Source organism: Microvirga sesbaniae, from assembly GCF_025460805.1.
GTDB classification, from domain to species: domain Bacteria; phylum Pseudomonadota; class Alphaproteobacteria; order Rhizobiales; family Beijerinckiaceae; genus Microvirga; species Microvirga sesbaniae.
On record NZ_JAMXFJ010000018.1, the window covers coordinates 57672 to 114979 of the forward strand.

53 protein-coding genes and 1 pseudogene (2 of these 54 cut by a window edge) are annotated in these 57308 nt (G+C 64.9%); 14 read left to right on the top strand and 40 right to left on the bottom strand.

What is annotated here, in order from left to right:
* The 3 genes from OCW50_RS21745 to OCW50_RS21755 form a co-directional block, all read left to right on the top strand.
* Positions 1-127 carry the end of a hypothetical protein gene (locus tag OCW50_RS21745; protein ID WP_262298921.1) on the top strand. Its footprint begins 524 nt before the window's first position, so only the last 127 of its 651 coding nucleotides appear in the window; its start codon lies beyond the left edge, outside the window; the stop codon is at positions 125-127.
* A gap of 57 nt (positions 128-184) precedes the next feature.
* Positions 185-1780 (top strand): arylsulfatase, encoded by a 1596-nt coding sequence (locus tag OCW50_RS21750; RefSeq protein ID WP_315974461.1) that lies wholly within the window; start codon positions 185-187, stop codon positions 1778-1780.
* Between the two features lie 204 nt (positions 1781-1984).
* Complete coding sequence (locus OCW50_RS21755; protein ID WP_262298922.1) at positions 1985-2830, top strand: hypothetical protein; 846 nt, start codon at positions 1985-1987, stop codon at positions 2828-2830.
* Between the two features lie 283 nt (positions 2831-3113).
* Here the strand turns inward: OCW50_RS21755 and OCW50_RS21760 are convergent, their stop codons facing one another.
* The 4 genes and pseudogenes from OCW50_RS21760 to OCW50_RS21775 form a co-directional block, all read right to left on the bottom strand.
* Positions 3114-3950, bottom strand: a complete 837-nt coding sequence (locus OCW50_RS21760; RefSeq protein ID WP_262298923.1) for an LssY C-terminal domain-containing protein — start codon at positions 3948-3950, stop codon at positions 3114-3116.
* Positions 3951-3984: 34 nt separating this feature from the next.
* The gene (locus OCW50_RS21765; protein WP_262272171.1) at positions 3985-4251 is read right to left on the bottom strand and encodes a hypothetical protein; all 267 of its coding nucleotides are present in this window, start codon (positions 4249-4251) and stop codon (positions 3985-3987) included.
* Between the two features lie 288 nt (positions 4252-4539).
* The gene (locus OCW50_RS21770; RefSeq protein WP_262298924.1) at positions 4540-4944 is read right to left on the bottom strand and encodes a cupredoxin domain-containing protein; all 405 of its coding nucleotides are present in this window, start codon (positions 4942-4944) and stop codon (positions 4540-4542) included.
* A 214-nt stretch (positions 4945-5158) separates the two neighbouring features.
* Positions 5159-5292, bottom strand: a pseudogene (locus tag OCW50_RS21775) (GFA family protein); the annotation flags it as partial.
* A 395-nt stretch (positions 5293-5687) separates the two neighbouring features.
* Between OCW50_RS21775 and OCW50_RS21780 the strand changes: the two are divergent.
* The 6 genes from OCW50_RS21780 to OCW50_RS21805 all read left to right on the top strand — a co-directional run bounded on the left by OCW50_RS21780 (position 5688) and on the right by OCW50_RS21805 (position 15149).
* Entirely contained in the window at positions 5688-8444 is a 2757-nt protein-coding gene (locus OCW50_RS21780; protein ID WP_262298925.1) for an ATP-binding protein, read from the top strand.
* Positions 8445-8545: 101 nt separating this feature from the next.
* Positions 8546-9190 (top strand): aldehyde dehydrogenase iron-sulfur subunit PaoA, encoded by a 645-nt coding sequence (paoA, locus tag OCW50_RS21785; protein WP_262298926.1) that lies wholly within the window; start codon positions 8546-8548, stop codon positions 9188-9190.
* A complete protein-coding gene (locus OCW50_RS21790; RefSeq protein ID WP_262298927.1) occupies positions 9187-10137 on the top strand; it encodes an FAD binding domain-containing protein in 951 nt (316 codons plus the stop codon). The genes paoA and OCW50_RS21790 overlap by 4 nt, the downstream gene beginning before the upstream one ends.
* Positions 10138-10140: 3 nt before the next feature.
* Positions 10141-12357: an aldehyde oxidoreductase molybdenum-binding subunit PaoC gene (paoC, locus tag OCW50_RS21795; RefSeq protein ID WP_262298928.1), complete on the top strand. Its 2217-nt coding sequence runs from the start codon at positions 10141-10143 to the stop codon at positions 12355-12357.
* Position 12358: 1 nt separating this feature from the next.
* Positions 12359-14026: an FAD-dependent oxidoreductase gene (locus OCW50_RS21800; protein WP_262298929.1), complete on the top strand. Its 1668-nt coding sequence runs from the start codon at positions 12359-12361 to the stop codon at positions 14024-14026.
* Positions 14027-14369: 343 nt separating this feature from the next.
* Entirely contained in the window at positions 14370-15149 is a 780-nt protein-coding gene (locus tag OCW50_RS21805) for a beta/alpha barrel domain-containing protein (protein ID WP_262298930.1), read from the top strand.
* On the opposite strand, the gene OCW50_RS21810 is transcribed toward OCW50_RS21805, so the two are convergent.
* The 3 genes from OCW50_RS21810 to OCW50_RS21820 form a co-directional block, all read right to left on the bottom strand.
* On the bottom strand, positions 15112-16482 hold the full coding sequence (locus OCW50_RS21810) for an ATP-binding protein (RefSeq protein ID WP_262298931.1): 1371 nt from the start codon (positions 16480-16482) through the stop codon (positions 15112-15114). The genes OCW50_RS21805 and OCW50_RS21810 overlap by 38 nt on opposite strands.
* Positions 16483-16911: 429 nt before the next feature.
* On the bottom strand, positions 16912-17628 hold the full coding sequence (locus tag OCW50_RS21815; RefSeq protein ID WP_262272179.1) for a TMEM175 family protein: 717 nt from the start codon (positions 17626-17628) through the stop codon (positions 16912-16914).
* A 1-nt stretch (position 17629) separates the two neighbouring features.
* Entirely contained in the window at positions 17630-18184 is a 555-nt protein-coding gene (locus OCW50_RS21820; RefSeq protein WP_262298932.1) for a putative antibiotic biosynthesis monooxygenase, read from the bottom strand.
* Positions 18185-18756: 572 nt separating this feature from the next.
* Here OCW50_RS21820 and OCW50_RS21825 point away from each other — a divergent pair.
* Together OCW50_RS21825 and OCW50_RS21830 are read left to right on the top strand one after the other, a co-directional pair.
* A complete protein-coding gene (locus OCW50_RS21825) occupies positions 18757-19479 on the top strand; it encodes a VOC family protein (protein ID WP_262298933.1) in 723 nt (240 codons plus the stop codon).
* Between the two features lie 85 nt (positions 19480-19564).
* Positions 19565-19903 (top strand): putative quinol monooxygenase, encoded by a 339-nt coding sequence (locus tag OCW50_RS21830; RefSeq protein ID WP_262272182.1) that lies wholly within the window; start codon positions 19565-19567, stop codon positions 19901-19903.
* Between the two features lie 193 nt (positions 19904-20096).
* On the opposite strand, the gene OCW50_RS21835 is transcribed toward OCW50_RS21830, so the two are convergent.
* The 5 genes from OCW50_RS21835 to OCW50_RS21855 all read right to left on the bottom strand — a co-directional run bounded on the left by OCW50_RS21835 (position 20097) and on the right by OCW50_RS21855 (position 23842).
* Positions 20097-20462: a nitrile hydratase accessory protein gene (locus OCW50_RS21835; RefSeq protein WP_262272194.1), complete on the bottom strand. Its 366-nt coding sequence runs from the start codon at positions 20460-20462 to the stop codon at positions 20097-20099.
* A gap of 4 nt (positions 20463-20466) precedes the next feature.
* Positions 20467-21126 (bottom strand): nitrile hydratase subunit beta, encoded by a 660-nt coding sequence (gene nthB / locus OCW50_RS21840; protein ID WP_262272183.1) that lies wholly within the window; start codon positions 21124-21126, stop codon positions 20467-20469.
* Positions 21123-21788 (bottom strand): nitrile hydratase subunit alpha, encoded by a 666-nt coding sequence (gene nthA, locus OCW50_RS21845; protein ID WP_373371488.1) that lies wholly within the window; start codon positions 21786-21788, stop codon positions 21123-21125. The genes nthB and nthA overlap by 4 nt, the downstream gene beginning before the upstream one ends.
* Positions 21789-21932: 144 nt before the next feature.
* Positions 21933-22829 (bottom strand): hypothetical protein, encoded by an 897-nt coding sequence (locus OCW50_RS21850; protein WP_262298934.1) that lies wholly within the window; start codon positions 22827-22829, stop codon positions 21933-21935.
* Between the two features lie 155 nt (positions 22830-22984).
* Positions 22985-23842 carry a glycoside hydrolase family 25 protein gene (locus OCW50_RS21855; protein ID WP_373371489.1) on the bottom strand — a complete coding sequence of 286 codons (858 nt, stop codon included), beginning with the start codon at positions 23840-23842 and terminating at the stop codon, positions 22985-22987.
* Between the two features lie 498 nt (positions 23843-24340).
* Here OCW50_RS21855 and OCW50_RS21860 point away from each other — a divergent pair, with 498 nt between their 5' ends.
* Positions 24341-25135 (top strand): outer membrane protein, encoded by a 795-nt coding sequence (locus tag OCW50_RS21860; protein ID WP_262272185.1) that lies wholly within the window; start codon positions 24341-24343, stop codon positions 25133-25135.
* 302 nt (positions 25136-25437) lie between these two features.
* Here the strand turns inward: OCW50_RS21860 and OCW50_RS21865 are convergent, their stop codons facing one another.
* The 10 genes from OCW50_RS21865 to OCW50_RS21910 form a co-directional block, all read right to left on the bottom strand.
* Entirely contained in the window at positions 25438-25668 is a 231-nt protein-coding gene (locus OCW50_RS21865; RefSeq protein ID WP_262272186.1) for a hypothetical protein, read from the bottom strand.
* 26 nt (positions 25669-25694) lie between these two features.
* Positions 25695-26846 (bottom strand): potassium channel family protein, encoded by a 1152-nt coding sequence (locus OCW50_RS21870; protein WP_262298935.1) that lies wholly within the window; start codon positions 26844-26846, stop codon positions 25695-25697.
* A 30-nt stretch (positions 26847-26876) separates the two neighbouring features.
* The gene (locus OCW50_RS21875) at positions 26877-28037 is read right to left on the bottom strand and encodes an SMP-30/gluconolactonase/LRE family protein (protein WP_262298936.1); all 1161 of its coding nucleotides are present in this window, start codon (positions 28035-28037) and stop codon (positions 26877-26879) included.
* Between the two features lie 91 nt (positions 28038-28128).
* The gene (locus OCW50_RS21880) at positions 28129-28728 is read right to left on the bottom strand and encodes a hypothetical protein (RefSeq protein WP_262272189.1); all 600 of its coding nucleotides are present in this window, start codon (positions 28726-28728) and stop codon (positions 28129-28131) included.
* Between the two features lie 18 nt (positions 28729-28746).
* The gene (locus OCW50_RS21885; RefSeq protein ID WP_262272190.1) at positions 28747-29922 is read right to left on the bottom strand and encodes a zinc-dependent alcohol dehydrogenase; all 1176 of its coding nucleotides are present in this window, start codon (positions 29920-29922) and stop codon (positions 28747-28749) included.
* Positions 29923-30168: 246 nt separating this feature from the next.
* Entirely contained in the window at positions 30169-30372 is a 204-nt protein-coding gene (locus tag OCW50_RS21890; protein ID WP_262298937.1) for a LuxR C-terminal-related transcriptional regulator, read from the bottom strand.
* 20 nt (positions 30373-30392) lie between these two features.
* The gene (locus OCW50_RS21895) at positions 30393-30836 is read right to left on the bottom strand and encodes an FmdB family zinc ribbon protein (protein ID WP_315974462.1); all 444 of its coding nucleotides are present in this window, start codon (positions 30834-30836) and stop codon (positions 30393-30395) included.
* Entirely contained in the window at positions 30799-31953 is a 1155-nt protein-coding gene (locus OCW50_RS21900; protein ID WP_262298939.1) for a glutathione-independent formaldehyde dehydrogenase, read from the bottom strand. The genes OCW50_RS21895 and OCW50_RS21900 overlap by 38 nt, the downstream gene beginning before the upstream one ends.
* Positions 31954-32333: 380 nt before the next feature.
* Entirely contained in the window at positions 32334-32852 is a 519-nt protein-coding gene (locus tag OCW50_RS21905; protein ID WP_262298940.1) for a response regulator, read from the bottom strand.
* A 199-nt stretch (positions 32853-33051) separates the two neighbouring features.
* Positions 33052-35322, bottom strand: coding sequence for a PAS domain S-box protein (locus OCW50_RS21910; RefSeq protein WP_262298941.1), 2271 nt, complete (start codon positions 35320-35322; stop codon positions 33052-33054).
* Positions 35323-35809: 487 nt separating this feature from the next.
* Between OCW50_RS21910 and OCW50_RS21915 the strand changes: the two genes are divergently transcribed.
* Entirely contained in the window at positions 35810-36412 is a 603-nt protein-coding gene (locus OCW50_RS21915) for an SRPBCC family protein (protein WP_262298942.1), read from the top strand.
* A 13-nt stretch (positions 36413-36425) separates the two neighbouring features.
* Positions 36426-37595, top strand: coding sequence for a zinc-dependent alcohol dehydrogenase (locus OCW50_RS21920; RefSeq protein WP_262272353.1), 1170 nt, complete (start codon positions 36426-36428; stop codon positions 37593-37595).
* A 244-nt stretch (positions 37596-37839) separates the two neighbouring features.
* On the opposite strand, the gene uvrA is transcribed toward OCW50_RS21920, so the two are convergent.
* The 18 genes from uvrA to OCW50_RS22010 form a co-directional block, all read right to left on the bottom strand.
* Positions 37840-40386: an excinuclease ABC subunit UvrA gene (uvrA, locus tag OCW50_RS21925; protein WP_373371490.1), complete on the bottom strand. Its 2547-nt coding sequence runs from the start codon at positions 40384-40386 to the stop codon at positions 37840-37842.
* 515 nt (positions 40387-40901) lie between these two features.
* Positions 40902-41435 carry a VUT family protein gene (locus tag OCW50_RS21930; RefSeq protein ID WP_262298944.1) on the bottom strand — a complete coding sequence of 178 codons (534 nt, stop codon included), beginning with the start codon at positions 41433-41435 and terminating at the stop codon, positions 40902-40904.
* Between the two features lie 75 nt (positions 41436-41510).
* The gene (gene queC, locus OCW50_RS21935; protein WP_262298945.1) at positions 41511-42221 is read right to left on the bottom strand and encodes a 7-cyano-7-deazaguanine synthase QueC; all 711 of its coding nucleotides are present in this window, start codon (positions 42219-42221) and stop codon (positions 41511-41513) included.
* A 271-nt stretch (positions 42222-42492) separates the two neighbouring features.
* A complete protein-coding gene (locus OCW50_RS21940; protein WP_262298946.1) occupies positions 42493-43188 on the bottom strand; it encodes an NADPH-dependent F420 reductase in 696 nt (231 codons plus the stop codon).
* A 228-nt stretch (positions 43189-43416) separates the two neighbouring features.
* On the bottom strand, positions 43417-44424 hold the full coding sequence (locus OCW50_RS21945; RefSeq protein ID WP_262298947.1) for a zinc-dependent alcohol dehydrogenase family protein: 1008 nt from the start codon (positions 44422-44424) through the stop codon (positions 43417-43419).
* A 104-nt stretch (positions 44425-44528) separates the two neighbouring features.
* On the bottom strand, positions 44529-45635 hold the full coding sequence (locus OCW50_RS21950; RefSeq protein ID WP_373371491.1) for an NADH:flavin oxidoreductase: 1107 nt from the start codon (positions 45633-45635) through the stop codon (positions 44529-44531).
* Positions 45636-45815: 180 nt separating this feature from the next.
* Positions 45816-46646, bottom strand: a complete 831-nt coding sequence (locus OCW50_RS21955) for an SDR family NAD(P)-dependent oxidoreductase (protein WP_262298949.1) — start codon at positions 46644-46646, stop codon at positions 45816-45818.
* 276 nt (positions 46647-46922) lie between these two features.
* Positions 46923-48080 (bottom strand): 4-hydroxybutyrate dehydrogenase, encoded by a 1158-nt coding sequence (gene gbd / locus OCW50_RS21960; RefSeq protein ID WP_262272345.1) that lies wholly within the window; start codon positions 48078-48080, stop codon positions 46923-46925.
* A 383-nt stretch (positions 48081-48463) separates the two neighbouring features.
* Entirely contained in the window at positions 48464-48997 is a 534-nt protein-coding gene (locus OCW50_RS21965) for a 2,4'-dihydroxyacetophenone dioxygenase family protein (RefSeq protein ID WP_262298950.1), read from the bottom strand.
* A gap of 29 nt (positions 48998-49026) precedes the next feature.
* The gene (locus tag OCW50_RS21970; protein ID WP_262272343.1) at positions 49027-49773 is read right to left on the bottom strand and encodes an SDR family NAD(P)-dependent oxidoreductase; all 747 of its coding nucleotides are present in this window, start codon (positions 49771-49773) and stop codon (positions 49027-49029) included.
* A 336-nt stretch (positions 49774-50109) separates the two neighbouring features.
* Positions 50110-50859, bottom strand: coding sequence for an RraA family protein (locus OCW50_RS21975; protein WP_262272357.1), 750 nt, complete (start codon positions 50857-50859; stop codon positions 50110-50112).
* Positions 50860-50952: 93 nt separating this feature from the next.
* On the bottom strand, positions 50953-51090 hold the full coding sequence (locus tag OCW50_RS21980) for a hypothetical protein (RefSeq protein ID WP_262298951.1): 138 nt from the start codon (positions 51088-51090) through the stop codon (positions 50953-50955).
* Between the two features lie 27 nt (positions 51091-51117).
* On the bottom strand, positions 51118-51936 hold the full coding sequence (locus OCW50_RS21985; RefSeq protein WP_262298952.1) for an aldo/keto reductase: 819 nt from the start codon (positions 51934-51936) through the stop codon (positions 51118-51120).
* A 10-nt stretch (positions 51937-51946) separates the two neighbouring features.
* Positions 51947-52861 (bottom strand): carbohydrate ABC transporter permease, encoded by a 915-nt coding sequence (locus OCW50_RS21990; RefSeq protein ID WP_262298953.1) that lies wholly within the window; start codon positions 52859-52861, stop codon positions 51947-51949.
* Positions 52858-53718, bottom strand: a complete 861-nt coding sequence (locus OCW50_RS21995; RefSeq protein WP_262298954.1) for a carbohydrate ABC transporter permease — start codon at positions 53716-53718, stop codon at positions 52858-52860. The genes OCW50_RS21990 and OCW50_RS21995 overlap by 4 nt, the downstream gene beginning before the upstream one ends.
* 72 nt (positions 53719-53790) lie before the next feature.
* Positions 53791-55008, bottom strand: coding sequence for an ABC transporter substrate-binding protein (locus OCW50_RS22000; RefSeq protein ID WP_262298955.1), 1218 nt, complete (start codon positions 55006-55008; stop codon positions 53791-53793).
* 193 nt (positions 55009-55201) lie between these two features.
* Positions 55202-56407, bottom strand: a complete 1206-nt coding sequence (locus OCW50_RS22005) for an amidohydrolase/deacetylase family metallohydrolase (protein ID WP_262298956.1) — start codon at positions 56405-56407, stop codon at positions 55202-55204.
* Positions 56408-56479: 72 nt separating this feature from the next.
* A protein-coding gene (locus OCW50_RS22010) for a mandelate racemase/muconate lactonizing enzyme family protein (protein WP_262298957.1) crosses the window boundary here: on the bottom strand, positions 56480-57308 show its 3' portion. It continues 332 nt past the right edge of the window; the window shows 829 of its 1161 coding nt (coding positions 333-1161); its start codon lies off the right edge, out of view; the stop codon is at positions 56480-56482.

Below are 57308 nucleotides of genomic sequence, written 5' to 3' on the forward strand. Positions count from 1 at the left end.
CTATCATGGCGCCTGGTACGGGCGGTCGGGGGTCTCCAATTATAGTGCGGCCTATGCGGCCGAGAACTCGGCCGTGATCCCGAATGTGTGCGGCTACTACCCTTACTCGCCCTGCGGCAACGAGTGAGGGATCTTGCGCCGGTGCAGGACGCGGAGAGCCACCGAACGTGAGAGGACCTGAAACATGAAAGCCAATGGAACAGCCGGGATCGGCCTTGGCGCCTTGTTCGCCTCCGTGATGGCATTCAGTGTGCCGGCGGCGGCGCAGCAGCAGAAGCCCAACATCCTCGTCATCATGGCCGACGACATCGGCTACTGGAACATCAGCGCCTACAACCGCGGCATGATGGGCTACCGCACGCCCAACATCGACCGCATCGCCAACGAAGGCGCGATCTTCACCGATTATTATGGACAGCAATCCTGCACGGCCGGGCGTGCGGCGTTCATCACCGGTCAGAGCCCTTTGCGGACCGGGCTCCTGAAGGTGGGACTGCCGGCCGCCAAGGAGGGCCTGTCGGACAAGGACCCGACGATTGCCGAACTGCTCAAGCCGCAGGGCTACGCAACAGGTCAGTTCGGCAAGAACCATCTCGGCGACCGCAACGAGTTCCTGCCGACGGTGCACGGCTTCGACGAGTTCTTCGGCAACCTCTACCACCTCAATGCCGAGGATGAGCCCGAGCATGCGGATTATCCCAAGGACCCCGCCTTCAGGGCGATGTTCGGGCCGCGCGGCGTGTTGCGCTGCCGTGCCACCGCCACGGACACGCCCGGCAGCGATCCCCGCTTCGGCCCGTGGGGCAAGCAGACCTGCGAGGACACCGGCCCTCTGACCAAGAAGCGCATGGAGACGATCGACGAGGAATTCCTCAATGCGTCACTCGACTTCATCGACCGGGCGAACCGGGACCGGAAGCCTTTCTTCGTGTGGCTCAACCCGAGCCGCATGCACATCTGGACCCGGCTCAAGCCCGAGTCGGAAGGCAAGACCGGGCTCGGGATCTATCCGGACGGCATGGCGGAGCACGACGGGCAGGTCGGGCAGGTTCTGAAGAAGCTCGATGACCTCGGCATCGCCGACAACACCATCGTGATCTACACCACGGACAACGGGGCCGAGGTTTTCACATGGCCTGACGGCGGCACCACCCCGTTCCGCGGCGAGAAGAACACCAACTGGGAGGGCGGCTATCGCGTCCCGGCCATCGTGCGATGGCCCGGCCAGGTGCCGGCTCGGACCGAGATCAACGACATCGTGTCCGCCGAGGATTGGACGACGACCCTGGTCGCCGCGGCGGGCGAGCCGGACATCAACAGCAAGCTGCTGCAAGGCTACGATGCGGCGGGCAAGACCTTCAAGGTTCACCTGGACGGCTACGACCAGCGCGACCTGCTCGGCCGCAAGGGGCCGAGCAAGCGCCGCGAGTTCTTCTACTGGACCGACGACGGCAACCTGGCCGGCCTTCGCTACGACCAATGGAAGGCCGTGTTCCTGGAGCAGAAGGCACATGGGCTCGATGTGTGGGCGCAGCCGATGATCGAACTGCGCCTGCCGATGCTGTTCAACCTGCGCTCCGATCCTTTCGAGCGGGCCCAGAACGAATCCGGCGACTACGTCAGATGGTTCATCGAACATGCCTTCGTGGTGGTCCCGGCCCAGGCGATCGTCGGCCAGCATCTGGCGAGCTTCCAGCAGTTTCCACCCCGCCAGCGACCCGGGTCCTTCTCGGTCGAGCAGGCCATGGAGAAGCTCAGGCTCCCACCATCCAGCAACTAGGGCATCGGACGGACCCGGAGGGCCGCGTCCGAGGCTCTAGCGCATCGTGCGGACCCAGAGGGCCGCGTGAGCGAAAAGTGGATCCGGTTTTCACTTGCGTGGTCCTTCGGGTCAGCCCCGAACGATGCGCCAGACAAGGACGCCGCAAAAGTCCCGTCGGACCGGCTTATCGGTCGACGGAGATTCCAGTCAAGGAGATGAACCATGTCCGTGAAGCATCGTGCCTCCGATCTCATCCTCTTCGTCGGCCTCGTGCTCGCGCCGAGCGTTGCGCTGTCCCAGGACGCGCCGGCCAACCCGCAAGGGCCGATCAGGAAGGCCATCGGCCGGGTCACGCCCACCGGCCCGGTGCCCTCGCTCGCCGTGCTCAACGCGGCGGGCGCAAAGCTCGAGGGAACCAAGCTGACCCTGACGGGCGTGTCGCCGAGTTCGATCGTGTTCGCCGATCGCCCGGTGCGGGCGGCCGGTCACGTCATGACCCAGCAGTTCATCATGCAATGGGACGAAGGCAAGAACAACTTTGCCAAGGATCCGCCCAACGCCACCGTGTCCGTCCTGGGCGGCGACGGCTCGAAGGTGAGCGACGCCGTGGTGACCCTGAAATCGCCCAAGCTCGAGGGCGGCAACCTCACCTTCGACGTGGCGGTGCTGGAAGGCAACTTGGACGGCGCGAGCGGGCCGGCTGCCCTGTTCATCGATCACTTCGGTGGCGGCTTCGGCGGCGGCTTCCGTGGCGGATTCGCTGGCGGCGGGTTCGCCGGCGGCGGGTTCCGCGGCGGCGGCTTCGATCGCTTCGGCGGCTTCCGCGGTGGCGATTTCGATCGCTTCGGCGGTGACCGCTTCGGCTCCGTGCGGGTCGGCGACGTCAACGTCGTGCGCGGCACCTACTGGCATGCTCCAGTCTATCGGGGCGCCTGGTACGGAGCGGGCGCCACGGCGGCGGGCGTTGCCGCCGGGACCGCCCTGGGAGCCGCCGAGGCGGCCTACCCTGACCTTGGCTACAGCGACGATGGCCTGTGCGGCTACTATCCCTATGGGCCTTGCTACTGAACGGACCGTGTTCGAGCCTTGGGTTGACCGCTCCCCCCGGCTCTGGCTGGCACACAGAGCCTCGGACGTGACCCTCCGGGTCCGTCCGATGCTCTAGCGCACGCACGGCATCGCCTTCGCGCTCCGGCTCTTGCGCCGACCGTCGCCCTCGCGGTGGCAAGGGCCGTCGACATCCTGAACCGGAGCTTCATCGTCCCTTCGACAGCAAGGGCCGGTGGCAGCCATCGGCGTCCGGTCCGGGCGTCGTTTCAAGGACCATGGCTTCGGAGCAACGGATTCCGGATCAATGGGCCGGAACCACCAGGCTCGCCAATGTCACTCTCCCGTCGGACGTGTAGTGGTTGACGTGCCCAGTGGCCATGCATTGGCCCGCCTGATACACCTTCACGTCTGCGATCGACCCGATGGTCTCCAACGCGGCGATGATGAAGTCGCGTTCGACATTCGTGTCCGAGTCCGTGGCGTGGGTGATCTGAAACGTGAGCCGGGTCAGGGACAGACCCGTGTCTTTCGTGCCCGCCCCGACCCAGAGGACCCGTTCGTCGTCCGGTGGGCGATCGGTATTGAGCCAGAAGCCCGCGGATCCCCCGGCCCAGGTGGTCTCGGCTTGCGCGAGGCCCAAGGACCAGAACCGAATGTGGTGACGCTTCCGGGGAGAGTTGTCGATCGCCTTCTGAAATCCGACGTCCTGGCCCCGCCCGAACAGATAGAGGGTGCTGAATGGGGCCGTGGGATAGGGCGCGTTGAACACGAAGGCCCGGATCATGCCCCAGGAACTGGCCAAGCCCAGTCGGTCGGCCTCCGACCAGCCCAGAGCCGCAAAAGCCGCGCGAAGCTGGGCGAGAGTCCCCACGAGCGCCACGTTGACGGGATCGCCCGGCAGTCCGTCGCCCGTCGTGGTGAAGCTGGGCACCCGCTTCCGGTGGAGGAGCTTGAGGCCCATGCGAATGATCCACGGAAGAACCCCATAGGCGGCGATCGCGTAGGTGACGCCCACGGCCAGGATCCATGGCAGCCGTTGGTCCGCGGTATCGAAGACGACGAAGACGATCAGCCAGACGGAGAAGACGCCCAGCGCAAGGATGACGAGGCGTTGCAGAAGGCGGCTCAGAAATCGCATGATCCCGTTTCCGTCGCGACCGATTGCGCAGGGATCAACAATCCGTGCAGATGCCCTGCTTGACCTCCTGATCGATGCGCTTGGCCCTTTGGTCCATCTGCTGGATGGCCTTGGCATCGTCGGCCGAGAATTCCTTGTCCGGCGGTGGCACGGTCTTGCTGTCGAGCATCCGATCGATCTCCGACCCGGACGGGATCCGAACCTCGCCCGAGGGCGTGAACGGCCGATTGCTGTCCTGCGCCAGAACCGGCGTTACGGCGATCAACGCACACAGGGTGGGGAGTCCTAGATAACAGCGCATTGCGATGAACCCCGAAGCGGAATGCCAGCCCCTCGTGGAATGCCGCCGGTCCGATGCGTCCAAGCCCTTGGGCAGGATAGCCCCTTCGGCCGCCGGAACCAACTGGGATAAACCCTGAAAGTGCCAGAGGAAGACCCTGAAACGTCGGGAGCGTAAGCATTCGCGATGAGGCGACAGGACATCGGCCCAAGGGCTTCGAACCTGCCCGGCCAGTGGACCTGTGGCAGCCACCCGGGAGCCCGGCGCGATGTCCATGCCGCCGATCATAGACGGCACACCTGGACGAACTCAGTCGACGGTAATGGTCCCGGTCATTCCGAAGCCGGCATGCAGGAAATGCGTGCAACTCATCCTGTAGCGTCCCACCGTCACCGGGATGAGGCTCACCGTGCGGCTCTCTCCCTTGCCAACCTCAATCCTGCCGCCCACGAGAGTTGCCGCGTCGCCCGGGCTTACCTGAGTGGCAGCGAAGAATTCCGGTGCCGCGAGGTTGTGGCCCCCGGAGCCTCGGTTCACGAGACGAATTTGGTAGGCCTGGCCGTGGTGCAAGTGCAGGTTCTGTGGCGTGAACGCGAAGTCCGAGAGGACAATATTGACCGGCTTAGCCTGCGATCCCGCGGAGGAGCGGGTCGCGGCCGGCGCGCTCCCGCAGAGGCAAATCACCGCCGTGGTGATGATCAGCGAGGTCTTCATGAGTGCCTCCCATCAGAGCCCCGCCTCACCGTACCATATGAGCAGGATTGTCCCGGTGCTGGCCCGCACAAGGCCGTCAATCCCTTGAGACGACTTGGCCATGGGGCTCCACCTTCTCGCCGCTCGAAGGCGAAGCGGCCTATCCGCGCTGACGCGTCCACCCATTCACTGCCCGAGACGAAGCACGCAGAGCCGACGAGCTCGGGTCAGCCGCTTCCGGAACACCGAAGAGGGTGGCCGCCTCCCCACCTGAGGCCTTCCTGCAATCCAGGCAGTGGCAGACCGCCACGAATTGGGGTCTGTGTCGAATTCGAACCGGATCGACCCGCAGACGCAGCGCCCGTGTATTTCTTGGGCGTGGCCACCGCTCGATCTGGAGCCGACCCTGGCGGCCGGTAGCGCCTCAAGCCCATGCCGGAAGGCGCGGACGAGCCTGTTGAGCGGCGTAAAACGTCGCAAAGAAGAGCCATGCCCGCGGGTCTCCGCCCCTCTCCCCGGGGGTGGAACGACCCTGGTTTTGAATGTAGGCTCCCGTTAGAGCATCGGACCCAAAGGTGGGTCTACTTTTGGGTCCGATGCTCAATTCCTGAAGCGGCGCATCGTTCGGCGCGGACCCAGCGGGCCGCGCAAGCGAAAACCGAGTTCACTTTTCCGCACGATGCCTCCAGGCAGAGAGGGACACGATCATCGGCGCAGTCTCGGCGGACGAAAAGGTCACTTGGTTCGGGCCGTTCCGGCTCGACGTGCCGCGGCGCAAGCTCACCTGCGGCAACGACCCCGTGCACCTGGGCGGCCGGTCGATGGACATCCTGATCGAGCTTGCGAGAAGCAAGGGGAGTCTCGTCCCCAAGGACGTGCTCGTCGCGAAGGTCTGGCCGAACCTGACCGTGCACGACGGCAACCTGAAGGTCACCGTCGCGGCTCTGCGCCGCGCCCTCCGGGAACACGCGCCGTCCGTTGACTACATCGGCAATGTCGTGGGCCGCGGCTATTGGTTGCGCGACGACGACGAAGCCGGGCGGGCGACCGCGCAGATCGCGTCCTCGGGCGCGTCTCTGCCCGATCTGGCGATGTTGATCGGGCGCGAAGACGAGATCGCGGCGATCCGCGCCTCGCTCGCCGCCAATCGCCTGACCACGATCGCCGGCCCCGGTGGGATCGGCAAGACGACGGTCGCGGTGGCGGCCGCGCAGCTCTTCGAGGATGACGGGCGCGGCGCCGTGACCTTCGTCGACCTTGCCCGGGTAGCGAGCGACGAGTTCGTCACGGCCTCCCTGGCCGTCGCGCTCGGGATCCGGGCCGACGGCAGCGACAGCCTGCAATCGCTCGTGTCCATCTTGGCCGGACAGAAGATCCTTCTCGTGCTGGACACCTGCGAGCACGTTCTCGGGGCCGTCGCCCACATCTCCAACGTTATCCTGGCGGGCGCTCCGGAGGTTCGGATCCTCGCGACGTCGCGTCAGGTGCTGCGCGCCCGCGGCGAGAAGGTGATATGGCTGGAGCCCCTGCCCGTCCCGCCCGACGAGCCGGGGCTTGGCATCGCGGAGGTCCTGCGCTACGCGGCGCCGAGGCTCCTGGCGGCGAGGGCCAGGGACAAGGCGGAACTCCTGCTGAACGATCACCATGCCGGCGTCCTCGGCGAGATTTGCCGGAGACTCGACGGGTCGCCGCTGGCGATCGAGCTTGTGGCTCCCCGGTTGGCCGGACGGAGCCCGGAGGAGGTCCTCGCGGAACTCGACGACCGGTTCAAGACCTTGCGCCGGTCGGCGGGCGGAGGTCCTCTGCGTCACCAGACGATGCTGATGACGCTTGAGTGGAGCTATGCGCTCCTCACGGAGGACGAGGCCGCGATGCTGCGAGCCGCCTCCGTGTTTGCCGGCACATTCGGCGCGGACGAGGTCAGGATCGTGTCTGGCGGCGCCCTTGGCCCGGCGGCAGCGGCCGATGCCGTCTCGGGCCTGCGTCTCAAGTCGGTGTTCAGCGTGGACGAGGCATCGGGAGAGCTCCGCTACCGGCTGCTGGACAGCACCCGGGCCTTCGCGGCAAACCTGCTCGAGAGTCATGGCGAGCTCGCCGAGGTCTCCGCCCGATATGCGAACCTTCTCTTGGACGTGCTCCGACGGGCGGAGACGGATCTGCTCGCGCTCAACAACCGCCGGTGGCGGGCCGTCTACGGCGCGCGATCCGACGATCTCCGCAGAGCGATCGAGTGGACCCTCAACCGGGGGAACGATCCGCTTCTGGGGGTTCAGCTCGTCGCGGCCGGGCTGCCCCTCTGGCAGGAACTCTCGCAGGCCGAGGAAAGCCGGCGAAACTGCGAGCGGGCGTTGGTCGAGTTCGACCGCCAGGGCGGCACCGACCGCAGACTGCAACTCGCCATCATGGTCGCCCTGGCGTCGGCGAACACCTACCTGTCCGCCGACCCGGACAAGGCTGCGCACTTGTTCGACGACGCCCTCCGGCTCGCTCGCGATCTCGGCGATGTCAAATCGGAGTGCCGTATCCTGGGAGCCCTTGCGCTCTACCAGCTTTTGCCGGGCTACGACAGCGATGCTCCCGACACGCTCGAGGCGATGCGGCAGGCGGCGATCCGGGCCAACGATCGAGCGGCCCAATGGGAGGTGGAAAAGCATCTCTCCGAATGGGAAACTCTGCAATGTGACTTCCCGTCGGCGTGCTCCCGGCTGGAACGTCTGTTGGAGGTTATGCCAGGCTTCGAAAACCCGGAGATTCCTCAAGGCCTCATCCATCAGCGCATCAAGGCGCAGGTCCATCTTGGCGCGATGCACTGGCTGATGGGCCGCCCGGGCCAGGCCCTGGCACTGACCCGCGACGTCGTGAGCGTGGCGAGCGGGGCGCATCACGACCTGACTCTCATCCATTGCCTCGCTCACGGGGCAATCTTCACCTACATGAGATGTGGCGCTTACGAGGAGGCGGCCGCCTGTTGCGGGATGCTGACCCGCGCAGTCTACCGGTCGGGCGCGGCGGGGTGGCTGCCCCTCGCGCGCCTGTACACCGCCTCCGTCGCAGCCGCCGCGGGTCCGTCTCCGCCTGTGGCCGAGTTGCAGTCTTGCTTCGACGAGCTTCGGACCGGGATGAACCAGATCGGAAACCACAGCTATTACGCCACCCTCACCGAGGCGATGCTGGCGGCTTGCGAATACGGGAAGGCACGCGAGGTCATCGACTTCGTGTTGGACATGGGCGCCCAGAAGTGGATCAGGCCGGAATTCCTTCGCATGAAGGCCGCGGTTCTGCGGTCGGACGGCCTCGACGACGAGGCTCTTACCCTGCTTCGGGAGGCTCTCCTGAACACCGTCGAGATCGGTTGCCGTTCCTGGGGGATCCGGATCGTCGTCGACATCGGAAGGCTCCTGCGGGACAACGGCGCGATCGATGAAGCCCGCGACCTGGTCGAGCCCGTCCTCGCCGAGTACGACGACGGCTCCGACACGGAGGATCTCGCGAGAGCCCGCGCGCTCCTGGCCGAGCTGTAGACATCACTGCCGGATTTGCTCGGTTTTTCACCGTTTTACATGCGTTGAGACCTTGGCTCCCTAAACTGACCCGATCGGGATCGTGCAGCGCGGAGCAGCCCATGAACACCCCAGACCTCGACCTCTCGCGCCGCGAATTCGCGGCCGGCGCCCTGACCACGGTCGTGACGGCCTCGGCTCCCCGGGCGAGGGCCGCCCAGGCGGCGACGCCCGGGTCCGCGGCCGGAGCCGCACCCCAAATGACCGTCGCCCTGCAGGTGAACGGGCGCAGCCATGAGCTGACATTGGACCTTCGGACAACTCTGCTGGATGCGCTGCGGGAACATTTGCGGCTGACCGGGACGAAGAAGGGTTGCGATCACGGTCATTGCGGGGCCTGCACCGTGCATGTCAACGGCACGCGCATCAATTCCTGCCTCAGCCTTGCCGTCATGCACCAGAGCGACAACGTCACCACGATCGAAGGCCTCGGGACGCCCGACAAGCTCCACCCGATGCAGGCGGCCTTCATCAAGCATGACGCCTACCAGTGCGGCTACTGCACATCCGGCCAGATCTGCTCGGCTGTCGCCCTCGCGGCCGAAGTGAATAAGGGCGTACCGAGCCACGTGACCGCCGACTTGACGGCGCCGATGAAGCTCGACAACGCCGAACTGCGCGAGAGGATGAGCGGCAACATCTGCCGCTGCGGGGCCTATTCGAACATCGCCGAAGCCGTCAGCGAAGCCAGTGGAGCGATCGAATGAAGCCCTTCACCTACGAACGGGCCAAGAGCCCGGCAGAGGCCGTGCAGGCGGTGACCTCGACACCCGGCGCACGCTTCATCGCTGGCGGCACGAACCTCCTGGACCTCATGAAGCTCCAGATTGACGCGCCGACCCACCTCGTCGACGTCCGCGGCCTACCCTTCACGACGATCGAAGACACGCAGGACGGCGGACTCCGGATCGGCGCGCTCGTCACCAACACCGACCTCGCCTCGCACCCGCGGGTCAAGCGCGACTATGGCGTCCTGTCGCGCGCCATCGTGGCCGGGGCCACGGGGCAGTTGCGCAACAAGGCGACCACCGGCGGCAACCTGCTCCAGCGCAACCGCTGCCCCTATTTCTACAACACCGACATGCCCTGCAACAAGCGCCGCCCTGGTTCGGGCTGCGCCGCCCTGGAGGGTGTCTCGCGTTCCCTCGCGGTGATCGGCACGAGCGACAACTGCATCGCCCAGAACCCCGGCGACATGGCCGTGGCGCTCCGCCTGCTCGACGCCGACATAGAGGTGCTCGGTCCTTCCGGCCGCACGCATACCCTCCCGATTTCCGAGTTTCACCGCCTGCCCGGCGACACGCCGGAGCGCGATTTCGCCCTCGGCAACGGGGAGTTGATCACCGGGGTGAAGCTGCCGCCGCCGCTCGGCGGGACGCACCATTATCACAAGGTCCGCGACCGGGCCTCCTACGCCTTCGCGATCGTCTCGGTCGCAGCCGTGCTGCAAAAGGACGGCAGCGGCCGCGTCGCGTTCGGGAGCGTCGCGCCGAAGCCCTGGCGCGTGCAGGAGGCGGAAGCGCTCCTGCCGCAGGGGCCATCGGCCGTGACGGACCGGGCCTTCCAGGATGCGAGGCCGACAAACGACAACCGGTTCAAGATCGCACTGGCCGAGCGGACGCTGGCGCTGGTGATCGACGAAGGGAGGCGGTGAGCCATGGATTTCACATCTCCAGCCGGCCCGAACCCCATCGACCGCCAGATTGCGGTGGGCCGCGCCACATCCCGCGTCGACGGCCCGCTGAAGGTCACGGGAACCGCCCCCTACGCGTATGAACGCCACGACGTGGCTCCGAGGCAGGCTTACGGATACGTGGTCGGCTCTTCCATCGCCAAGGGGCGCGTCACCGGCATCGACACGGCCGCCGCGAAAGCCGCGCCGGGCGTGGTCGGGATCATCACCACGCTCGACTACAAGCCTGCCGAGCCTCCGGCGCGGCAAGCCGCGAACCTCTTCGGCGGCGACGAGATCTCCCACTACCACCAGGCGGTGGCGCTCGTGGTCGCCGAGACGTTCGAGCAGGCCCGGGCCGCCGCGCAACTGGTCGACGTGCGCTACGACAAGTCGGCAGGGAGGTTCGACCTTGCCGCCGAAGCCGCGGCCGCGAAACCGGCGGTCGACATCAACGAAGGTGAGGACGCCAAGATCTATGACCGCCTCGGCGACTTCGATGCCGCCTTCGCGGCGGCGCCGGTTCAGGTCGACGCGAGCTACACGACACCTCACCAGACCCATGCGATGATCGAGCCGCATGCCTCGATCGCCGCCTGGCAGGATGGCAAGCTGACCGTGTGGACGTCCACGCAGATGGTGGGATGGACCCGAACGGGACTGGCCAAGATCCTCGGCCTCCCGGAGCCTGACGTCCGGATCGTGTCCCCGTTCATCGGCGGAGGCTTCGGCGGCAAGCTCTATCTGCGGGCCGACGCCCTGCTGGCCGCCTATGCGGCGAAGGCACTCGATCGTCCCGTGAAGGTGACTCTCCAGCGGCCGCTGATCATCAACAACGGCACGCACCGCTCCGCGACGATCCAGCGGATCCGTCTGGGTGCAGGCCGCGACGGCAGGCTCACGGCCATCGGCCATGTGGGCGTCAGCGGCAACCTCCCGGGCGGCGCCCCCGAGGCGGCGGTCGCGCCGACGAAGCTTCTCTATGCGGCTCCCAACCGGGACATGTATTTGACGCTGGCCGAGCTGGACCTCGGCGAAGCCAACGACATGCGCGCGCCCGGCGAGGCGCCCGGGCTGATGGCGCTCGAGATGGCGATGGACGAACTCGCCGAGAAACTCGGCATGGATCCCGTCGAGCTGCGCATCCTGAACGACACGCAGACCGATCCGCGCGACCCGAACAGGACATTTTCCGAACGCCACCTGGTCGAGTGCCTTAGGACGGGCGCGGAACGTTTCGGGTGGTCCCGCCGCAACCCCAAGCCGGGTTCGGTCCGCGACGGCAAGTGGCTGGTCGGCATGGGGGTCGCGGCCGGCATCCGGCTGAACCTCCTGATGCCCTCGGCAGCGCGGATCCGGCTGGAGACCGACGGGACGCTCACGGTCGAAACGGACATGACCGACATCGGGACCGGCAGCTACACGATCCTTGCCCAGACGGCTGCGGAAATGATGGGGGTCCCCGTCGAGGCCGTGACCGTGAGGCTCGGCGACTCCGCCTTCCCCAAGGCCGCGGGATCGGGTGGCCAATGGGGTGCCAACAACGCGACCTCGGGCCTCTACGCCGCCTGCGTCAAGCTGCGAGAAGCGGTGGCGACGACCTTCGGGATGCGCGGCAACGACGTCGACTTCTCCGGCGGCATGGTGACGGCCGGGGGGCGCTCCGTTCCGCTCGCCGAAGCCGCCAGGGCCGGTCCACTCGTCGGCCAGGACGGTATCGCCTATGGCGATCTGGACAAGACCTATGTTCAGGCGACCTTCGCGGGCCAGTTCGCGGAGGTGGGCGTCGACGGTTTCACCGGCGAGGTCCGCATGCGTCGCATGCTCCAGGTCGTCGATGCCGGACGCGTTCTGAACCCTCTAACGGCCCGGAGCCAGGTCATCGGGGCCATGACGATGGGTGTGGGTGGCGCGCTCATGGAAGCGCTCGCGGTCGACCCGCGCTACGGCCTCTTCATCAATCACGACCTCGGTGGCTACGAAGTCCCTGTCCATGCCGACATCCCGCACCAGGAGGTGATCATCCTCGATTACCCCGACCCGGTCTCTTCTCCCATGAAAGCGAAGGGAATCGGCGAGATCGGCCTGTGCGGCGCGGCGGCCGCGGTCGCCAACGCGGTCTATAACGCTACGGGTGTCCGGGTGCGCGACTATCCGATCACGCTGGACAGGCATCTCGACCACCTGCCCACGGTCTCGTGAAATGGGACGCGTCCTGCAGACCGGAGGTTGGGTCGGCGAAGAAGCCGGACCGGACGTTTACGTCGACCGGAAGGAGCAGGTCTTCCCGACCCTCGGCGGCGAGATGATCGACCGCATGCGGCCTTATGGCCGGGTGCGGTCATTCGAGGCCGGGGCGTTTCTCTACCGGTCGGGCGAGCGGGGAGTCGATCTCCACGTCGTCCTCGAGGGGGCTATCGAGATCCTGGACGACGGCCTTGATCAGGAAGCGTCCATCGTCGTGACCTACGGCCATCGTCAGTTCACCGGGGAGTTCGATCAACTGAGCGGGCGCGCGACGCTCGTCTCGGCGCGCGCTGCGCAACCCGTGAGGGCCCTGGCCTTCGACCGGTCCGGCTTCCGGAGCATGGTCGAAGCGCAGCCCGACATCGCCGATATCCTGTGGCGGGCCCTGATCCTGCGCCGCCAGGGGATGATCCAGAACGCGGTCGGCGGCACCATCCTGATCGGCAGCCGGGCTGATCCCGCGTTTCTCCGTATCGGCCGGTTCCTCTCGCGCAACGGCTGCCCGCACCGGCAGATCGACGCCGACGGGGATTCCGACGCGCGCCGGCTCATGGTGAGCGCCGGCGTCAATGCCGACGATCTCCCGGTCGTGATCGTTGGGACTCGGGCGATCCTACGCCATCCTGACGACAGGAGCCTGTCCGACATCCTGGGCGTGTCCGAACCCGTGGACGGGGATCACATCTACGATCTCGCGATCATCGGCGCCGGTCCGGCCGGACTCGCCGCCGCGGTCGGCGCGACCTCGGAAGGGATCGACACCATCATGGTCGACACGGTGGGTCCGGGCGGCCAAGCCGGCACAAGCTCCCGCATCGAGAACTATCCCGGCTTCCCGCTGGGCCTCTCGGGCCAGACCCTCGCCGCCAAGGCGCTCGTGCAGGCGCAAAAGTTCGGTGCCCGGCTGATCGTCGCGCGCGGCATCGAGGCGATCGACTGCGAGCGCTGCCCCTTCGTGCTGCGCCTCAACAGCGGCGAGCGCATCATGGCGCGCGCTGTCCTCGTGGCCGTCGGCGCGACCTACCGCTCCCTTGACCTCGACGACATCGACAGATTCCACGGGCGCGGGATCCACCATGCGGCAACGGGCATGGAGGCGAAGCTCTGCCGCGACGCGGACGTCGTCGTGGTGGGCGGCGGCAACTCGGCCGGTCAGGCAGCCCTATTCCTGTCGTCGCATGCGCGCCACGTGCATGTGCTCGTTCGGGGCTCCGCACTGGCCGACACCATGTCCGACTATCTCCTCCGGCGGCTGGAAGCGTCGGATCGCATCTCGATCCACACGGGAGCCACGGTGACGAGGCTTGACGGGGACTTGACCCTGACCCGCGTCCGATGGTCGTGCCGCGATGGGACCGAGGGGCTGGCGGACGCCTCGAACCTGTTTCTCATGCTTGGCGCCGTGCCGAACACCGGCTGGCTGCAGGGCTGCGTGGATCTCGACCGCCATGGCTTCGTCCTCACCGGGGAATCGGGCGGCGACGGGACCGGCCGCTACCGAACCAGCCGTCCGGGCATCTTCGCCGCCGGGGACGTCCGGTCGGGCTCGGTCAAGCGTGTGGCCGCAGCGGTCGGTGAAGGAGCCGTGGTCCTTGCCGAAATCCATCACTGGCTTAGAGCATAGGACGTGAAAAATGGACCCACCTTCGGGATCGATCCGATGCTCACTTCCTTAAGCGTCGCATCGTTCGACGCGGACCCAGAGGGCCACGTCAGTGGCCCGCTTTCGTCCGCATGATGCGCTAGAGCATCGGACGGACCCAGAGGGCCGCGTCAGCGAAAAGTGGATCCGGTTTTCGCTGGCGCGGCCCGCCGGGTCCGTTCTGACCGATGCTCTCATTCAAGAAGAAAGCATCGGATGGATCCCAAAAGTGCAAGTCCACTTTTCACGTCCGATGCTTTAGCGAGCGGACCGACCGACAGGCGTAACGCTGCAGACGCGTTTCCTGAAGTCTGGATGGGGTGACATGCCCAAGCTGTTCACCGGACTGAATCTCGGGCCATTGGAATTCCGCCATCGCGTCATGATGGACCTGCCGTTCAGGGCCGGCCCGAATGCAGCCGCGGACCTCCGACGGCTGTCGAGAACTCTCGTCGGGAGCGTCGTGATCCATGATCTCGGACCGTCCATCGAAGGCATCGGACAGGTCGGCGCCACACGCACAGCCCTTGCCGGGCCATCGCTCAAGCCCGCGCATGGGCATCGTCAACGGTCGATCGCCCGGATTCGGGTCGATCTGTCCGACCCGCGGGCCGGCATTCGGTGGAAGCATTCCGCCGCATGGGTTCGCGACCGAGGCTACGACGGGGTCGAACTCGACGTCTCGCAGGCAAAAGCGGCCGTGGCGGCGGACACGCTCGAGGAGCTGCTCGGCGACATTCCCGATGTCCCGGATCGGACCCGGCTCGGTCTTCGACTGTCCGGCCGCAGGAGCGCCGAGGTATCCCTGCCGGAAGCGCTGGCGCTCGCGCGTGACTACGAGGTTGCCTACGTGCACCTGACCGAGCTGCCGTCATGGACGACGGGGTGGCCGTCGTGTCGGCGCGCGGCCGAGATCCGGAAGGCCTTTCCAGGGGTGATCGTGGCGGCTGGGTGCAATCGGGTGGCCGCGGCCGTGCACCTCGTCGAAGACCGCTGGGCGGACGCGGTGTCGTTCAGCCTGGGCGATCCTCGAGCCCCGGATCTCCTGTCAGAGTTCAATCGAAGGCTCAAAGCCCCCGGTCCTCCGCGGAACGATCCGCTTTGACGAAGGCCCTGGTGATATCGGGCAGCCGATAGCGGAGCGCGCTCTCACGGGCGTCCACGTTGACGAGCGACTTCTCGAACAATCCTGACAGGGCTTGGTGCACGTCGCGGCAGCCCGCCAGCATCCCAATCTCGACCGCCTCTGCCGCGCTGAACGTCCGGGGAAGCGTTGCAATCGCCTTGAGAAGGGCGCGCTCGCTCGAGGTCAGGAGGCCAAAGCTCCACTCAAGGGCCGCATAGAGCGTCCGGTGCCGAGGCAGGGCCGTTCGCTTGCCGCGGGTCAGGATCGAGAAGCCGTCGTCGAGGCAAGAGGCAATCTCCGCCAGCCCGAGGTCCGGCACCCGTGCTGCGGCGAATTCGAGAGCGAGAGGGATTCCGTCCAGCCGTCGGCAGATCTCGGCGATAGCCGTGAGGTCCTGGCCGCCGAGGTCCGACGGGAGTGATCCCATTCGTTCGATGAACAGCGCGATGGCGGTATAATCCGTCGCGTTCTGGGATGAAAGATCGTCCTCGGCCTCCGGAAAGCTGAGGGAGGGCAGTCGGAACGTCCATTCTCCGGTGGCCCTGAGGATCTCGCGGCTGCACACGAGGAGGCAAAGGTCCGGACAAATCGCCAACAGTTCCTCAGCCAGCGAGGCGACGTGCTCGACCAGATGCTCGCAGGTGTCCAGCAGCAGAAGGTGCGGCCCGGCACGCAGTGCCGCCACCAGTTCCGCGAGCGTGCCGTCGTGGCTCTCGACCTCGAGGGCGGCGATCATCTTTTCGACGATCCCGGCTCGACAGCCGACATCGGAGAAATCCGCATAGGCGATCTTGCCTTCGTACGAGCCGGCAAGGGCCGAGGCGGTCGCGGCTCCGACCGTCGTCTTCCCGATCCCTGCCGGACCTGTGATCGTGACGAGGCGGCGCTCGGCAAGCGCCTGCGCCACGTCCGCGATGACGTCATGGCGACCGATCACCGTCGGGGTTGCCTGAGGAAATGCGCGGGAGGCCCGCGCTGGCCGTGGTTCCACCAGGGCGGGCAGCACGAAGCAGTATCCGCGCAGCGGGACGGTTTCGATGGCGCGAGCGGCGGTCTCGCAGCGGGCGAGCACCTTTCTCAGCGCGGCAATCTGCACGCGCAGGTTGGCCTCGCCGACGGTGATGTTCGGCCAGGCGGCCTCCATTAACTCTCCCGTGCTCACGACGGAGCCGGCGCGGCTGACGAGCGTCCGGAGAATTTCGAATCCTCTGCTGCCCACAGGCACCGGGTCCGCGTCGAACGTGAGCGTCCGTTGCCGGGGCAGGAGACGGAAACGGGAGAACGCGAAGCAGTCTTCGTCCACGCTGGGCATGCAATCTCGCGCCGGTTCGCGCCCTCGGCCGGTCTTTCGGCTGCGGGCTGTTTCGCCCCCTGGTCGGTTCGGTTCGGGCGCATTCCGACTGGACAGCCCGCGACGGGATCTCTACTCAGACGGCCGTTTCATCGCCGTGCTCCTGCCTTCATGACTGTTGGCCGATGCTACAACGCCCCCTGCGATTCGGCCGGTTAAGCATGGTCAAACCGGGTTAAAAGCACCACCGTCAGGCGAGCCCTTCCAGGCTGGCCATTGCGACGATCCCCGGGGCAACCTCACCGAGATCGACAGCCACTCCACCGAACCGATGTCCACGAACCCGGGGCAGTAGCCGCCGCTGGAGCCTCGGACCCATCTTTGACCTCCGATGCTCCGCTCCTTGAGGGACGCAGGGTTCGGCATGGACCCGGAGGGCTGCGACCTGCCCTACTCCACCGTTTCCACGCTCGCGTGACCGGGCGGCAGGTCACCAGGCCCCGGCCGCAGATAGAGCAGGATCACGGCGACGTAACAGGCCATCCCGAGCACCGGCATGAACAAGCCGACGAGGAACGCGGCGGCGTAGATCGACGGTCCGTAGAGGTAGCGAACGGCGATCGCGCGGTAGAGCCTGTCGTCCACCCGCGGGTCCAGCAGGTCACGCCGGCGGGCCCACCATAGGATGATATTGAAGGCGATTGCCTGGCCGAGCATGACCGTCGAGTAGAGGCTCGCGGCCACGCGCTGGTCGGCGCGAGGCAGAGCGGCGAAGCTGTCGGCGAGGATCTCGGCGGCGAACGGCGTCACGGCCAGGAAGGCCATCAGGAGCAGGTTGAGAATGCAGATGCCCTGGTCGACCTTGGCAATGTAGCGCCACAGGTTGTGGTGGGTCATCCAGATCTGACCGACGACCACGAAGGTCAAGCCGAAGGCGAGGTACGACGGCCACCTCCGGGTCAGCTCGACCAAAAGTCCATGGTCCCGGGCCGCTGCCGGATCGAACTTGAGAAGCTCGACCGCGAGCAGGGTCAGCATGATGGCGATCACGGCGTCGCTGAACGCCTCGACGCGTCCCGTGCCGCGGCTGGCTTCCCGTCCGGGCCCCCATCGAGTGACGGGACGTCCCGGGGCCCCGCCGCGCCGCTCCGGGTCTCGGGGCACCATCCTATTTTCCCGGCGGCTCGTACCGGACGACGTCGACCTGCATCTGCTGGTTGTTGAGCCGCCAGGTCCGGGTCCAGGCCATGGCGACCGGCGTGATGATCCAGATCGACGCGATCGAGAGCGTCACAGACGTGAACGCCAGGCGGACTGCGAGCGGCAGGTCCGGCACCAAGGCCGTCAACCCGAGACTCATGAGCAGCAACAACGGATAGGTGACGACCCAAGTCGACACGAACACCTTCCACTTGGGCCCGGATCCTTCGCCTGGCACGACCACGTGGACGACCGGGCCGCCCATTTTGCACAGCTCGCGCAAGGAGTCCTGCTCGAGAGCCCGGATCATCTCCCGATGCGCCGGCGAAGCTTGCCACTTCTCCAACTCGCCCTCGTTGGCGAACTGCGAGACAAGGAAGTTCAGCCCGCCGAGCTGCTGGATCAGCAGGGTGGAGAGATGGTGGGTCTCTCCTTCCGCACGGGCGAAGGCCCGCTTGAAGTGACGGACCACCTCTTCTTCGCGACCATGCCGGGAAATCAGGGACGTGACGGTGGTCAGCACGGCGGACCTCCTCGGCTGAGTGACGGTCGTTCGCGACTGTCCGCTCGCGCATCGTGCGGACGGGTGAAGACGCTTCTCACTGACGTGGCCCTTCGGGCCGCGTCGAAGGATGCGCCGTCCTGGTCCCGGTCAGATCAGGGCACTCGCATAAGGCATCGTGCCGGCTCATCCGCGCGTTGACCATGATCTCCCGTCGGTCAGCGTCGACAACCATGAAGGGCAGGCCCCTCCCGGTCGGGCCCGTCCATTGAATCGTGTGGATCATCCGAGATCTCCAGCAGATGACGCGTTGTCCGCCCACGCTAGCAGCCTCGTCGAAGGCCGAGTTGTAAAAGGTGGTAAAACGCTGAAAGGCACTCCCCTGGCATGGATCCTGGTTCGGCCTGAATGCCGGCTCCAGGGCCGACCACCCGCGCCGCCTCGTCTTTACACCCTTTTTCATGGTTTCATTTTCGCTCCACCTCCCTCGGACACTAGGGTGTCCCCGGGCACGACGAGCTTTGATCACGGGGAGCTGCGCGCGCCTGAGGACTGATGTCATCACGTTCCAAGCCGCACAACAGGAGGTATTCATGACCGACAACGCCTCGCTGGCCGTCGGCCCGTTGGGAGTCCGGCTTCAGGGCATCCAGCACTTCGGGCTGACCGTCCAGAACATGGACCGGGCCTACGAGTTCTACACGGAGGTGCTGGGCGGCACGAAGGTGTTCTTCCACGGCGACTTCCAGGGTGACGCCGTCCAGAACACGTTGCTGGCCGACCAGGAGATCCGCGCCAACGAGCTTCAAGTCGACCCGCGCACGATCGGCGTACCCGACCTGAGGAGCGGAGATCAGCGCCTCGACGTGCGGTTCGTCCGGTTCGACAACGTGGTCGTCGAGCTGCTGCAGTACCGCAATGCCGGCGAGCCCATGGGCGGACCGAACAGCTTCGCCCCGCCGGTCCAGAACATGAGTCCGGCCTTCCCGCGCATGATGCATATCTGCTTCTACGTGCGCGACGACGTCGACTTCAACCAGTTCATCAGCGACCTCGAGGCTGAGTCGGCCCGCCGCGGCATGACGCAGGTCCGGGCCAACCGGATCGTGCGCGTGCGCACCGAGGAGGAGCGCCGTGCCGCGCCCCGGGATGCGAACACGAACAGGGTGACGGTGGCTCCGTCCGATGGCTGGGAACTGATTTACTGCAAGGGTCCGGAAGGGGAGCAGCTCGAGTTCGTGAAGGTGCTCGGCCCTGTGAAGCAGCGGTTCGCGGACGCCGCCGAGGAGCACGACCGGCTCCGCGTCCCGCGCTGATCGGTCTTGCCCGACGTCGAAAACCGCTCGATACCGGCCGCCGCTCGACCCAGAGCGCGGCGGCTCGCGACAATGGAGACGCATGATGGCGACGAACGGTCCAGGACAGAGTTACGGGAGCGTCCTTCCAGGAGCCTACTCCATCGTGGCGCAGGTCCGCGCCAAGCCGGGCAAAGAAGCCGATCTGCGGGCCGCGACGCTGCCGCTGATCGACTTGGTACGGGGCGATCCCAAGAACCTTGTCTACTTCCTTCAGGAGAACAGGGAATCGCCTGGCCATTTCATCTTCTACGAGGTCTTCGCGACCCTCGAAGACTTCGAGGCCCACAACGCGATGCCGTATGTCCAAGACTGGTTCTCGCGGCTGCCGGATCTTGCGGATGGCGGTGTCGAGGTTCTGCGGATGGAAATCCTGGGAGTCTGAGGGCGCCGGGACTCCGCCGCGAGCCAGCCGCACCGCGCGCGACAAGTCGGATCAGATTGGAGCCTTGCATGCCGAGGGGTTGAGCATGGGCCAAAGTGCGGGCCGCGTCGCCACGGGAAAAAGGCGTCTTATCGTCCGATTCGAAAGATTTGCGCTGCGCCGTATTTCCGTGCGCACCGGTCTGTCTCTCGGATCAGCGAAGAGGATCATTCTCGAGCAGGATCGGCTGCCCATGCGGGGTTGCATGCACCGCGCGGTCCCAAGCGTCCCGCCGCTCCGCGAGGGCCTGTTCACTTGCAATGCCCTTCTCCCTGACCAACTGCTCGATTGCAGAAAGCCAGTGCTGATAATAGGTCGAACCATCGTCGCACCCGCCTGCCGCCTGGGCGCGCCTGATCGCAGCCGACAGCGCCGCGGCCCATTCGGTCCAGGTGAACAGACCCCGCTCGTACAGGGCCAACGTCATCGCGAAGGCCTGGGCCTCCCACGGCTCGCGGAAGACAGGTTCACCCTTCTGGTCGCGGGGGATCGGCGCAAGCTCTGCGGCCGCGCGGGCCATATCATCATGCGGGTTCAAGATAGCTCTCCCAGGCATCGATCGAGACGCGGATGGTCGGATCCGCCTGATCCCCCCAGAGCTCCCGCCCCGAGAAGCAGATCGTGTAGAGCCATTGCGGCTGCTCGCCCTGTCCATGAGCGTTCGTGTCCGGAAACACATGGCCGCCATGCACCAGCTCGACAACCCCCGTCTTGCCGCGAGCGTAGCGCGGCAGGCGCGTGTGGCCCTGAGGGTGCATGGTGCGGGTGCGGATCCGGTCGCCCACCGCAAAGCGCGCCGGCTGGTCGATCGGACGCTCGGCCGGACCACCGCGGGCCAGCACCGCAGGCACCTCCTCTGCCTTGAGCACCCGCTTGATCGGCGCCGGGTCGGCGAGCGATCGCCCCTGTGTCAGTTCCTCCGCAGAGACGAGGCCCACCGCAACGACCAGCTTCTCGACTCCCTTGGCCCAGATCTCGTAATAACGCGAGGTGAGATACTCGGCAGGCGGCAAGGACTCGCGGGCATGCCGGCTCATGTCGATGGTCCAACTGCCCGTGGCCCCCATCGCCAGGGTCAGGCCGAAGGCCCGCCTCTCCCACTCGGCATGGAACCAGGGCTCGTCCTGCTCGATGGCGATCGGGCCGAAGCCCATCATGCCGCCGAGGTCCTGAGCGCCATTCATCGCACGGCCTCCGGTTGCCGCGCGAGCCCGGTGCCGATCATCGAGTCGCGGGTGACGAGGTCGGCCAGAGCCTCCTCGCTCATGCCCTCAGTTCCCTCAGGGCGCATTGGCACCACCAGGTACCTGACCTCGGCGGTCGAGTCCCAGACACGGATGCGGGTGGTCTCGGGTAAGCGTACCCCGAACTCGGCGAGAACTCCGCGGGGATCGAGCACGGCCCGGGAGCGGTAGGGGGCGGACTTGTACCAGACCGGAGGAAGGCCGAGCACCGGCCACGGGTAGCAGGAGCACAGGGTACACACGACCATGTTGTGCTCACCTGGGGTATTCTCGACGGCCACCATATGCTCGCCCTGGCGTCCGATGAAGCCGAGGGACGCGATGGCAGCCGTCGCGTCCGTCCGGAGCCATTCCCGGTAGGCCGGATCAGCCCAGGCTTTGGCGATCACCCTCGCCCCGTTGCGGGGACCGACCTTGACCTCGTAGGTCTCGACCAGCGCGTCGATGGCGGCCGGATCGACATAGCCTTTCTCGACCAGGATGGACTCGAGCGCGCGCACCCGCAATTCGATCTCGGAGAGATGGCTGTGGTCGTCATGATCATGGTGATGATCGCCGTGCTCCATGGGTTCTCCCTCGCCTCCTCGGATGAGTCGGGCCATGCTAGAGCATCGGACCCAAAAGTGGACCCACTTTTGGGATCTATTCCGATGCTCAACCCCTTGAGTGGCGCACCGTTCGACGCGAAAACCGGATCCACTTTTCACGTCCGATTCTCTCACGACGGCGGTCTCCCGCGTCTGCGGTCAGAACTTGGCGCTGATTCCGAGCACGGGCCCATGCACGAGCATGTCGAACTCGTAGCGCTGCCGGCCCTCGCCCTGAGTGTAGTCCACAGAGAGGGCCCGGTAGCCGATCACACCCGAGAAGGTGATGCCCTGATAGGTGCCGAGTTCGAACCCGTAGGCGCCGATCGCCTGCCAGGAGAAGTCGCTCCCGACCCCGAAGCCGCCGATGTCGCCGCGGAGCAGAAGTTCATGTCCCGGCGCGATTGTGTAGCGCAGGCGTGCGCCGATCAGCGGGTCGAGCCAGTCGACGGAACCGGAGCGGGCGAAGGCGCGGCCGCCTTCCACCGCGAGGTCACCGATCTGGACCCCGGCCGCGACAGCGAGGGACAGGTCGGCCTCCTGGTGCCAGTAGCGCGCACCGGCGAGGATGTCGAAGGCCAGTGGTCCCGAGCGGTAAACCTCGTAGGCGGCGCCGACTTCGGCGATGGTCATCTCGATGTCGAGGCCGAGGGAGGTCGCGAGGGTTCCGGTCACGCCGGGTGCGAGAGAACGGCTGCGGACGTTGCCGCGCTCGACGCCGATCTTGGTCCAGACCACGTTGCCCAAAAGCGCAAAGGGACCGTTGCGGGCCTCGAAGTCGCCCATGAGGGCCACGAGCGTGTCGCTCTCCCTGACGATGTCGGCGAAACTCGCGTCCACCTTCGCGGACCGCCCGCGTACGGTTTGGGTGCCGTCCAAGGCGATGAGCCAGCCGTAGGGTACGAAGCGGAAGGACCAGCTCGGCAGAGCGGGAGCCTCGATCACGGGCGCCGGGGGAGGAGGCAAGTCGGCGGCGAGGGTGGGATTGAGTCCGCCGGCGAGAAGGCCGAGCGAAGCCAGGACGCCGCTCGACAGCCACTGCGAAAGGTCACGCATCGTTCCCCCTTGGATTGCCGGTCCCCTGCCTCTTCTAGAGCATCGGACGTGAACAGTGGGTCCACTGTTCACGTCCGATGCGCGAGGCGTTAGCAATGCTGAGCACCGGCCGACCCCGTCGGGCACCCGCGCCGCTGCAAGCGGACGGTGCTCCCTCAGTCGTCGGGAAGTCCCGACCACGATGCCTCCGTGACACTCTTCCCTCCTTCGGATCTCGTGCCCTCGGCGATCTGGATCGGGGCCGGGCGGCCCACGAAATCGCTCCACTGCGCCTCCGTGCCATGGAAGGCGTTGCGGTCCACGTTTCCGGCGATACCCGGGACCCTTCCCGTGGTCGTGAACTGCCAGAAGGTCCATTGACGGTCGTTGTAGCGAACCTGAGGCTCGGCGGCGGTGCTTCGGATCCAGAACGGATAGTCCTTGAGCTCGCCCTCGAGAACTTCCCTGTGGAAGGTGATATCCGTGTAGATGATCGGTTTCTTGCCCGTGTGAGCCTCCATCTCGCGCAGGATGACCCGGATCATGGCCAAGGCCTTGTCCCGCGGGATCTTCCGGCCGCAGGAAGGAGACGCGCCATTCCATTCGGCATCGAGCACGGGGGGCAGAGCGTCCGCCTCCGGCTGCACGTTCCTCCTGAACCAGGCCGCCTGCTCCTCGGCGGGCCGGCACCAGTACACGAAGTGATAGGCGCCACGCAGGACGCCCGCGTTGCGGGCGCCTTCCCAGTTCTCGGCGAATCTCGGATCGACGTGATCCCCGCCCTCAGTGGCCTTGATGAAGGCGAAGCGGGTGCCTCCGTCACGCAAGGCTGCCCAGTCCACCTTTCCTTGCCATCGAGAGATGTCCACGCCGTGAACGGGCCGGAAATGCGCACTCGCGACACCGCCGTGCGGCTTGGCATCTCCAACGCCTGACATCAGCCCCAATCCCGAGCAGGAAGCGAGCGCCATGCCCAGGGGCACAATCGCGCAAAGCCGGAATCCGGCCCTCAGTACCGCAAGCGCTCTGTCCATCTGCTCGTCCCCGCACCGGTTGAAACCCGGCCCTCGTGCTTCGTGGAGAACTCGATGCCAAATATGGCGCAGGAACAGCAATTAGGGACAAAAAGAGGCAAATGTGAGATGGTGCGGGCCGGACTAGCTTTATCCGTTTCTCCTTTGCTCCGCCCCGAGCGGCGTGTGCCAAGTGTCGACCGAAAATTCCACGGAAGTCGTGCGGAGAAATGGACGGTCATGACCGGCGTGCCATAAAAAAACCCTGCCCGTCGCAGGGCAGGGTTTGAGTGATCTCCTCGCCTTCGGGGGTTACGCCGAAGTCGGGCCAGTAGGTCACGTCCCACGCAGCGTGTCAAATCCGACAAAAGTATTCACGACGCTATAGGCGTATATTCATATCAGCTGTACTGACCTAATGAGTAAAGTTCAAGCATGTGTTGCATCTTTGCTATAGCCCTTCTTGGCAGTTGATCCATACTCTGTCCTTGTGAATCTTGGTCCACAAGGGGATTGCCCATGAAAACGCGTATTCTTGGCTTGCTTGCCGCAACTGCCCTCTCTACGGCTGCTGTCTCGTCCGTGTCCGCCGCGGACCTGCCGGTCCGTGCCGCTCCTCCTCCGGTGATCGCGGCCGTTCCGGTCTTCACCTGGACCGGCTTCTACATCGGTGGCAACCTCGGCTGGGGCTGGCGCGACAGCAACGAAGACACTGTGATCCTGACCGGCCCCGGCGTTCCGGGCGGCATCGCGGGAGGCACGCTGCTCTTCGATAACAACAACGATGGCACCTTCACCGGCGGCGGCCAGATCGGCTACAACTACCAGATCGGCTCCTTCGTGATCGGTGCCGAGGCCGACATCCAGGGCATCGATAACAACGACGACAACAATGCGGTGTTCATTCCGGGCCCGGGCTTTGCCGGCGGCACCTTCGTGCCCGGCCAGTTCGAGAACTCGGCGGATTGGTGGGGCTCGGTGCGCCTGCGCGCCGGCGTGGCCTTCGACCGCTTCCTGGTCTACGCCACGGGCGGTCTGGCCTACACGGAAGACAACACCGGCTGGGTGGTCGGCGGCGGCGTCGAGTGGGCGCTTCCCACGAACTTCAATCTGTTCGGCGGCAACAGCGCTGTCACCCTCGGCCTGGAGGGTCTGTGGGTCAGCATCGATCAGGACAACGACAACAACGGTCGCGTCGGAACCTTCACGCCGGTCGGCGGCGCGCCGGTCGACGTGTTCCTGCCGCGCAACAACGACGATCAGGACTTCTTCGTCGCGCGGGCCAAGCTGAACTTCAAGTTCGGCACCTACTAGGATCGCCAGATCAACAGCAACACGAAAGGCCCGGGGCGCGCGCCCCGGGCCTTTTTGCTGGAGGAGATCTCCGTCGCCCGACGGCTTCGGCAAAGTGCAAAGCATGCACTCCGAGCGCACGACGCACCTGACCTCCGACAGCGCCCTGCTCCCAAGCGAAGTCTGGTGACGGATGGATGGAATGCCTGCCGGAATGTCCGGATGGGGTTCTCCACGGCGATTGCCGGCGCCTCAGGAAGGTCTGTCGTTTTGAGCCCTTGCAGACACTCGGCCCGCTTCCGCCCGGTGCCAGAAGAAGACGTTCATGCAACGCCACGATGGATCGCGTCGAAGCCAAGGTCCGTCAGCTCGACCGTCCCAGCGTCCGGCACGGTCACGTACCCAAGCTGCTTCAACTCGGAAATGGCCACGGCAACAGCGGGATCTGTCCCGAAATGCGCATCCAGTGTTGCCATTGTCACACGGGCGCCGGGTTTTCGGTGGGTTTCACGAAAGAACCCAAGGATCTCGCAGGCTGTCTCGCTGAGCGGCATTCTCGCCTCCACCGGATCAACGTCGGCTATTCGGCCACGTGCAGACGGAATTCGGGCCCGTTGGGGCTGCCCATGGATTCTAACCGGCTCATGGCAGCATCGATCTCCTCCATGTCGTAAGCCATCGAGGGAGCCAGGTTCGTGATGTGATGGTCCCATTGCATTCGGCAGGAGATGTAGGCCTCGGCACCAGCCTGCCCGTCAGCCGTGACCTCGATCCCCGCCTGCTGAAGCCGAAGCAGGGCAGCACGGTAGCGTGCTCGCCAGCGGTCCCGGGTCTGCGGGTCCGGTTGAGCCTCCCGGTCCGGCGCCCCATGCGGGAGAAAGGTGTTCTCCAAGGTGATGACCAGCATCATCGACGCCTCCCACAGCTGCGCGACGGCTCCGGCCTCCTTCAGCCAGCCGTCCTTCTGATCATCCAGGGCGCTCCTGATCAGGCTCACCGTGTCCAACGCGACCAGCGTGGAACGGGACACCGAATGGTATGGATCGCTGAAGCGGAAATAGAACAGCACCGGGTAGAAGTGGTGCGCCTCCTTGGCTTGGGTCATCTCGACGGCGAGTTCCGACAGGTTCGTGTAGCCGCCACTGAACTGTCCCCGAGGTCCGAGACGTGCCAGCAGTTCGGCGGCGTCCCCTGTGCACCCTGAGAGGAAATGAAGGTTCATGGCCAGCACGTTGCGCCGCTGGAGCGCCGTATAGACCTGCATCAGATAGGTCAGCGTCAGCGACATCACCGACATTCCGATCAGCGAGTTGAACAGGAAGAGCAGCCGGGTGGGACTTGTGTGCGGGGTGAAGTCGCTCGCCCCGACGATGGCCATGCTGGTCCCGCCGGCATACATCGCGGTGACGAAGTCGGTGGGCGTCTCGCCGTTGCTGGCGCGGATCGAGGTGCCGAGTTCCGGGTGCATGATCAACGCCGCCCCGAGCGTCAGCCCGAGAGCCCAGACCCCAACCAGCAGCACGAGGATGACCGGACCGCAGAAGGACAGAGCCGCCCCTCGTCTGGAGCCGAGAACCTTCGAGGCGCTGACGGCCGAGGCCCAGACCAGCCGCGCGACCCTGGAGCCGATGATGCTGGTGCCGATCCGGGCATAGAGCACGGTCAGAAAGATATCGAGCAGGATGATCAGGATCAGCAATATCCCAAGGCCCTGCTCCAGTCGCCCCATCATGCCAGGCCTCCTGTCATCCCAGCTGCTCGGTCAGGGTCGCTGGGGCTGCCCGGTCGTGCCGGTCGCCTCCCCGTTCTGCCCGGGCTCGATGCGCCACAGCTGCGTCTCGAGGCGCGGACCGTTCTCGGGCTTGAACCAGCTCATATCCTGGATGCGGGAGCTGGTGACGTAGAGGGTGCCATCGGGTCCCTCAGAGAATGTATCGGGCCAGCGCAGCCGCTTGTCCTGGACGAGGGTGGTGATGCGATCCCCATCGCGGACCTTCACGGCATCCTGCTCAATCGCGCTCAGATAAAGCCGCCCGCGCCCGTCGATCCAAAGACCGTCCGTCGGCTCAGTCTCAGTGACACGCTCCACCCGAGCTTCGAGGTCCTTCTCGGACAGACGTGCGTTCTCCAAGGCATCGGTCGCGATTCGATAGAGCGTCCGGCCGGTCAGCGCTTTCCAATAGAGCGTGCGCCCATCGGGAGAGAGCGCGATGCTGTCGGCGGCAAATTCGACTCCGCGCCCGTCGGGCCGACGCAACTCCTGCCCATCGGTCTTCACCACCACATCCTTTTCCGGCTGGGTGCTCGGGTGGCCGTCGAGGACGCGTCGAGCCTTGCCGTTTTGCAGATCCACAACAACGAGAGCGCCCTTGGCTCCGGCATCGGTCAGGTAGGCATGCCGTCCATCCGGCGAAAACCGCACATCGTTCAGGTAGCTGCCCTGAGGGGCGACCGTCTCGTCGAAGCGGATCACCTGCGCAACCTTGTTTGTCTTCAGGTCGATCCTGGCGAGCTTGGGCCCACCCTGCACGACGGGTGCTGTGGCTGGCGCGGCCGGATCCACGACCCAGAGATTGCCGTGCGCATCGGCCACGACGCTCTGGACGCACACGAAGTGATCCCCGGCGGACATCTGGTTCTTCTTGGCATTGCGCCAGGAATTCCACTCGTCATCCGGGTAGGGTTTGATCTGGCCGTCGCGCGTTACCTCGGCCACCGAGATCGGGGCATCCTCGGTCCACCGCGGGAAGTTGACGAAGATGCGCCCATCCTTCGAAACGGTCACTCCGGTCACCTGATGCTCAAAGCTGGCGACCTGCTGCAACTGCGCCGGACCCTGAGAGGGGGCTGGACTCTGCTGTGCCATGGCTGTGGTGGCCAGGAGCGTTCCGAGAAGCAGCGTCACCGGTGTGAGCCTGAGCATGTTCGCCTCCATCGTGGGCAAGGATCGTATCGGATACGGCTGCCCTCTCGCAGCGTGAACGCCGCTCGCGCGCAGCCGTATTGTCGCTCGGTCAGTGAGGACGTGGCCTCTCCTGCGGGGCTCGATCCGACACCGCTGCGAGGCTTGGCGCGGCCCGCATGTCCGGCGGCACCTGGAAGTCCTTGGCTGCGCCTCGCGCGGCCTGGACACCCTGCGGGAAGCCTGTGCGATTCCGATAGGAGCGCGGGCGGCCCCGGGGGCGGCTGTGGCGGGCCGTAACGCCCTGTGCGCCAATGATGTCGAGCAGCGTCACCCCCAGCACTGCCGCAAGAGCAATCCCGACATTGTGACGCTTCGGATTGTCGTGCCGCATGGCCGCCATCAGGGTGGCGATGTCGAGTCCGTCGCCGGCCACCCGGCTCCACAATCCAAGGTGCTTGTCGGGCGAGAGCGAGACGATGCCGTGCCCGAGTTCGCGGACGCCATAGGCCCGCACGAGGGCCTCCTTGCCCTCCATGCCCAGCGCACGGGTGAAGCGCTCCGCCGCGACCAGCTCCGCTATGCCCAGGCCGATGCTGTACCAGCCCAACGCCTTGGCCAAGCGGTCGGCCGCCCCCAGCGAGCTGGGGCCGGAATGAAGGACCTTCGGGTCACCCTTGGACCGGGCGATGTTCGAGATGTAATAAGCCATGTCTTCTCTCTCCGGTCTTTAGGGCTTCAGAACCACTTTGATGCAGCTGTCCTGCTTGTCGCGGAACACCTTGTACATCTCGGGTCCCTCATCGAGGCTCACGGTATGGGTGATGACAAACGATGGGTCGATCTGCCCCTCCTCGATGCGGCGCAGAAGGTCATCGGTCCAACGGTTGACGTGCGTCTGGCCGGTGCGAAGGGTCAGCCCCTTGTTCATCAGCTGGCCCATCGGGATCTTGTCGACCAGCCCGCCATAGACACCGGGGATTGAGATCACCCCGGCCGGGCGGCAGACATAGATCATCTCGCGCAACACGTGCGGCCGGTCGCTTTCGGCTCCCAGCATCTGCTTGGCGCGGTCGTAGACCGTATCCGGCATGGAAGGCGAGACATGGGCTTCCATCCCGATGCAGTCGATGCACTTCTCCGGGCCCTCGCCGCCGGTGAGCTCGTTCAGACGCTCGACCACGCTCTCCTCGTCGAAGTTGATGGTGATGGCGCCACCGGCTTGCGCCATTTCCAGGCGCTCCGGCAAATGATCGATGGCGATCACCTGCTTGGCGCCGAGGAGCACGGCGCTGCGGATCGCCATCTGACCGACAGGACCGCAGCCCCAGATCGCGACCGTGTCCGTCGGCTGGATGTCGCACTGGACCGCCGCCTGCCAGCCGGTGGGGAAGATGTCGCCGAGGAAGAGAACCTTCTCGTCCGGGATCCCGTCCGGCACCTTGATGTGGGTCGCATCGGCAAAGGGAACGCGCAGATACTCGGCCTGCCCGCCGGGATAGCCGCCGGTCAGATGCGTATAGCCGAACAGGCCCGCCGTCGCATGGCCGAAGACCTTGTCGGCGAGATCCTTCTTGCGGTTGCTCCGCTGACAGACGGAGAAGTTGCCGCGCTTGCACTGATCGCACTCGCCGCAGATGATCGTGAACGGGACAACGACGCGGTCCCCCTTCTTGAGCTTGCCCCTCGCTTCGGGCCCGACCTCGACAACCTCTCCCATCATCTCGTGCCCCATGACATCACCGGGCAGCATGGCAGGAATGAAATTGTGAAACAGGTGAAGGTCCGAGCCGCAGATGGCGCAGCTCGTCACCTTGATGATGGCGTCCCGCGGCTGCTCGATCTCGGGGTCAGTGACGGTGTCGCAGCGAATATCTTCCTTGCCGTGCCAAACGAGGGCTCGCATGCCTTCTTCCTCCTCTTGTCCAACGAAGATGCAAAGGATCCTGCGTCCGGAACTCGTGACAGTACGGGGCAGATCTCTGCGGGGATGGTCGTCAGGGGTCGTGGCTCATGAACGACTGCGCCGAGGGGAAGTGCTGCGGATGATCCCTGAGGGACATCCCGCTTTGCCTCGAATGGAGCGCGGTTCTCCCGCTCTGCCGACCTCTCATGAGGACAGCATTTTGAATGGGGCATTCCTGCCAGACGGTCAGGCTTCGGGCGTGCCTGACCCCTGAGGCACCTTCGGCCCTGGGCTGGGCGACCGGAATCCCGCCGAGGTTGCGACCAGCACGGCTTGTGACGAGTTCTGCGCGCCAAGCCGCTGCATGACGTGGGCCCGATGAGTCTCCACGGTCCGAGGGCTGGGGCCGATGTCCCGACCCATTGACTTGTTGGTCTTGCCGGCCAGCAAGCCTGCTTAGGCTGCACCCATCACGGCCCGCTACACCGGATCGGCCCATGCGACGTGAAGACCCGTCCGCCCGAGGACAGGGCGCCCGGCAGCGGCGATCGGCGCACGCAACAGCCACAGCCGGCTGGATGCGCCGCCGAAGAAGGCCGCGGGTCAGTCGCGCTCCGCTGGGTTGCTTCGTGGGCGATGCGACCTCCAGAGTTGATGCGGGCGATGGCTGGTGCGCTGAGAGATGCTCGTGACGCTTCAGCCCCGCATTGAGGGCATGCGCATGGGTCCTGGAACCGCGCCATGGGCCGCATTGCAGTGAACGGCCCGCACCCTTGGCACTCGTAGTCGTAGATCGGCATGGGGTCCTCACATTCGAGCTCGTTTGGCGAGATGGTACACAGGCCGAGCGCGCGACTGCCCGCCCGGCCCGTCCCATCACGCGGCGGGCTTGAGAACCACCTTGGTCCAGCCATCGTCACGCGCGTCGAAGTGCTGGTAGGCGTTCGGTGCCTCGCCCAGCGGCAGTTCGTGCGAGATGATGAAGGACGGCTTCGCGCGGCCCGTCGAGATCAGGTCTCGCAGCTGCCGGTTATACGCCTTGACGTTGCACTGGCCGGTGCCGATCGTCTGACCCTTGAACCAGAAGAGACCGTAATCGAAAACGATCTCGCCCTGCTTGTAGAGCGGGTCCTGAGGCGCCGGATCCTGGGGCACATAGACGCCGACCACGCCGATGCCCCCGGTGAACTTCACTGACTTTACCAGGTCGTTCATGATCATGTTGGGGTGCTCGTGACCGTCCGGGTCGTGGGCCTGGTAGCCGACGCACTCGCAGCCGCGGTCGGCGCCGATGCCGTTCGTCAGAGCAAGGACCTGGTCCACCGCGGAGCCCTTGGAATCGTCGATGGGCAAAGCCCCGATCGAGCCTGCGAGGCGCAGACGGTCGGGATGGCGGTCGACGACCATGACCATGCACGCGCCCTTGATCATCGCGGAGTGAGCCGCCATGAGGCCGACCGGCCCGGCCCCGTAGATGACGACCGACTCGCCGGGACGCAATCCTGCAAGTTCGGTGACGTGCCAGCCGGTTGGGAAGATGTCGGCCAGCATCACATAGTCGTTCTGTCGTTCCTCCGCGTCCGGTGGCAGCTTCAGGCAGTTGTAATCGCCGTAGGGGACACGAAGAAGGTCGGCTTGGCCGCCCCGATAAGGCCCCATATCGGCGAAGCCGTACGCAGCGCCGGCCATGTTCGGCACGACGCTTCGATCCGCCGTGGTCAGGCAGAACGCGCTCAAGCCGCGCTCGCAGTTCTTGCAGAACCCGCAGCCGATGTTGAAGGGAATGGCGACCCAGTCCCCAACCTTCACCCGATCGACCGCATCGCCCACTTCGGCCACCTGACCGAGGTTCTCGTGCCCGAACACGCCGCCGCGCGGGAAGTCGGTCCGGCCCTCATACATGTGCAGGTCGGAGCCGCAGATGTTGGTGCTCGTGATCCGGACCAGAACGTCGGTCGGCCGCTCGATTCGCGCGTCGGGCACGTCCTGCAGCGCAACATCGCGCGGCCCGTTATAGACAACTGCTCTCATCGTGTTCTCCCAACCTGAAGCCGCATGCTCGAGAGGCGCGACTCGTCACCTTGGCGATGGCGTCGCGGGGATGGTCGTCCGGGCCTGTGGCTCATGAACGACCGCGCCGAGGGGAAGTGCTGCGGATGATCCCTGAGGGGCATTCCGCTCTGTTTCATACGGCTTATTACAGTGCAGATTTCCCGCTCTGCCGACCTCCAGCGAGAACAGCACCTTGAGCGGGACATTCTTGCTAGGCCGTCAGGTTTCGGGCGTATCTGATCCCTGAGGCACCTTCGCCCCTGGGCTGCGCGGCTCGAACCCAGCGGAGGTTGCGACCGGCACGGCTTTTGACAGCGTCTGCACGCCAAGCCGCTGCATGACGTGGGCCCGGTGCCTCTCTACCGTCCGAGGGCTGAGGCTGACGGGTCCGGCGGCGTGAGCGGGGAAGACGGACATGGCCAGGGGCCCCGCCGAGCAGGGCCAACGGGGATCGCCCGGAAGGATGCATGAGGATCTCCCAATGCGGGGCCGGAACCGGCATCTCCGGTCAGGTTGGCAAGAGCTACTGCCAAGACGTAGGCGTCGAATGGCTTCTCCCATGTCGCGACGTCGCGATACGCGGCCGGCAGGAAGGCTTGGCTGTAGCCGGTCGCAAAGATGAAGGGGATCGCTCGCTCCCTGAGAGAATCGGCGACCGGGAACACCGGTTTGCCATGCAGCTCAACATCGAGAACGGCCATGTCAACCCTTTCAGACGCCAGCAGAGCCAGCGCCGCCTCCCGGGTTGGAGCCGGTCCGACCACCGCCGCCCCGGCTCGCTCCAGAACTTGTGCGATGTCGTCGGCAATGAAGTACTCATCCTCGACGATCAGCACGTGGCGGTTGATCAAACTTGCTTGCGAGACTGATAAGGTCACGGGCTTTCCTGGTCCTGTTCCTGGCTGGCTCAAAGCTTCGATGCTGCATGTGGCCCGGCCGATCCGCAGCGGTCCGGGCATGGCCACATGCCCATTGGGGCAGTGTCATGGATGAGGATGAACGCGGCATCCGGTGGTCACCGGGGATGGTTCCGTATCGTGTTGCAGCGGCGTTCGGGCGATCAGGGCCCGCTGGAGCTCAAGGCTCGCCGGCCCCTGCGTCACGGCTCACCGGCGGGCGGGCCTGCACGCCCGCCAGGGCGGCGACCCGCACCAGTTCAGGGACCGTCCTGGCGCCCAGCCGCTGCATGACGTGAGCGCGGTGGGTTTCCACCGTGCGCGGGCTGAGGCCGATGGCCCGCCCGATCTGCTTGTTGGTCTGGCCGGCCAGCAGGCCCTCCAGGACCTCGCGTTCGCGGGCCGGCATCTCGGCGATGCGCCCCCGGGCCTGGTTGGACTCCTGGTCGCGCTCGTCGGCCTGGGAGATGTCGGCGGCCGCCGACGCAAGGGCGGCCAGCAGCCCATCCGGAGCATAGGGGACCGGCAGGAAGTCCACCACTCCCGCTTTCATCACCCGCACCCCGAAGGTCACGTCGCCTTTGGGGTCGCCGAGGACGATCACCGGCAGGCCGAGGCGCCGGGCCTTGAGCTCCCGCGGGATGGTCAGTTCGCCCGCCTCGGGCTGGCGGATGTCGAGCACCACGCAGCCGGCCGCGAGCGCCGGGGCCGCCTCCAGGAAAGCCTTGCCGGACGGGAAGGCTCTCACGTCATAGCCGGCGTCGCGCAGCCCGCGCGTCAGATCCTGACGCGAGGCCTCGTCGGCATCGACCACATAGACGAAGCGCCCGTCATGGCGGGTGATGTCCTGGGCGACGCCGCCGGCACGGCGGATCCGGCCCTGAGCGTCGCGAATGGGGAAGAAGGTGTTGCGGATCCAGCGCACGACCCCATCCTGCCGGATGATGCGGAACTCTTCGGTGCTGATGTCGCCCAGTCTGACGCGTTCAAGCGCGCCTCGCGCGCGCTCTCGATCATCCGGATGGACGAAGCGGCTCCACCGGCTGGGATCGCCAAGCGTGCTTTCGACTGTTTCGCCCCAAATGGGTTCGAAAGCGGGGCTCAGGTATTCGAGGTTCATCGTCTCGAAGTCCATGATCCAAAGGGTGCTGCTGGAGTTCTCGGCGAACTGCCGGAAGCGCTCTTCGCTCTCGCGCAGGGCGGCTTCGGCCCGCTTGCGCGTCGTGATGTCCAAGACGGCTCCCATGAATGCAACCGGACGGCCATGCTCGAAGGTGGTCCTGCCCTGGGTGGAAACCCAGCGCTCGATCCCATCCCCGATACCGATCACGCGATATTCAAGGGCGTAGAGACCGTCACCTGTGGGGTCGACACAATGGGCCAGCGCGGCATCGACCTGAGCGCGATCCTCGGGATGAATGCCGGATAGCCACACCTCGTGGTCGACATGGGCATCAGGCTCCAGCCCCCACATCGCCTTGAGCTGCGCGTCCCAGTCCAGGACTCCCGTGGCCGGATCCCAGGTGTATGGCGACAGACCGACGAGGTCGATGGCCGCCTGGAGCCGCGCTCGGCTTTCGCGCAACGCCTGCTCCGTCCGCTTCTCCCGCTCGACGACCTGCACCACGAAGACTGCGCCCAGACCCTCCTGAGCGGTGTTGCGGAAGGGCGCGGCGCTCACCCGCGTCCAGATCTCCTGGCCATCGGGAAGCGTGGCGAGGAAGTCGATACCTGGAACAACCGTTTCACCCCGCAGCGCCCGGGCGCTCGGATAGTCGGAGGGGCTGAGACGCTGGCCATCCGGGGTGTAGCCCCGCCAGCCCTCGCTTTGCATGGGATCTCTGGAGGGGATTCTATCAAGAGCGTACTGCTGGAGGATCTGGTTGCTCAGGACAATGTTCCCCTGAGGGTCGACGAGGCCCACACCGACCGGCAATTGCTCCAGAATGGCTGCAAGCTTGTTCTCGCTTTCGCGCAGGGCTGCCTCGGCTCGTACGCGCTCGGTGGTCTCGTGGACAGTGCACAGCACCCCGCCAACGCCGCCTGTCTCATCCCCAATGGGGCTGTAGGAGAATGAGAACCATGTTGCCTCGGGATGGCCGTGGCGCATGAGCGTCAGCGGCAGGTCCTCAAAGTAGCTGGCCTCCCCTTGCATGGCCCGATGGGTGATCGGACCGATGGTGTCCCACACCTCCGACCAGACCTCGGGGAATGGCCGCCCGAGGCCGCTCGGTTTGTCGCCCATGATCGGAATGTAGGCATCATTGTAGAAGCTGGTCAGTTCCGGCCCCCAGGCCAAGTAGGTGGGGAAGGCGGAGCTCAGCATGATGCTCAACGCGGTGCGCAGCGATTGCGGCCAAGTCTCTGTTGGCCCGAGGGGCGTAGCAGCCCAGTCATGGGTTCGCACGCGTTCACCCATGATGCCGCCGGTAATAGCTTCCGCCGTGCTCATCTCCATTCTTCCTCGAAATATGTCATGAGAGGCCTTTCCGACAAAACTTAACGGTTGTGAGGGCGGCTTCCCAAAACGGGACCACGGCTGCTCGTCTGTCTTCGCCAATCCTGCCGCACCTGGCCCCATTAGCTGCTCCGTGATGTAAGTGTGGGCTGATGGAGGCCAGCCCACACTCGTTGGTTCGCAGCCGCGTATCTTCCCTCAGGAATCGACCGGTAGGCGTTTAGGCCCCTACGATTGTTACCCTCCACAAGTTCCGCGGAACGACGATTATTAGCGTCAGCCCATCTGATCTCCTCAGGTGGGGCGCTAACGAAGTCCCTCGACGCCACCGAGATGTGCCATGATGGACCAACACGATGAACGGCCCCGACGGGTCCGCAACGATAGTCCGGCCCGCCCTAGAGCAACGGGAGCCGCGCAGTCTTGGCTGGGTCAACGGCAAGGGCAACAGGATGCTCGCGGGCGCCGTTCGAGCTTTGGCATGGTTGGACTTGCCCTCGCGGCCGCTGCGGGCGTGGCCGCCATCGGCCTGATCGAGACCCAAATGCGCGGTACCGGAAGCCGGACCAGGACAGGTCCGAACCGACAGCCAGATGCTGGCGATGAGCCGGAGGTCGAGCGTTCGATCACGATCGAGGACGTTCCCGCGGACGAACTCTACCGTCGCTGGCGCGATCCCGAAACCATGAGGCGGATCATGGCGCCCTTTGCCGACGTCCAGCCCACGGGTGACGGGCAAACACGCTGGAACGCCGGCCCCAATCTGGGCTCCTGGGACATGCGCTTGGCCGATGACCGGCCGGGCGAGTTCATGCGCTGGGAGGCACAAGGCCGGGGCGCTCTGATCCGGGAAACGTCCGTTCGCTTCCGTCCCGCAACGGGCAACCGCGGCACCGTGGTGGTCCTGCGCGCCAGCCTCGATCCACCCGGTGGCATGCTCGGCCGGATCGCCACCCAGATGCTGGGCAATACGCTACCGGCGGCGCTCGCGAGCAAGTCGCTGCACTACTTCAAGGCCCTCGTCCAGACCGGCGAGATCCCGACCACCGAGCGCCAGCCGGCGGCTCGGCCCGACCCTCGCTGACGAGGAGCTTCCCATGCGTGCGCTCATCTGGAACGGCGTCAATGATCTGCGTGTCGAGACCGTCAAGGACCCCGAGATCGTCAATCCGCATGACTGCATCCTGCGGGTCACCATGTCGACCACCTGCGGCTCGGACCTGCACTTCATCGACGGCTACATCCCGACCATGAAGGCCGGTGACGTGATCGGTCACGAGTTCATGGGCGTAGTCGAGGACGTCGGCCCCGAGGTGAAGAAGGTCAAGAAGGGCGACCGGGTCGTGGTGCCGTCCTTCATCACCTGCGGCCAGTGCTGGTACTGCAAGAACAAACTCTATTCGCTGTGCGACAACACCCATCCCAAGCCCGAGCTGCAGGAGCCCATCTTCGGCTATCCGACCGCCGGCATCTACGGCTATACCCACGCGTTCGGCGGCTATGCGGGAGCGCACGCTCAGTATGTGCGCGTGCCGTTTGCCGATAACGATTGCTTCAAGGTGCCGGATGGTGTGCCGGACGAGCAGGTGCTGTTTCTCTCCGATGCTGCCCCGACCGGCTACATGGGGGCGGATTTCTGCAACATTCAGCGGGGCGACGTGGTAGCCGTGTGGGGCTGCGGCGGCGTCGGCCTGATGGCGCAGAAGAGCGCCTTCCTCATGGGGGCCGAGCGGGTGATCGGGATCGACCGCTTGCCTGAACGGCTCCGGATGGCCCGCGAGCATGTCGGCTCCGAGACCATCAACTACGAGGAGGTGGACAGCGTCCTGGAGGTGCTCAAGGAAATGACGGGCGGCCGGGGCCCCGACGCTTGCATCGACGCGGTCGGCATGGAAGCGCACGGCACAGGTCTGCAATACGCCTACGACCGCGCCAAACAGCTCATGTACATGCACACGGATCGCGGCCAAGCGCTCCGCGAGGCAATCCTGGCCTGCCGCAAGGGGGGAACACTCTCGATCCTGGGCGTCTACGGCGTGATGGACAAGTTTCCAATCGGGGCCATCATGAACAAGGGCCTGACGGTGCGCACAGCTCAACAGCATGGGCAGGCCTACATGGACCGCCTGCTCGACCATGCCCAGAAGGGAGAGCTGAACCCATCGTTCCTGGCGACACATCGATTCCCGCTCGAAGATGCACCGCGTGGCTACGCCATGTTCAAGCACAAGGAAGACGGTTGCGTCCGCTCCGTGTTCATTCCCTGAACCGGAACGATGTCCATGACACTATCCAGGGCTGTGGAACAATCGGGGGTACAGGATGCATGCTCCCGCTCTTGTCATGGCCCCTGAAGACGCGATGGACGAACATTCACTGAGCACCGGAGATGAGGAAGGCAGCGGGCTTCGTGCTGCGGCCGCTGCCTCGGACAGAGATCGTGAATGTCCACATGGAAATCGTCACGCTCTCAATCGACCGTTGTCGAAGGCGCCTGTGGCCTGACGTGCATCAAACGAGAGTTCGCGACAAATACGCCGCCGTGCGGCTGCGTGATGCTTTTGCGACTTCGCCTGGCGGCCCGGATGCAACCACCTGCCCGCCCTCGTCGCCAGCGCCTGGACCCAGATCCATGATCCAGTCACTTCCCGCAGCAACGCGCATGTTGTGCTCGACCACGATGACAGTGTTACCGGCTTCGACCAGCCCGTCGAGCTGAGCCACGAGCCTCTCCACGTCGGCGGGATGGAGTCCGGTCGTCGGCTCGTCGAGGACGTAGAGCGTATCGCCGCGCTGGATCCGTTGAAGCTCGGCCGCAAGCTTGATCCGCTGTGCCTCCCCTCCAGACAGCTCGGTCGCTGGTTGGCCCAGCCGCAGATAACCCAGTCCCACCTCGCGGACGATCGTGAGGGACCGATGCAGAGGCGGCTCGTCGGCGAAGAATTCCCAGGCTGCATCGACCGTCATTCCGAGCACGTCGGCGACGGATTTGTCGCGGTATTTGATCTTGAGGGTGTCCGGGTTGTAGCGGGCGCCGTGGCAGGTCGGGCATGGAGCATAGACGCTCGGCAGGAACAGCAGCTCGACCATCACGAAACCTTCGCCCTCGCAATGCGGGCAGCGGCCCTTGGCGACGTTGAAGGAAAAGCGTCCCGCATCGTAGCGGCGGGCACGCGCCTGCTTGGTTGCGGCAAACAGCTTGCGGACATGATCGAAAAGGCCGGTATAGGTTGCAAGGTTCGATCGCGGCGTGCGGCCGATCGGCTTCTGATCAACGCGCACCAGGCGCCTGATGCCTTCCATGCCGCTGACGATCCGGCCCTCGCTGGCCATTGTCGCTGCCCGTTCCAGTTCCTCGCCCTCGTCTTCCGGCTCACGGATATCGTGACCGAGATGATCGGCCACCAGTTCGACCAGTGCCTGGCTGACCAGGCTCGACTTGCCCGAGCCGGATACGCCCGTCACGGTCGTGAGCACGCCCAAGGGAAATGCGACGTCGAGCCGGTCCAGGTTGTTGCGCGTCACCCCGGCGAGGCGCAGCCAGCCGCTTGGTGGGTGCACTTCCCGAAGCGGAAGAGAGCTTTCGCCGAACAGGTAACGCCGGGTCTGCGAGGCCTCAACTTGGCTGAGCCCGTCAGGAGGACCGCTATAGATGACATGGCCCCCCTGCTCTCCGGCGCCGGGGCCGACATCGACGATCCAGTCGGCATGACGGATGACATCGAGATTGTGCTCGACCACGAACTGCGAATTTCCGGATGCCTTCAGCTGCCCGAGCGCCTTCAGCAGTGCCTCCGTATCGGCCGGATGGAGCCCAGCGGACGGTTCGTCGAGCACATAGACGACGCCGAAGAGATTGGACCGCACCTGGGTGGCCAGTCGCAGCCGTTGGAGCTCGCCGGGCGAAAGGGTCGGGGTGCTGCGGTCGACGGCGAGATAGCCGAGCCCGAGATCGAGCATGACGCTGACTCGAGCGACAAGGTCCTGCGCGATGCGCTGCGACACCACCGCCTTCTCCGGATGCTCCGCCTCGATCTTTGCCAGCCGCGGAGCGGTTCCCTCCGCATAGGGGCGGAAAATGTCGGCGAGACGGATGAGTGGCAGACCGGAGATGTCGGCGATGTCCAGCCCCGCGAACGTGACGGACAGGGACTCGGGCCGAAGGCGCTTGCCATGGCAAAGCGGGCACTCGGTGCTCACCATGTATTGCGCCACGCGCCGCTTCATCAGCGGGCTCTGCGTGTTGGCGAAGGTGTGCAGAACATGGCGCTTGGCGCTCGTGAACGTGCCCTGATAAGCCGGTTCTTCCTTGCGCTTGAGCGCGTGCCGAACCTCCGCTTGAGTGTATCCCGGATAGACCGGAACAGTCGGCTGCTCGTCGGTGAAAAGAAGCCAGTTCCGGTCCTTCTTGGGCAGGTCCCGCCAGGGCCGATCCACATCGAAGCCGAGCGTGGTCGCGATGTCACGCAGGTTCTGGCCATGCCATGCGGTCGGCCAGGCGGCGATGGCCCGTTCGCGAATGGTCAGCGTGTCGTCGGGCACCATCGATCGCTCGGTGACCTCGTAGACCCGTCCGAGGCCATGGCACCGGGGACAGGCCCCCTCGGGCGTATTGGGTGAAAACGATTCGGCATAGAGGATTCCTTGGCCGCGCGGATAGTCGCCGGCCCGGGAGTAAAGCATGCGCAGCAGGTTGGACAGGGTCGTGACGCTGCCCACGGAGGAGCGCGTGGTCGGTGAACCGCGCTGCTGCTGGAGCGCGACGGCGGGGGGCAGACCATCGATATCGTCCACGTCCGGAACGGGCATCTGGTGGAACAGCCGCCTGGCATAGGGCGACACCGACTCGAGATATCGCCGTTGCGCCTCCGCATAAAGGGTTCCGAAGGCCAGCGAAGACTTTCCGGAGCCGGAGACACCCGTGAAAACAACCAGAGCATCGCGCGGGATCTCAAGGTCGATATTCTTGAGATTGTGCTCACGGGCTCCGCGGACGCGCACGAAGCCCGCTCGTTCCTGCACACCGGTCGGTGAATGGGGCATACGATCCTTCTGCATCGGGCCGCCTGGTGAAGTGTCGGACCCGCGAATATCTAGGGTGATTCAGCGCTCCCGCCACAGGGATGGCTTCTGATTCTGAAGGTCAAGGCCCGGTGGTTCGAGCATCGGACGCGACAAGTGGAATCCCCTTCTGGGATCGGATCCGATGCTCAATCCCTTGGGCGGCGCACCGTTCGGGACCCAGTCTTGATCGCACCGCCTCGCACCACCCTCCACGTCATCACCGGGCTTGTCCAATCCACCACCACGTCATCACCGGCCTTGTGCCGGTGATCCCGATTGTTTGGGGCGCGGCGCTTCACCTTATCGGGATGGCCGGCACAAGGCCGGCCATGACGTGGAGGGTGTCATCGCCCTCTCACACAACCCGCCACGTCATCACCGGGCTCGTCCCGGTGATCCCGATTGTCCGATGCTCCCCTCATGGCCGGCGCACCGCTGACTGCGAAAAGCCGGCTCGGTGCCAAGGACGACGTCGGCCCGTCCTGGATCTCGCAGCCGCTCATCCAGGGTCAGGTGCACACAGGCATGCCGATCCGTTCGTCGCGCCGCCGCAGCCATGCCATGACTGGGATGCTCAAGAGCACCATCCAGACCTTTCCGATGATCTGCGGCAGCAGAAACTCGAGGCTCCCGAAGGCCAGGAACAGGAATACCGCGCTGTCGACGACCAAGCCGACGAGGCTGCTCGCGACAACCGCCAGGATCAGGCCACGCTGCTGCAACGGCGTGTAGACGCCCAGATCTGCCAACTCGGACAGAAGAAACGCTGCCGTCGAGGCGAGGATGAGCGCCGGAGGTGCAAAGACGACCGAGAGGATGCCTCCCACCCCGATGGCGGCCAGCGCCCAGTACCGACCCAGACGCCGCTGCACGAGGTCGCGCAACACCAGCGCCAGGCCTACCACCAGCACACCGCTGGGGGCAGCCAGGCCAGGGGCTACGGGGATCAGGCAAGGGCCTTCTGGAACGCAGACCGTTCCGACATGGCCGACGAGCCAGTTGGCGGCCGGGATGCAGGCGGTAAAGCCCGCAAGGACCGCCATTCCTTCAATTCTGCGGCGGAGATCAGGGGTCATGTTCGAATCGTCCCAATATTCTGTGATGATCGTCAGCCGAACTTAGGAAGGCTGTTTGGCCTGGTGCTCGCGGCAGGCTTCGATCCAGTAGTCAGGGTCGTCGTACAGAGTAGGATCCGCTACGCCTGCGAGGTGAAAGGCCTCGCGCCGCTCGACACAGGTGCCGCAACGTCCGCAATGCTGCTCACCACCCTGGTAGCAGGACCAGGTCTCGGCAAATGGGACGCCCAGCCTTGCGCCGTCGCGCACGATGTCAGCTTTGCTCCGCCGGACGAAGGGTGCGTAGAGGGCGATGCTCGCCAGCCCTTCCAGCGCGTGGTGCTGCATGGTCTCGAACGCCTCAATGAAGTCGGGACGGCAGTCCGGGTAGATGAAATGATCGCCGCCATGCACGGCAGCCGCCACTGCGTCGGCCTGCTCGGCGGCTGCGACGCCAAAGGCGATCGCCAGCATGATTGCGTTGCGATTGGGCACCACAGTGGCCCGCATGGTGTCTTCGGCATAGTGGCCCTCCGGTACCGCCTTCCCGCCGGTGAGAGCCGATCCGGTCAGGAGACGCCCGACGGCGGATATGTCGATGACGTCGTGGCGCACGCCCAGCCGCACGGCGCAGGCCTGTGCCGAGGCCAGCTCCTTCCTGTGGCGCTGCCCGTAATCGAAGGACACGAGGCGCGTGAGGGTTCGCTCCGCCGCAACCTTGTGCGCGAGCGTGACGGAGTCCAATCCGCCGGAACAGATGACGAGCGTTTTCACCGGAGCTCCTTGTTTTGACCGGGTAGGCTGCGACCGGATCGGCTCACGTGCCGATGAACGTTGAGCGAATGAAAGATCGCCTGGCCTCACCAGGCGCTCACCCCATCCGCGTCACGGCATAAGGACCAATGCGGGTGCACATGTCAACAAGAATAGATTCCGCCACAGTCACCTTAATCGGACAGCGTCTATCGGTTCGGAAAAGCACAGCGGACAGGGCTGAACGACACCGCGGCGCTTCTTGTGAAAGCAGACGACCGACGTTGCAGTCTCACTTGGCGCGCCAATCCGGCGTGCGCTCCCGGCGGGCTTCGGACAGGGCGCGAAGGACGCCTTCGGCATCATGGTCAGTCCCATACACGGGCGTTCCGGGCTGCTGCCGCCAGGACTCGTCGAGTCCTCCGGCATCGACGCCGTCAAACCCGAGTTCGTCGACGAGTTGAAGCACGACGGCCTTGGCCTTGGAATCGTCTCCCGCGACCGGCAGCGCAATACGGCCGGGGGCGCCCCGCGGCTGACCGCGCTCGAGCAGATGTCGGGCATAGATATTGTTGAAAGCCTTGATCACCGGCCGTCCCAATTGCCGCTCGACCCAGCGGCTTTCCGGCATGCCATTCTCGATCTCCTCGATGCGACCATCGCGCTGCTGCGGATAGTAGTTGCCGGTGTCGACGACGACGGCGTCAGGACCGACGCCGTCGAACAACCCCTTCGGCAGATCGGGGATGCTCTTTTCCGGGATCGTGACGACGATGAGATCCTTGTCACGGACGGCCTCCGCGACCGAGACGGCCTTGGCGCCGGTCTCCCGCACCAAGGAGGCGAGCGTCTGAGGTCCGCGGGAGTTCGCCACGGAGACTTCGTGCCCGAGCATGGAGAAGCGACGGGTCAAGTTGCCGCCGATGTTGCCTGCGCCGATGATGCCGATCTTCATGTCTGCCTCCCTTGGACGACGGTTTTCCGACATGTGCGGGGCCGCGCGAAGGCGAACTTGCACCGTCCGGCGAACGTCACGGACCCGATCTAGAGCGAAATCCTACACTGAACATCGTTCTGGACGATAGAACCAACGCTCTGACCCACGTCCAGGAAAACACCACCCTTCGCAAGGTGCGCTGATTCGACGTGAACGGCTCCACGGCCTTGGTTCCCGCATTCAGCTTGCTTTCCGGAAGTGCTTCGACATCCGGAATCCTCAGAACTCCAGGCAGATCTTGCCAAAGTGGGCTCCCGATTCCTCATACCGGAATGCTTCGGCCATGACGGCAAGAGCAAAGCTGCGATCGATGACAGGCCGCAGCTCCGTCGCCTCGATGGCTCTCACGAAGTCCATCTGCTGGCTTCGGTTGCCGACGATGAGGCCGTGGAGCCGCGCTTGCTTTGCCATCAGGGCTCCGGTCGGGACCTCGCCTGCCCGACCAGTCAGCACGCCGATCAGCGAGATGTGTCCGCCGACCCGCACCGCGGCAATCGATTGCCCCAGCGTGCCCGCCCCGCCGACCTCGATCACATGATCCACGCCGCGCCCGCCGGCCCAGTCCCGGGCGCGGACGCCCCAATCCTGGTGCTGGCGGTAGTTGATCGTGTGATCGGCCCCGAGGGCCCGGACACGCTCCAGCTTTTCGTCCGAGGAAGAGGTGGCGACGACGGACGCCCCCATCAGCTTCGCCAGCTGAAGCGCAAAGATCGAGACCCCGCCGGTGCCCAACACCAGCACGACATCACCGGCCTTGAGGCCGCCGTTGACGATGAGAGCCCTCCAGGCGGTCAGCCCCGCTGTGGTGAGCGTCGCCGCTTCGGCGTGGCTAAAGCCTTTCGGTGCTCGGGTGAACCAGGTCGCCGGCCGCACCACCGCCTCCCGCGCATAGCCATCGACTCCATCACCGGGCACCGTCGAGAAATCGCTCACCGCCGGTGGCCCCTCCAGCCAGCCCGGGAAAAAGCAGGAGACGACATGATCGCCCACGGCGAACTCGGTCAGCCCCTCGCCCACCACCTCGACCACCCCGGCGCCGTCCGACATCGGAATACGCCCATCTTCCGTCGGCATCCGTCCGCTCACGACGCCATAATCGTGATAGTTGAGCGAACTTGCGTGAAGCCGAACCCGAATCTCACCTGGCCCGGGGCCGCCTGGTTCCGGCAGGTCGAGGGGTTCGAGCCGATCCAATCCGCCGGGTGAACGCAGCGTCATTCCCTTCATTGGCAGCCTCCATCGCCATTCTGCAACTTGGAGTGATTGGAACGGGCATAGCCGCTGCCTCATGCTCCGGACGGGCAGTCGCGGATATGTTCAACGGCCGCCCCTCAGGAGAGGGTCGCAAGAGCCTCTCGCGTGAAGTCGCGCAATTGCCCACTGCGGTTCTCGCGGATCTTCGTCGGCCATTGTGGATCGGACAGGATCGCCCGGCCAACCGCCACCAGATCGAAGTCGCCGCGCTCGAACCGGCGCAGCAGCTCATCCAGGGAGCTGGGATGCGAACTCTCGCCCTGGAAAGCAGCGATGAACTCGCCCGACAGGCCCACTGATCCGACCGTGATGGTCGCCTTGCCGGTCAGCTTCTTGGCCCAGCCGGCGAAGTTGAGGTCGGAGCCCTCGAACTCCGGCTGCCAGAAGCGCCGCTGCGAGCAATGGAAGATGTCCACCCCGGCCTCTGCGAGTGGGGTGAGCCAAGCCTCCATATCCTCCGGTGTCTTGGCCAGCTTGACGGCGAAGTCCTGCTGCTTCCACTGCGACAGCCGCAGGATCACGACGAAGTCCTCGCCGACAGCCTCACGGACCGCCTTCACCACGTCAACGGCAAAGCGGCTGCGCTCCGGCAGGGTCGCTCCGCCCCATCCATCACTCCGCTTGTTCAGGCCGGCCCAGAGAAACTGATCGATCAGGTAACCATGAGCGCCATGGATTTCGACGGCATCGAAGCCCAACCGCTTGGCATCCCCTGCGGCGCGGCCGAAGGCGGCAACGGTCTCCGCGATATCGGCCTCGCTCATTTCGACACCGGTTCGCTCCCCGGGCATCACGAGCCCGGACGGCCCCTCGAACGGAACCGGAGGCTTCCAACCAGATGCGTGCGGGCGCATGACACCCATGTGCCAGATCTGCGGCGCCATGGCGCCTCCGGCCGCATGGACCTGGTCGATGACTCGCCTCCAGCCCTCCAGGGCCCGTTCCCCATAAAAATGCGGCACGTCGGGGTCGTTCGACGAGGCCGGTCGTTCGATCACCGTGCCCTCGGATACGATCAGCCCGACCTCCCCGGCCCGTCGGCCGTAATAGGCCGCAACGTCCGGTGTCGGGATTCCGTTCGGCGAGAACGACCGCGTCATGGGCGCCATGACGATCCGGTTCTTCAGCTTGAGGGATTTGAGGCTAAACGGTTGGAAGAGCGTTTGCACATCCATGGCAATCATCCAGTTTGCTGGGACAACAGGAACGCATCTGACACCGGGTGCGCTCGTTCAGGCCCCTCGGGTATCTGCCCGCGACAGAACGACTGTCCTCCGGCGTGGCCGGCCAAGTGGACGATCTTGCAAGGATGCATCCCCTTCCGGGTCAGCCCCGCGGCGCCACCCTGCTCGATAAGAACCATCCTATGGCGGCCCCCATCCTGCATCGTCCATCGAGCCTTCAGCGGCCACAGTCTCGTCGAGCTCGGAACGCCATTGGTTGGCGACCAATCGGCGGCCAGTCACCCCGTCGGCCTGGGTCGAGGCGAGCCACAGCAGCGGTGGAACGACGATCTCGGGATCGAGCAGGTGCGCACGCACGGCCTCGGAGACGCCACGGGGGATCATGCCGGTCAGCGTGGCGCCGCCCGGCAGCAGCGCATTGACGGTCACCCCCGTTCCGGCGAGATCCTGCGCCCAGATGAGGGTCTCGGATTCGAGCGCGGCTTTCGACGGACCATAGGGTGAGAAGCCCCGGCGGCGCATCGTCTCCTGGTTCATCGAGATGTTGATGATCCGGCCCCAGCCCGCCTGGAGCATGCTCGGCACGGCAGCTCGGGCCATCAGGAAGGGCCCGTTCACATTCGTATCGATCACCATGCGCCAGGTTTCGGGCGCAACCTCCCAGAACCGGGTCGGCTCCGTGAGGAACGCCTCGCTGACATACTTCATGCCCCGCCCGGCGTTGTTCACGAGAACATCCAGACGACCAAACCGCGCGAGAGCAGCCTCGGCCGTTCGAACACAGTCTTCCTCGCGGGTCACGTCAGCCGTGAGCGGATAGATCCGGTCCCCATAACCCATCCCTCGAGCTTCACCCGCCACCTGCTCAAGCTCCGCTTGCTCGCGCGCGGCGGTCGCAACAACGCTGGCGCCGGCGCGCAGGAGTCCAAGGACCATGGAGCGGCCGAGGCCGCGCCCGCCTCCGGTCACAAGGGCCACCTTGCCGGCCAGCCGCTCGGAGCCTGCGGTCATGAAGCCGATCCCGGCCGTGCGGGTGCCGATGCACGTTGAGCCGAGGCTTGGATCATTGGTCCCCTCTCCCTCCATTCGCCGATCGGTCGGGCCGTTGGCCGCCAACCAGCACGAGCCGGGATTTGTTCCCGAAGAGCCGTCCGTCGCCGCCGTGCTCCTGCTGCTCGATGAATCCTGCCGGAGGGGTTCAGATCCCTGTTCGACCTCTTGGCGCCGCACATGCCGGAAGGGCCCGCCTCGGGTGGTCTTCGCCTCATCGCCCGGTTGAGCGATGCTTCAGGTGAGGGCGTGAGGAGATCCGCCTTCGTAGGCCGCCTCCAGGATCGCGAGATAGTCGCCGGCATTTGCCGGTCGCGGGTTGGTGGCCGAAGAGTGATCCTTGGTCGCGCTCTCGGCAATGCCGGGGAGCGTGACGCGGGGGACGCCCATCGCCGCGAGGCTCGCCGGCATTGCGAGGCGGGCATTGAGATCACGGAAGAAATCGGCGAGATCCGCTCCGGGCTCGATCCCCAGGCGCCGGCGGAGAACGTCGTATTTGGGGCCGCAATTCCTCTCATTGAACGCGATGACAAAAGGCAGCAGGACGGCATTCAGCGTCCCGTGATGCAGTGAGACCTGTTTCAGGCCGCCGAGAGGATGAGAGAGGGCGTGAACGGCGCCGAGGCCCTTCTGGAAGGTCAACCCTCCCTCCAGCGCAGCCATCATCATCTCGTGCCTGGCCGCCGCATCGTCACCGTGGGTCACCGCCCGTTCGATGTTCTTGACGGCGCGCTCGAGGCCATCCAGGGCAATGGCTTCCGCCGGAGGATTGAAGCGCGGGCTCAGGAAGGTCTCGACGCAATGCGTGATGGCGTCCATGCCCGTTGCCGCTGTGAGACCCGGGGGAAGCCCCAATGTCAGCTCGGGATCGCAGATCGCCCGCCGAGGGATGAGATGGGGAGAGATGAATCCGAGCTTGCGCCCATCCTCCAGGGTGATCAGAGCCGCCCGTCCCACCTCGCTGCCGGTGCCCGCCGTGGTCGGGATGGCGATCAAAGGCGCGACCGCTGCCGTGATCTTCGGGATCCCACCGAGAATCGCGGCATAGCCCTCCAGAGGGCCGCCATGGGTGGAAAGCAGCGCGACCCCCTTGGCCAGATCGATCGGCGAGCCGCCGCCGATGGCGATCAATCCATCGCACCCGCCGGAGCGGTAGAGATCGAGCGCAGCGAGAACCGCCCCCTCGGTCGGATTTGTCGGTGTTCCCGTGAAGGCCGGCACGTCGGAGCCGTTCGGAAGCACATTCCTGAGGCGATCAATCAGGCCGGCCCGCTCGAGACCGGCATCGGCGATGATCAGCGGGTTGCTGATATTCAGGTCCCGCAGATCGTCGCCGAGCCCAGCGATGGCCCCGGGCGCAAAGCGAATGGTCGTCAGATAGGTAATCAGTGACATTCCGTTTCTCCTGACCTGGACACGCGCGATGCGCTTGGGTCGCCGATCGTCGCTTCGACAGGAAGCCCGGGCAACCATCGACACGACTGCACGAACCTCGGCGATTTCGGCATCTCAAGCAATGGCCAACCTGTCACCGTCTCCGGGAAACGTCTTCCGCGGCTGTCCTACATTGCCGAGAAACGGCTTGCGGCGGCACAAGCACGTTTCGGGGCTCTCGATTCAACATCCGCCGATGCTCGCATAGCCGGGATCTCACATCGGCGACTCACGATCGACGAGACTTCCGCGTCAAACCTCCGATCGGCCGTCGCCCCGGATAGACCAGGCATTCGACCTCGACGGCGCGGGTGGACCATGCCACAACGCTCGGCGCCGCCCCATTATCGAATGAATTGGTCAATATAGTCAGCTCCCAGGCCATTCGTCGCATAATGATTGCGGCATTTCTCGATCCGAGTGAACACATCGTCGAACCCAGTGGCCTGGCCATCTGGATCGACATAGATCATTGCCCCGTTGACCTGAAAAAGAGTGATCATTTCATCCACATGGGGATCAACGACAAGCGTATGCGTCTCTCCCGGTGCCTCGTAGGCATAGGATCCCTCTTTGGCGATCCAGTCGTGCTCCAGGTAGCGCCATTCTCCCTTCAGCACGAAGGCGTGAACCGGCTGAGGATGCCGATGGCGCGAAAGCACGCCGGACTTCCTCACACGCAACAGGTTCATCCAATAGCCGCGTGATGCAGCGAGCAGCAGGGGTCGGAACCACACGTTCTCCTCGACCGGGACCCATATCCGCTCATCTGTCGGGATGGCGTTCGGAACCACGAGTTCCGGCGGAGAATCCTTCGGCTGGGAATGCTTGTAGGGAATCCATTTGTCGCTGTTTCGAGTGACTTCGGGCTCTGACATTCCATATGCTCCTGCGAGATGCGATATCATCAAACGGTGAGATAGCCGCCGTCGACTGCCAGAATCGCCCCCGTCACGAAGCACGCGGCAGGCGAGCCGAGGAAGACTACGCAACTGGCGACCTCGTCGGGAAGTCCCCATCGGTTCATCGGCGTCCGGGCCAGGATGGCACGGTTGCGCTCCGGATCGGCCTGAAGATCCTTGGTCAGTGGCGTTGCAATCCAACCGGGCGCGACGGCGTTCACCCGAATCCCGTCCGATGCCCAGGCAGCAGCCAAGCTTTTCGTCAGCTGGCCGATTCCACCCTTCGAGGCACTGTAGGCGGGCACTCTCGCTCCTCCGAAGAAGCTGAGCATGGACGCGACATTGACGACGGCTCCCCTGCTGTGGCGCAGCTTTGCTCTCGCGGCCGAACAGACGCGCATCGCCCCATTCAGGTTGATATCGACGACGTCTGCGAAGACATCCGGGTCGTGTTCGATGTCACGGCGGATCACCCCGGCCGCGTTCACCAGCACATGCAGATGCTCCATCCGCTCGAGCAGGTCTATGATCGCGGGACCGTTCCGCACGTCGAGAACCTCGAACACCAGACCGGCATTCTGGGCATCATCCGAAGCCCGGTCGCGCTCGGATGGGGTCGCTCCGGTCGCGACGACCTCGGCCCCGAGGTTCCGGAAGGCCCTCGCGCAAGCAAGCCCGATCCCACTCGTTCCTCCCGTGACCAGGACGGTCCGGCCTTCATAGAGCCGAGGTGCGAACGTATCCATTGTCATCACAGCCTCCGCTGTCGAAAGAGAATCCGCCAGAACAGGCTGACGGGGTGGGAGGTCTCGTCGTCGGGCATCACACGGCCGTTGGGCAGGTCGTCCCCGACGTGGCGGCGCCCGGCCCGAAAGTATGCAGGACCTTCTGCCCAGAAGCATCCCTCGTCGGAATTCTCAAGCCGGGAGGTCGGATCAACGAGCCGTCGGAAGCGCTCATCCAGCGTCACAGGCGCATGGCCGGCCATCGTCGCCATCCGCTTGCAAACGGCCTCACGACACGCCGTCGTGGCCAGGACAGGCATCCGACCCGGCGCCGCGCGACCCGGCGTGAAAGACCGGCAACGCTCATGTACGGGCAGATCCGTTCTGGGCGTTGCGCCACGCGATATATTCCTCCTGCACCTCTTCCGTCAGCGGATAATATTTCTGCAGATCGCCACCCTGCGAGAGGCGATAGCGGGCGAACTCCTCCCATTCAGCATGTTCGCTCGCCACCTCGATGAGTTTCGGCGCAAGCGCGACCGGAACGACCACGACACCGTCGTCATCGGCAACGACGATATCTCCCGGCATGACCAGAACGTTGCCGCAGGCGATCGGAACATTGACCGCGAATGGGATCAGGTTCGTCTGGGCATGATAATTCGGCGTCACGCCTTTCACCCAGATTCCAAGATCCAGTTCCTTGGCCTTGGCCGAGTCCCGGATGCAGCCGTCGACCACCACGCCGGCCCCGCCTCTGCCGGCGAAGAAGGTCAGCATCATTTCCCCGAAAATGCCGCTGGCCATATCCCCGCGCGCGTCGACGATCACCATGTCACCCGCTCGGGCCGGATAGAGCACGTGCCTGTGCAGCTGCAGCTCGGGATTTTCGTATTCGTTGGTACCGTAGAGGTCCTCGCGCTTGGGCATGCACTGCAAGGTCAGCGCAGGTCCGGCGACTGACCTCCCCTGCTTGAGCGGCAGGGGACCACGGATCTGCGGGTCGCGAATGCCCATGAGGCTGAGCTCGCTACTCGCAGTGGCCGTTCCGATCTGCGCCAGCGCGTCCGAGAGTTCGCGCGGAGGCCGCGCGATGTCTTTGATCTGAGGGATAGGTTGCACTCTGAAATCCTCATGTTGAGAGGGGATTGACAATGAGCTCATGGCCGTTCATGAGGCCCGCCTTCCCGCCAAACGCGCGGTCCGCTAGGCGGCTTGCCTGTCGAAGAACATGGATTCGTTCGAGACGTGGCGCGAAGGCAACGCGCCCCACGGCAGCGGCAGGATCCCGCCACGGAACAGTGCCGCGACCTTCTGCACGTTGCTGATGGATGCTCCATCCATGATGTCCTTTCTCGACCTGGCTGGAGGTCAGTCGTCCCACCGCGGCGACTTGGCCGGATTGATCCGCCGTTCGCCGCGGTTGAGAGCCCGGATAAGCCCCATCTCTTCGTCGGAGAGGCGCACTTCGAGGGATCGCATGTTCTCACGCAGGTTGACGGCATTGGACGAGGCCGGAATGACGGCATGGCCTTCCTCCATCAGGAAAGCGAGGGCGACCGCAGCCGCAGTCACCCCATGACGCTCTCCAATGCCGGCCAGGACGGGATCGGATCCTACATCCCCTTGTGCGAGAGGCTGGTATGCCGTGAGAGGAAGGCCGATCGAGCGCGCATAGTTCGAGAGCCGCGGCGCCTGAAGATAAGGATGAATTTCCACCTGGTTGGTGACAACTGCCCCGTCTCCGAGAAGTGCCCGTGTCTGTTCCAGCATCGCGATCGGAAAGTTCGAGACGCCGATGAAGCGGGAATGGCCGAGATCCTGTGCCCGCTTGAGCTCCGTCATGTAGTCTTCGAAGGGCACCGCATTGTTCTGGGATGGCCAGTGGATGAGGAGCAGATCGACATGGCCGAGTCCGAGGGCCTCCAGGCTCGCTTCGACACTCGGCATGAAGCTCGCCCTGTCGAGCTTCGTATCGGCGACCTTCGTCGTGATGAAGACCTCCTCCTTGGGAAGTCCGGACCGGCGAAGGGCTTCACCGACAGGTCGCTCGGTATCGTAGCTCTGGGCCGTGTCGATATGCCTGTAGCCGATCTCGAGGGCCGCCAGGATGCTTGCCATCCCGGCATCTCCGGTTCTCCCGTATGTGCCGAGACCAATGGCCGGGATCATGTTGGCGATGCTTGTCATGGATGGCTCCTCAGCCTTTGGTGGCGCCGGCGGTCAGGCCGCCTACGAACAGGCGCTGCATGGACAGGAACAAGAGTGCGATCGGCAGGGTCATGATCACGGATGCCGCCATGACCGCACCCCAATCCGTGTTGAACTCCGTCGAGAACTCCGCCAGCCCGATAGGAAGCGTCTTGACCGATGAATCGCTGGCGAAGCACAGCGCGAAGATGAACTCGTTCCAGGTTGTCACGAAGGAGTACACCACCACGGCCACGATCCCGGGCTTCGAGAGGGGAAGCGTGATCCGGAACAGTACGCCCACGCGGGAGGCGCCGTCGATGATCGCTGCCTCGTCGAGCTCGACCGGAATCGCCTTGAAGTAGCTGGTCAGCATCCACACCGAGAGGGGCAGCGTGATGATCATGTAGACCAGGATCAGCCCGAAATAGGTGTTCACCAATCCCAGCACGCGCAGCGTCACGAACAGCGGCACGATGATAGCCGCTGTGGGCAGCAGCTGACCCACAAGCACGAAGGCCTGGAAGAGCGGCTTGCCCTTGAAGTTGAACCGCGCGAAGCCATAGGACGCGAACACAGCCAAGCACAGCGCCAGCCCGGTCGCTCCGACCGAGATGATCACGCTGTTGAGGAAATAGCGGGGAATGTTCGATTCGAAGAGAACCTTGTGGTAGTTGCCCCAGGTGGGCGCCGCCGGCCACCAGATCGGTGGAACGGTATAGAGCTCGCGCAGGGTCTTTATTGACGAGAGACTCATCCACCAGAAGGGAAAGAGGCATATCGCCACCAGCAGAACGCAGCCGATGACGATGAACGGCGTGCCAAGACCGGTGCGATCCGACCTGCCGGCCGGCTTGGCGGATGCCAGGGTGTTTTCCGCCGCGGCGGCCTGCTTGGGGGGCAGCACGTGAGCATTCGTGGTCATCGCGCCTCTCCCGGAGCTGCGGCAAGTGCCTTGATGTAGAAAAACACGATCAGGATCGCGACGGCGAAGAACATCACGGACAACGCCGCGGCCTGGTTGAACTGCACGTTCTCGAAGGCGATGCGGAAGATCTGAATCGGCGTGATCAAGGTGCTGTTGGCCGGACCGCCCCGCGTGATGGCATAGATGATGGTGATGGAGTTGAGACCCCAGATGACCAGAAGCAGGGTCACGGCGACCAGGACCGGCCGCACCTGCGGCAGCATGATGTGGCGCACCTCCTCCCAAAAGTTGGCGCCGTCGACCCGAGCGGCTTCATAGAGCTCCTTGGGAATGGATTGCAGGCCGGCCAGCACCATCACGGCGACGAAGGGAAAAAGCTTCCAGACATTGATAGCGATGAGCACCGGCATGACGGTGTCGCGGTTGGTGAGCCAGCCGATGGGCTGCTCGATCAGACCGGGCGCGGTCATCATGTAGTTGATGATGCCGAACTCGGTGTGGAACATCCACGCAAATGTGGTGGCCGCAACGATGCTGGGGATGACCCAGGGAATGAGCGCTATGGAGCGCACGACGGAGCGGCCAGGAAAGCTCTGATTGAGCAGGATCGCGGTTGCGGTCCCGAGCAGGACTTGAAAGACGATGGAGCCGCCGACCCAATACAGAGTGTTCCAGAAAGCCTGGGGCGTCGCGCGGGAGCGGAGCACGGTGGCGAAATTCTTGACCCCGACGAAATTGGATTGGCTGTCAGTGACGCTGAGCAGACCCGTGTAGGCAACTGGATAAGCAATCAGCATCGCCAGGACCACCAACGCAGGCAGAATGAACCAGTAGCCTGTCGATTGACGAGACATGAGACCGTCCTCGAATGGAAGGGGGCTTCAGCGGCACGCGCCGCTGAAGCCTGGAACTCGGGCTCGCGAGACCTACTCGTCGAGCAGGGACTGGATATCGTCGGCCGCGTTGTCCATGGCCTCCTGCGGCTCTTCCTTGCCGAGCATGATGGCCTGGACGCCGTTGAAGTAGGCCTGGGTGATCTGGACCCAGTTCTTGTGGCTCGGGGCAGGCCGTCCATATGGCAGCATTGCCTTGTAGCCTGCCAGAATCGGTTCATCGAAACGAGGAAGCTTCATCGACGAGACGCGCGCCGGGAACGTATCGGTGAAGTAGCCCTGGTTCTCCGCCATGTTCAGGAACTGGATGAACTTCTTGGCCTCTGCCGGATTCTTCGCACTCTTCGGGACGATGAAGCTCCAGCCCCCCAGAATGGCCGCGGTATTCTTACCCTGCGGATGGGGAATTTGCATCACGCCGATGTCGATCTTCGGATTTTCCTTCCGGATCGAAGCCAGGTCGAACTGACCCGCCTGGTACATCGATACCTTTTCGGCGATGAACAGGCGCCGGTTGGCAATGCCGTCATTCTCCAGCGTCGATGTCGGAGAAATCTTCTTCTTGTAGAAGTCCGTATAGAACTTCACCGCTTCCACAGCCTCGGGCTTGTTGACGAGAGCCGTCTTGGCATCCTTCGAGATGATGTCTCCGCCGTTCATCCAGATGAAGGGCAGCGACCGGAAGATCGTGTTGCCCACCTCACCGCCACCCGTGATCGCGAAGCCGAACCGTCCTTCGCGGGTCAGAGTGGTGGCGGATTTCACGAACTCGTCCCAGGTCTGTGGCGGCTTCTCAGGATCGAGCCCTGCCTCCTTGAAATGGCCTTTGTTGTAAATCACCGCAAGGGTTTCGATGCGGTACGGGATCGCCCAGAGCTTCCCATTCCAGGTGACGTAGTCGAGCGCGGCGGGAACATAGTCACCTCGGTCCTGCAGCGTATCGTCGAGGGGAATGACGAGGTTGTTCTGGGCATAGCCGTTCACCCATCCGTGCTGCACCTCGATGACATCCGGCGCAGCACCGGATTGCAACGTGGTCAGGACGCGCTGCGGCAAGCCATCGGACGTCGTCACCTCGATCTTGATCTTGGTGTCCGGGTTCGCCTTCATGAATTTGTCGGCCAAGTCGCGGGCCCGTGCCTCGCCCCAATTGGGCGTCCACCAAACCACGTCACCGGCAAGGCAGCTCCCGGCCGACAGCGCCAGCATGGAGACGGCCAGGAAACCAACGGACACTTTTGATGTCTTCATCTTCTCTCCTCCCTGAAGGAACCGGCCTTGCATCATTGCGCGGATGCGCGCCGGGCAACCCAGCTGATTGGCTTCTCTATTGGTTCATATTTGAACAAGGCCAATTCAAATTAACTAAAGTTATGGTCCAAGTGAGATGGATGTCAACCGTTTATCCTGCGCGACTTCATCGCCGGGGCATTCGCGTTCGCGATTACTTCCGATCACCATGATCCCGGCTTTTCCGGCTCTGACCCGGTGAGTAGGCGCGGCCCTCCGCCCGCCCGTCATCGAACGTATCGACGATCTGTCCTTTGCACAGGGTCAGCGTGCACGCGAGGGTGGCTGGCGCTTCCCTGCCGACGCCGAGCGAGTCATGGAGCTGAACGGGATCATGGCGGACGTGGAATACGGCCAGATCCGCCTCCCCTCCAAGCTCGGCCCGGCCGAGATCCGGCCGCCCGAGAACGTCGGCTGGAGAGCACGTCGTCAGCCTGATCACTTGCTCCAGGGAGAAGCCGAGCGACATGAATTTGGCCATCACGTGCGGAAGGTCCTTGACGACGCCGTCGATGTTGTGCGCGTGAATATCGGTGCTGATCGCATCGGGGAGCAGGCCCTGTTCGATGGCAGCCCGTGCAACCTCGAATGAGAAGCTCGCTCCGCCGTGCCCCACATCCATCTTGACGCCGCGGGAGAGCGCCTCGCGCACCGACGGCCGCAGGCGCATGCGCTCGTCGAGGACGCATCCACCGACGGACGGATTGTAGATATGGGTCAGAATATCGCCGGCCTTGAGATACGGAAGGACTTCGTCGATCGTCGGCGGAGCGGCCCCGATATGGATCATCAGCGGCACCTCGAGGATGTCCGCGGCCTCCCGCGCGAGCGGCAGCACGACAGGGCCGTTTGCGCCACAGGCGTTGTTGCTGGCTCGCAATTTGACGCCCGCGATGACGGATCCGTATTCCGCCTTGACGCGCCGCAGCTCGCGAAGGTCCGCGAACCGCCAATCGAACAGCTCGCCGACGTCGATGCTCAGGTTCCCGGCCGGAGTGAGTCCGATATAGGAAAGGTTGATGAAGGGAATGATCCGCAGCCGGCTCGGCTTGATCACATGGTGAAAGAAGCCTTCGAAGGTTGCCGCCCCGCTGGAGCCGCAGTCGACCCACGTTGTCACGCCGCTCCGCGGGCCGACCTTGTCGGCGTTCACACCGAGCAGAGTGCCGCCCCAATAGGCATGGGTGTGCATATCGACCAGGCCCGGCACGACGAGAGCACCGGTCGCGTCGATCACGTGGTAACCGTCAGGGTGGATCTGGGGGGCAAGGCCTACGATCTTGCCATCCGCTATTGCGACATCCAGGATCCCGTCGCGCCCGGAAGAGGGATCGAGAAGGCGTCCGTTCCTTATGAGCAACCTCCGACTCATCGCGGCCCTCGGAAGCTTACCGTTCCATCGACAGCCCAGACCTCTTGGAAGCTCCCAGTCTCAGAACGTCTTCTCGCCGGTGGCTATTCCGCGGGTGTTGATGGTTCCATCGAACAGCGGCACATCGTGGTCTTCATAGGGAAACCGCGCGCACGCCTCCTCTATCAGCTCGACGCCAAGGCCCGGAGCCGTGGGCGCGAGGATATGTCCCGACTCGAACCGCAGGGTCTCGCGCACCAACTCCTTACGCCATGGAACATCGACGGAAACCGTCTCGAAGACCGAGAAGTTCGGGATGGCGACAGACATGTGGAGCGTCATGGCATTCATCACGGGCCCCACGGGATTATGCGGCGCGACCGGGATCAGATGGCTATGCGCCAGATGCGCGAGCCGTTTCGTCTCGCCGAGACCGCCCGCATGGGAGACATCCGGCTGAAGGATGTCGACGGCCTTCTTGTTCAGGGCTTCGATGAAGCGGGAGGGCTCGAACCAGCGCTCGCCGGCTGCGATCGGAACCGGACTGCTGGCACGGACTTCCGCCAGCGCGTCGATGCTTTCAGGGGGCGTCGGCTCCTCGATCCAAGTCAGGTCGTAACGCTCGAGAGCCTTGCACATGGCGATGGCCGTGGGGACATTCAGCCGCCCATGAACGTCGAGCATGAGGTTGACATCGGGGCCAACGGCATCGCGCACCGCCTCCACGATCTCGATCGTCGTGCGGCGCTGCCGCCGGTCCATCTCCAGATCGGCAGCCCCGAAGGGGTCCCACTTCAGGGCCCGATATCCCATGGCGACGGCCTTGCGGGCATTGGCTGCATATTGCTCCGGGGTCTCGGATCCGAAGAACCAATGGTTCGCATAGCAGGCCACCCGATCGCGGAACTTG

Bases quoted from the DNA above. Each gene is read 5' to 3' on its own strand.
- OCW50_RS21815 (WP_262272179.1), bottom strand. From the start codon at position 17,628: ATGGTGCCCCGAGACCCGGAGCGGCGCGGCGGGGCCCCGGGACGTCCC.
- OCW50_RS21765 (WP_262272171.1), bottom strand. From the start codon at position 4,251: ATGCGCTGTTATCTAGGACTCCCCACCCTGTGTGCGTTGATCGCCGTA.
- OCW50_RS21920 (WP_262272353.1), top strand. From the start codon at position 36,426: ATGCGTGCGCTCATCTGGAACGGCGTCAATGATCTGCGTGTCGAGACC.
- OCW50_RS21955 (WP_262298949.1), bottom strand. From the start codon at position 46,646: ATGACCGCAGGCTCCGAGCGGCTGGCCGGCAAGGTGGCCCTTGTGACC.
- OCW50_RS21855 (WP_373371489.1), bottom strand. From the start codon at position 23,842: ATGGACAGAGCGCTTGCGGTACTGAGGGCCGGATTCCGGCTTTGCGCG.
- OCW50_RS21860 (WP_262272185.1), top strand. From the start codon at position 24,341: ATGAAAACGCGTATTCTTGGCTTGCTTGCCGCAACTGCCCTCTCTACG.
- OCW50_RS21980 (WP_262298951.1), bottom strand. From the start codon at position 51,090: ATGGATGGAGCATCCATCAGCAACGTGCAGAAGGTCGCGGCACTGTTC.
- OCW50_RS21970 (WP_262272343.1), bottom strand. From the start codon at position 49,773: ATGACAATGGATACGTTCGCACCTCGGCTCTATGAAGGCCGGACCGTC.
- OCW50_RS21755 (WP_262298922.1), top strand. From the start codon at position 1,985: ATGTCCGTGAAGCATCGTGCCTCCGATCTCATCCTCTTCGTCGGCCTC.
- OCW50_RS21990 (WP_262298953.1), bottom strand. From the start codon at position 52,861: ATGACCACGAATGCTCACGTGCTGCCCCCCAAGCAGGCCGCCGCGGCG.
- OCW50_RS21910 (WP_262298941.1), bottom strand. From the start codon at position 35,322: ATGAGCACGGCGGAAGCTATTACCGGCGGCATCATGGGTGAACGCGTG.
- OCW50_RS21835 (WP_262272194.1), bottom strand. From the start codon at position 20,462: ATGGCCCGCGCGGCCGCAGAGCTTGCGCCGATCCCCCGCGACCAGAAG.
- OCW50_RS21750 (WP_315974461.1), top strand. From the start codon at position 185: ATGAAAGCCAATGGAACAGCCGGGATCGGCCTTGGCGCCTTGTTCGCC.
- OCW50_RS21915 (WP_262298942.1), top strand. From the start codon at position 35,810: ATGGTTGGACTTGCCCTCGCGGCCGCTGCGGGCGTGGCCGCCATCGGC.
- gbd (WP_262272345.1), bottom strand. From the start codon at position 48,080: ATGTCACTGATTACCTATCTGACGACCATTCGCTTTGCGCCCGGGGCC.
- OCW50_RS21830 (WP_262272182.1), top strand. From the start codon at position 19,565: ATGGCGACGAACGGTCCAGGACAGAGTTACGGGAGCGTCCTTCCAGGA.
- uvrA (WP_373371490.1), bottom strand. From the start codon at position 40,386: ATGCAGAAGGATCGTATGCCCCATTCACCGACCGGTGTGCAGGAACGA.
- OCW50_RS21850 (WP_262298934.1), bottom strand. From the start codon at position 22,829: ATGCGTGACCTTTCGCAGTGGCTGTCGAGCGGCGTCCTGGCTTCGCTC.
- OCW50_RS21880 (WP_262272189.1), bottom strand. From the start codon at position 28,728: ATGGCTTATTACATCTCGAACATCGCCCGGTCCAAGGGTGACCCGAAG.
- OCW50_RS21945 (WP_262298947.1), bottom strand. From the start codon at position 44,424: ATGAAGGGAATGACGCTGCGTTCACCCGGCGGATTGGATCGGCTCGAA.
- paoA (WP_262298926.1), top strand. From the start codon at position 8,546: ATGAACACCCCAGACCTCGACCTCTCGCGCCGCGAATTCGCGGCCGGC.
- OCW50_RS21995 (WP_262298954.1), bottom strand. From the start codon at position 53,718: ATGTCTCGTCAATCGACAGGCTACTGGTTCATTCTGCCTGCGTTGGTG.
- OCW50_RS21950 (WP_373371491.1), bottom strand. From the start codon at position 45,635: ATGATTGCCATGGATGTGCAAACGCTCTTCCAACCGTTTAGCCTCAAA.
- OCW50_RS21790 (WP_262298927.1), top strand. From the start codon at position 9,187: ATGAAGCCCTTCACCTACGAACGGGCCAAGAGCCCGGCAGAGGCCGTG.
- OCW50_RS21870 (WP_262298935.1), bottom strand. From the start codon at position 26,846: ATGATGGGGCGACTGGAGCAGGGCCTTGGGATATTGCTGATCCTGATC.
- OCW50_RS21965 (WP_262298950.1), bottom strand. From the start codon at position 48,997: ATGTCAGAGCCCGAAGTCACTCGAAACAGCGACAAATGGATTCCCTAC.
- nthA (WP_373371488.1), bottom strand. From the start codon at position 21,788: ATGGCCCGACTCATCCGAGGAGGCGAGGGAGAACCCATGGAGCACGGC.
- OCW50_RS21985 (WP_262298952.1), bottom strand. From the start codon at position 51,936: ATGACAAGCATCGCCAACATGATCCCGGCCATTGGTCTCGGCACATAC.
- OCW50_RS21930 (WP_262298944.1), bottom strand. From the start codon at position 41,435: ATGGCGGTCCTTGCGGGCTTTACCGCCTGCATCCCGGCCGCCAACTGG.
- nthB (WP_262272183.1), bottom strand. From the start codon at position 21,126: ATGAATGGCGCTCAGGACCTCGGCGGCATGATGGGCTTCGGCCCGATC.
- OCW50_RS21770 (WP_262298924.1), bottom strand. From the start codon at position 4,944: ATGAAGACCTCGCTGATCATCACCACGGCGGTGATTTGCCTCTGCGGG.
- OCW50_RS21810 (WP_262298931.1), bottom strand. From the start codon at position 16,482: ATGCCCAGCGTGGACGAAGACTGCTTCGCGTTCTCCCGTTTCCGTCTC.
- OCW50_RS22000 (WP_262298955.1), bottom strand. From the start codon at position 55,008: ATGAAGACATCAAAAGTGTCCGTTGGTTTCCTGGCCGTCTCCATGCTG.
- OCW50_RS21865 (WP_262272186.1), bottom strand. From the start codon at position 25,668: ATGCCGCTCAGCGAGACAGCCTGCGAGATCCTTGGGTTCTTTCGTGAA.
- OCW50_RS21875 (WP_262298936.1), bottom strand. From the start codon at position 28,037: ATGCTCAGGCTCACACCGGTGACGCTGCTTCTCGGAACGCTCCTGGCC.
- OCW50_RS21900 (WP_262298939.1), bottom strand. From the start codon at position 31,953: ATGAGAGCAGTTGTCTATAACGGGCCGCGCGATGTTGCGCTGCAGGAC.
- OCW50_RS21825 (WP_262298933.1), top strand. From the start codon at position 18,757: ATGACCGACAACGCCTCGCTGGCCGTCGGCCCGTTGGGAGTCCGGCTT.
- OCW50_RS21805 (WP_262298930.1), top strand. From the start codon at position 14,370: ATGCCCAAGCTGTTCACCGGACTGAATCTCGGGCCATTGGAATTCCGC.
- OCW50_RS21940 (WP_262298946.1), bottom strand. From the start codon at position 43,188: ATGTCGGAAAACCGTCGTCCAAGGGAGGCAGACATGAAGATCGGCATC.
- paoC (WP_262298928.1), top strand. From the start codon at position 10,141: ATGGATTTCACATCTCCAGCCGGCCCGAACCCCATCGACCGCCAGATT.
- OCW50_RS21895 (WP_315974462.1), bottom strand. From the start codon at position 30,836: ATGGCTGGACCAAGGTGGTTCTCAAGCCCGCCGCGTGATGGGACGGGC.
- OCW50_RS21800 (WP_262298929.1), top strand. From the start codon at position 12,359: ATGGGACGCGTCCTGCAGACCGGAGGTTGGGTCGGCGAAGAAGCCGGA.
- OCW50_RS21885 (WP_262272190.1), bottom strand. From the start codon at position 29,922: ATGCGAGCCCTCGTTTGGCACGGCAAGGAAGATATTCGCTGCGACACC.
- OCW50_RS21760 (WP_262298923.1), bottom strand. From the start codon at position 3,950: ATGCGATTTCTGAGCCGCCTTCTGCAACGCCTCGTCATCCTTGCGCTG.